The organism is Flavobacterium sp. NLM (genome assembly GCF_002210235.1).
In the GTDB taxonomy this organism is placed as follows: Bacteria; Bacteroidota; Bacteroidia; order Flavobacteriales; family Flavobacteriaceae; genus Flavobacterium; species Flavobacterium panici.
The window spans coordinates 288,357-328,878 of sequence record NZ_LIAC01000010.1 but is presented as its reverse complement, the minus strand read 5'-3'; the positions used below and the strand labels follow the sequence as shown (position 1 = coordinate 328,878).

Here is a 40,522-nt window from a genome sequence, read left to right as displayed (position 1 = left end):
TGCGGGCAATTGGCCAATAAAGAAGCGGATGCAGTATAGTCCCTACGGGACAAAAGCGATATCGCGTAAATGATGCCTACCGATATATAATCTCTCCAAGATATTCTAATAGAGCAGGTAAACATATACTCCGTTAGGAGTTAGAGATCGGTAGCTGCCGATATATCTATCCAAGATAAATATTCCGCTAGGAATATCTCATCGGTAGAAAAAAAATGACAATATAATTATGTTCCGGAGGAACATTTGATAGGTAATAAAAAAAGCATTAAAAACGAGGGTGAATCTTGCTTTTAATGCTTTTTTTGTGGGCAAAAAGGGATCTTATTTTTTCAAATCAATTTCTTCTGTAACGCCATCTTTGGTTACAGAAGCCAGAGTATCGCAATCTCCATTGCCATAATCAATAGTAGCCGAAGCTCCATTTTTAGTTATTTCAACAACTCCTTTTACTGCAAATGATTTTCTGCACGAAGCTTTAAATTCTAATGGAGTCGTAATTTCTGCAGTATAAGTATCTCCGTTTGGTAAAGTTGTGGTACCGCTTCCGGTCACGACAAAAACATTATCTTCCCAATTGAACCAAGTGTTATAACCCGCGGTCATTTCTTTTACTAAAGAACCTTTTCTAATATAAACCTTTCCGTCATCAAAAGTAATAGTCAAATCAATTGCTGCGGTTAAAACCGGATGTGCTTCTGCCAGTAAATCAGTTGATTTTACCGTTCTTATAATGCTTTTGCTTCCCTGAAGTTTTTTACCATTGTGATAAAATCCTTCAAACGTATAACTGATTGTTTGAGTAGAAGCCGAAAAATCATTAGAAAACGAAACCACCATTTTTCCTTTTACCGTATTTCCGTTATCAAGCGTACAGCCGTCAACGCCAAAATCTATTGTTTTTGTAAAAGTATTATTCGTTAAAACTGTTGTAATAACAGCACATTCAGGTAAAAAGTGTTTTATGTTTCCAGAAGGTTTGCTATTGATGTTTACCTGAGAAATAAACTGATCTTCAGCAATATTAGTAACATCTTCAATAGAGGCGTCTATTTTAGAATTTGCAATTATCTCGTCGTTAGTAATAGCCTTGCTAGTTCCGTCATTTGTGTTTTCATCAGAATTACAACTTGTAAATAATGATAAAGCGATACAGGTTCCAATTAATAAAAATTTTGTTTTCATAATAAATAGTTTTTTTGGTTTTACTTTTCAATGAATTCAAATTAGTTATTAGATTGAGGTGTTTTTGGATTGTTTTTTTTAAATTAGTGCATATTTATAGATATACTAACATAAAATAGACAACGTTTTTTTATTTAAAATAGTATATTTGAAATCGAAATGAATATTACTTCACAAATAAAACAGCCTATTATTACCGAGATGGAACTTTTTGAAAAAAAGTTTCACGAATCGATGACTTCAAAGGTTGCCTTACTAAACAGAATCACCTATTATATTGTAAACCGAAAAGGAAAACAAATGCGTCCGATGTTTGTTTTTCTGACTGCAAAAATGGTTTCCGGCGGAATCGTAAATGAAAGAACCTATCGAGGCGCTTCGGTTATTGAATTAATTCATACGGCAACTTTGGTTCATGATGATGTGGTGGACGACAGTAATCGCCGCCGCGGATTCTTTTCTATAAATGCCCTTTGGAAAAATAAAATAGCCGTTTTAGTTGGAGATTATTTACTTTCAAAAGGTTTACTGCTTTCTATCGATAACGGCGATTTTGATTTACTCCGAATCATTTCTGTAGCTGTTCGCGAAATGAGCGAAGGTGAATTACTTCAAATAGAAAAAGCCCGAAGACTCGATATTACCGAAGATGTTTATTACGAAATTATCCGAAAAAAGACTGCAACACTTATTGCGGCTTGCTGTGCACTTGGCGCAAAATCGGTAATTGAAGATGATATTCAGGTAGAGAATATGCGAAAGTTTGGCGAATTGATCGGAATGGCATTTCAAATTAAAGACGACTTATTCGATTACAGCGAAGAAGCCATCGGAAAACCAACCGGAATCGATATTAAAGAGCAAAAAATGACTTTGCCTTTAATCCACGTTTTAAATACTTGTACTCCACAAGAAAAAAAGTGGTTGATAAACTCCATCAAAAACCACAACAAAGACAAAAAACGCGTAAAAGAAGTTATTGCCTTTGTAAAAGATAATAATGGTTTGGCTTACGCCGAAAACAAAATGGTACAATTCCAGCAGGAAGCGCTTTTCCTTTTAGACAATTACCCGGATTCTGAATTCAAAGGGGCGCTTACTTTAATGGTAAATTACGTTATTGAAAGAAAGAAATAATTTTAGATTGAATCTACGATTAAAATATTCGTATTAATTTCTTCGATTTCTTTTTTCATTCTAATACAATTTACAAGAAACCAGTCAGCGCAAAGAATAGTATTGTAATCAGGATCTCTAGATCTGTAATTTTGGTTCATATCTGCTTCCTCTTTTTCTTTGAGAAAATTTTGCTTTAACCAGACAAATTCAGCTTCTATTCTTTGAAATAACAATTTGTTTTCTTGATTTAAATTTTCAATTTTGGATATTTCTTCGATTTCTTCTTTAGAAAATTCGTGTTTATATTCACTTTTATCTAAATCAGCGTCTAAAATTTTTTTCATTAAAAGGATCATGTAATCTAAAAAACGTATGAAATCTTTGGTTTTTACATTTTTACCATCATTAACTTCATCAATTTGATCTACATCAAAATAATCAGTAAAATTTCCATATTGAAACATAAAGCCATATGCGTTTCTACCATGTATTTCGTATAGTGATTCTATGCCATTATTGATGTATAATTCGTTGTATACTTTTTCGTAACCTTCTCCTTGCTGATGTCTTCTTTCATAATCAATTTCTCCAAGCCAAAAAGTTAGTTCCCATAATTCATTTGGGCGAATAGTATTGATATTAGAACTAACTTTTTGAATTACATTGTTAAATGTTACAACATAACGATCTCCAAATTCAGCTTTTCTTTCAAGAATAAAATCTTCAAAAGACTTTTTAAATTTAGTTTTTGAATGTAAATCTAAAATTAAATTGTTTTTGCTTTTTCAGCATCCAATTTAAAAAACTCTGTTGTTCTTCCCATTTCTATAAAACTATTGATCAAATATAATTTATATATTTTTATTTTCAGGCAAGACGCTTCTTAAACCAAGAATCTGTTATAGTTTTGGAATTTGGAATTTAAAAATTGAATTTTTTTTACCTCCCATGCAACCATTTCAAATCGACATGCGTCTATGCTAATAGAAGTCTGTTTCTAAAACCAAAAACCGAAAGCTTATTAATGAAAATTATTCATTTACATCAAGAAGAAACTAAAATCATAAAGCTTGCTGTCGAAAATAATCGACAAGCACAGCAGCAGATTTACAGTAAGTTTTCTTCGAAAATGTTAAGTGTCTGCCGACAATATATAAAAGATATTCAGCTGGCAGAAGATGTAATGATAACAGCTTTCATGAAAGTATTTACGAATCTAAAAAACTTTGAACATAAAGGAAGTTTTGAAGGTTGGATTCGCCGAATTATGGTTAACGAATGTATTTCTTATTTAAGAGTTCAGAAAAAAGTAAAATTTACCGAAGATGAATTTTTTGTCGAAGAAAGTTTCAACGAAATCGACAGTCAGTTTACAGTTGATCAAATTCAGTTTTTAATTGATGCACTGCCGGATGGTTATAAAATGATTTTCAATTTATATGCCATCGAAGGATATAAACATAATGAGATTGCTAAGATGTTAGGAATTAATGAAGGAACATCAAAATCGCAATTATCGCACGCTAGAAAAATGCTGCAAACACAAATTACTATTCTAAAAAAACAAGATAATGGAACCGAATAATTTTGAAAAGGATTTCCGTGAAAAACTAAATCAACGCAAAATTGAGCCAAGCGAAAAAGCCTGGGACCGATTAGATGCCATGTTGAGTGTTGCCGAAGAAACTAAAAAACCAAGAAAAAATAGAAAATGGCTATATATCGCTGCCAGTATCGTTGGATTTTTGCTGGTTGGAACTTTCTTTTTCAATCAAAAGAAAGATGCGATTGAAACACCTAAAACTGTTGTAATTGAAGAGAATATTAAAAAAAATTCTGTTGCTAAACCAGTTTTGAATAAAGTTGAATCCGTTCAAACTGAAACTGTAATTGCCGAAAAATCTCCAACAGAAACTCTAGCAAAAAAATCAAATAAAAAAGAAAATAACTTTAATCAAACACCAAATAAAACCATCAAAAATGAATCAAATCAAATAGCGGAGTCTTCAGTCATCATCAAAAATAATCAAGAAAAACAATCAAATACAAATCCAGTCGTAGTTACTGAAAATCCTAAAAAAGAAAATACCGATCAGTTACTAGAAGCGGCAGAAAAAACCGTTTTGGCTCAAAACTCGGTAAAAAAATCAAAAGTAAAAATCAATGCTGCGGATTTACTAAACCAAGTCGATGGCGAATTAGAGCTTTCGTTTAGAGAAAAAGTAATTACCAAAGTCAATAAAAATTACCAAACGGTAAAAGTGGCTTTAGCAAATAGAAACCAGCAGGAGAAAGAATAAAGAGTATAGAATAAAGAGCATAGAATAAAGAATATAGAATAAAGAAGCAAAGAATAAAGATTTTCAGTTCCGGAGGAACGATTCATATTGTAGCGTCGGGTTTCAACCCGATGGAGATGCAATAAGAAGTAAGAAACAAGAGTACAGATTTTCAGTTCCGGAGGAACGATTCATATTGTAGCGTCGGGTTTCAACCCGATGGAGATGCAATAAGAAGCAAGAAACAAGAGTACAGATTTTCAGTTCCGAAGGAACGATCCATATTGTAGCGTCGGGTTTTAACCCGATGGAGAATAAAAATCAAATCATTAATCATTAACAATCAACAATTAATAATCATCATCAATCAATCATGAAAAATTTTACCATTTACCTCGTAATCCTGGTTTTCTTATTCGTAAGTAAAGTATTGGGGCAGGAAACCTTTGAATCCAGAGCAAAGCAAATTGCTAATAAAATCGAAAAGATTACCAAAGAAGAAAAAGAAACCTTGAAACAAGAAATTGAAGCAGTAAATGTGCAATTATCAGAAGGGAAAATTACGCAAGAGCAAGCTGATAAGCGCAAAAGAGAATTAGCAGAAGCCCGTGCTGTAATTATCGAAGAAAAAGTGACTTTGGCACAAAACGAACTTAACGATTTGGTTCAGCAAAAAGTCGACGGAAAAATCAAAGAAGATTCTTCTAAAGTCTACATGATTCGATGGAAATCTAACAGACATGACAAAGATTCAATTCATGGCGAAAAAAGAACAACATCACAGTTTGTATTTGCAATGGGATTAAACAACACCATGATCGACGGAAAACTTCAGGATTCTAATTACCGTTTTATGGGTTCGCATTTTTACGAATGGGGTTTTACGTATAACTCAAGATTAATGAAAAATGATAATCTGCTTCATGCAAAATACGGACTTTCGTTAATGTATAATAATATTCGTCCAACAGATAACAGAAGTTTTGTGGTAGACGGTGATCAAACGAATTTGGTAGAAAATCCGGTTCATTTGACAGAATCCCGTTTCAGAAACGTGTATTTAGTGGCTCCCGTTCATTTAGAATTTGATTTTACAAAAGCGAGGGAAAACAACGGAAAAAAATATTTCAAAACCCACAAAAGTTTCCGTTTTGGAGTAGGAGGTTACGCCGGAATCAACGTAAAATCAAAACAAATTTTAAAATTTGAAGAAGATGATTTAAAATATAAAACCACAATTAAAGGCGATTATAATGTAAATAATTTTATTTACGGCTTGAGTTCTTACATTGGTTACAGAGAATTGAGTTTGTATTTTAAATATGATTTAAATCCCATATTTCAGGATAATTTAACCAAAGAAAACAATGTTTCTTTAGGATTGCGTCTTGATTTGAATTGAGAATAAAGTTTGAGTTTAGTTAGTAAAAAAGTGCTTCGAAAGAGGTACTTTTTTTATTTTAATAACAAAAATTCAAAATTGATTTATGTACTTTTACAAGCTATAATTTTTAAAAAATAAATTACGTTTTGATTTCACAAAGTACAATAGATTCTGTTTTTGAAACTGCTCGAGTTGAGGAGGTTATTGGTGATTTTGTCAATTTAAAACGAGCAGGAAGTAACTATAAAGGTTTGAGTCCGTTCTCTGATGAACGCTCGCCTTCGTTTATGGTTTCGCCTGCAAAAGGAATCTGGAAAGATTTTAGCTCCGGAAAAGGCGGAAATTCAGTTGCTTTTTTGATGGAACACTCGCATTTTACCTATCCCGAAGCCATTCGGTATTTAGCCAAAAAATACAATATTGAAATCGAAGAAACCGAACAAACAGATGCTGAAAAGGCAATGACGGATGTTCGTGAAAGTATGTATCTGGTTTCAGAATTTGCTGCAAAGTATTTTGAAGATGTTATGGTTAATTCCGAAGAAGGAAAAGCCATTGGTTTATCTTATTTTAAAGAAAGAGGATTTACTGCCGAAACAATCAAAAAATTTAATTTAGGATATTCACCAGAAACCTGGGATGCATTGACTAAAGAAGCACTAGGAAAAGGCTATAAATTAGAATTTCTTGAAAGTACAGGTTTAACAATTGCCAGAGAAGATCGTCCTTTTGACCGTTTTAAAGGTCGTGTAATGTTCCCAATTCACAGTATGTCGGGGCGTGTTTTAGGTTTTGGAGGACGTATTTTAACCAACGATAAAAAAGCCGCAAAATACCTCAATTCACCCGAAAGTGACATTTACCATAAAAGTAAAGTCCTTTACGGAATTTATCAGGCAAAGCAGTCAATTGCAAAACTAAATAATTGTTATTTGGTAGAAGGTTATACGGATGTTATTCAGTTTAATCAAGCCGGAATTGAAAATGTTGTAGCTTCTTCAGGAACAGCTTTAACGCCAGATCAAATTCGATTAGTGAATCGTTTGACGAAAAATATTACGGTACTTTTTGACGGTGACGCTGCCGGATTACGAGCTTCTATTCGAGGAATCGATTTGATTCTGGAAGAAGGTATGAATGTCAGGGTTTGTACTTTTCCTGATGGAGATGATCCTGATAGTTTTGCCCGCAAAAACTCCCACGACGCTTTAGTTGCTTATTTAGAAGAAAACAGTAAAGATTTTATACAGTTTAAAGCTTCCATCCTGATGAATGAAGCTAAAAACGACCCAATCAAAAAAGCAGACTTGATTCGTGATATGGTAACGAGTATTTCAAAAATACCAGACCGTATTCAGCGTGAAGTATACATTCAGGAATGTGCCCGAATCATGGATATCTCGGAGCAGGTTTTAGTAAGTACGCTGGCGCAGTTAATTCAAAAAGATCTTGCAGATGCTAATAAAAAACAAAAGCAGGAACAAAAACCTTTTGATGTTGTTAGAAATCAGCCTTCAAAAAATGCCAATTATTCCGGAGGCGATCCCGAAGATCCAAGAAACGGACCGCCGGATGATTATCCAGGCGATTTTGGCTATCCGGCAGAACAGGAGAAAGTAGACATTTTATACGGTTTCGAAAGAAAAATTATTGAAATATTATTGCTTTACGGAAGTGTAGAAGAAGATTTTGAAGATGTTTTCCTGAAAGCAGATGAAGAAGGAAATATTAAAGAAATTACTGAAAAACGAAGATACAGAGTTTACGAAAAAGTTTATTTGAGTCTTCAGGAAGATGAGGTAGAACTGTCAAACTCATTATTTCAAAATATTTACAATAATATTATTGAATTCTATAATCAAAACGAGGCTTTTAGTCTTGATAAATATTTGATGCACTTACAACCTGATTTTGCGCAGGAAGTGACCAATATTTTAATGGAAGATGAAAAAGTCAACATTCACAATTGGGAAGGACAGAATATTTTTCCGAAACATAAAAACGAAACCATCGAACAAAACGTTTCAGAAACTATATTTTCTATGAGATGGTTTTTGGTTTCAAAACTTATTCATGAATTAAAAAATTCACTTATTTCTGATCCGCAGGAAGATAATTCAGAATTGTTGATGATGGTAGTAGATTATTCTAAATTATTGAATAATTTTTCTAAAAAGCTAGGAAGGGTAGTAGTTCCTTACCACGGCGGATAAAAAATCAAAAAGCTCTATAGTGATAAACAATATAGAGCTTTTTTTATGGTCGATGATTCTGGCCTAAGCGAATCAGGATACCATCAAATTAAATAATTTCTAAAGTCTTAGCCTTATTTACTAAGTCTACTAAATTAGTAACGTTTAATTTAGTTAATAATCTTAGTTTGTAAGTACTGATCGTTTTCTCGTTCAGATTTAAGATTTTAGAAATCTCATTGTTTTTCTTACCATCACTTAAATAACGTAAAACCTCGATTTCACGGTTAGAAAGTTTTCTGTACAAACGTTCGCTCTTGCTTTGTTTAGCAATAAGGGCCATGTTTTTGCGAACTGTTTCGTTGATGATAATTTTTCCTTCATGTACTTTAATAATAGAAAGACCTAAAGTTTCAAGTTTTTCTGTTTTGTGTACATACCCGGATACTCCTGCTTTAATAGCATTTGGAGCATACATTTGCTCAGCTAGGTCACTGAAAATTACAATTTTTGTCTTCGGGAAATTTTTCAAGATTGATTTAACTTCGAAGATACTTGAAAGTCCTTCTAATTCTAGATCTAAGATTAGGATGTCGATTTCCTTCGTTTGAAGAATATCTCTAACCATTGAAAAATTGCCTACGTTGGCAACAATTGAAATTTGATCGTGGTCTTTGAAATAAGACTTAACGCCAAAGTGAGTCACAGGATGATTGTCTGCAAGACATACTTTAATCATAATTTTACCTTTTTAGAATTGTTATCATGTTTTTGGAATTGTAAAATTAATAAATAAATTCTGTAATTAATTGTTGACAAATGTTAAAAATTTTATTTTAACGTTTTTGGGATCAAACAAACTGGTATTGCATCCATTTTATGCTTGTTGCTGGTGTTTAATCTTTTATAAATTTCAAAGACAGATTTTTCTCTCCCATTGAAGTCATCTGCCGATTTTCCTGACTCCGCGGCGATCATCGCCCATTCCAGTTCATCATAACTTGCTCCTAATTGATCTTCATCTGTTCTGTTATCTCCAAAAAGTCCATCTGTTGGAGCAGCTGTTAAAATTGAATTTGGAATAGTTAAAAATTCGCCTAAAGCATAAACATCAGACTTCATTAAGTCAGCAATTGGGCTCAGGTCAACACCGCCATCACCATACTTTGTGTAGAAACCAACGCCGAAATCTTCCACTTTATTGCCTGTTCCGGCCACTAAAAGCCCGTGAATACCAGCTAGATAGTATAAAGAAGTCATTCTTAAACGCGCTCTTGTGTTAGCTAATGATAAATTAACTTTTGTTGAATCTTTTGAAGTTGGCACAGATGACTTAAACGCCTCAAAAGTGTCAGTTAAATCTGTTTTTACACTCGAAACGTTTGGAAAACGTTTTTTTAACTGATCAATATGTTCTCTTCCTCTTGATACCTGACTTTCAGCCTGATGAATCGGCATTTCTACGCATAAAACCTGCAAACCGGTCTGTGCACATAGCGTAGAGGTCACTGCAGAGTCAACTCCGCCTGAGATTCCGATTACAAATCCGTTGACTTTTGCATTAGCAGCATAATTTTTTAACCATTCAACAATATGTGTATTTACTTTTTCTGTTTGAATTGTGCTTTTTTTAGCCATAATAGTTCAAGTTTTAAGATGGAGGGATGTATATTTGCAGAATTATTTTTTTAACTACATATACTAAATATATATGTAATATGTATTTAAAAATCCAGCAACACAAATCTAAATAAAATAAAATGAAAATTTATCGCTTTGTAGTGGTTCTGTGCTTGTTTTTTTTGTCTTGTGACCAAAAAACAAAGGTTGAAAAAGAGGTCGAAGAAATTCCGGTAGATATAAAAGTAGAACGTTTTGATAAAGCGTTTTTTGAAACTAAACCAGAGGATCTTGCCAAACTAAAAAAACAATATCCATACTTTTTTCCCGGGAACGATGATAACGTCTGGCTTCAAAAAATGAAAGAGCCAATTTGGAGAGAAGTTTACGAAGAGGTACAAAAAAAATACAGCAATTTTGAACCTGTCCGCGAAGAATTCAATGAGCTTTTTAAACATGTAAAATATTATTTTCCTAAAACCAAAACGCCAAAAGTTGTTACTGTAATAGGTGAAATGGATTATAATGCAAAAGCAATTTATGCAGACAGCTTAGTTGTGGTTGCTTTAGAACTGTATTTAGGAAAAGATCATAAATTTTATGAGTTTCCGGCCTATTTAAAATACAATTTTGAAGAAAAGCAAATTATGCCCGATGTAGTTTCGAGTTTTACCTACCGAAACATTCCGGCTTATCCGGATAAAAATTTAGTTTCTCAAATGATTTTTGAAGGGAAACAATTATATGCAAAAGATTTGCTTCTGCCGAATTATACAGATGCAGAAAAAATGGGTTACACACCCGAACAAATAAAATGGTGTGAAGAAAATGAAAGCTATATGTGGCGTTATTTTCTTGAAAGCGAAATGTTGTACAGTTTAGATCCTAAATTAACAACACGATTTATAGCACCGGCTCCATTTTCTAAATTCTATTTAGAAATTGACAATGATTCTCCGGGAAGAGTCGGAGCATGGATAGGCTGGCAGATTGTTCGTTCGTATATGAAAAACAACAATGTGCCGCTGTCAGAATTATTAAAAGTGAATGCAAAAGAAATTTTCGAAAAGTCAAAATATAAACCTAAGAAATAATGTCAAATACAATACAATCAGAAATTAAATTCAACGTCGAGTTAGACGAAAACCGTGTTCCGGAAAAATTAACCTGGAGCGCACAAGATGGAGGTGTTCAAGCCGAAGAAGCAAAAGCAATAATGTTGTCAATTTGGGACAGTAAAGCGAAAGAAACAATGCGTATTGACCTATGGACAAAAGATATGCCGGTAGACGAAATGAAAATTTTCTTTCACCAGACTTTAGTAGCAATGGCTGATACTTTTAAACGTGCCACAGACGACGAAAAAATGTCAGATACAATGAAAGATTTCTGTGATTACTTTGCAGAGAAACTGGAATTGACAAAATAGTTTTAAATTCCAATAAAAAAATCCCAAATTCCAATTTTACAGGTTGGAGTTTGGGATTTTTTATATTTTAAAATTTAATCTTTTTATTGGATTTGGAATTTAAAAAATTGGAATTTAATTTTTTAAATCGAATCTAAAAAACCACTATTACTTTTAAAGACCTCCTGATTTACTTCATCTATATAAGTCAAAAGTTCTTCTTTTCCAATAGATTCTGTAGATGAGGTTACAAAATAATGCGGCATTTCGGCCCAATTGTTAGCATACATTTGTTTTTTGTAAGCCGCAATATGTGAATCAATTTTTACTTTACTGATTTTATCGGCTTTGGTGAAAATAATGCAAAACGGAATTTCGCTTTCTCCCATGTAAGACATAAATTCAATGTCAATTTTTTGAGCTTCATGACGAATATCAATCAAAACAAATGCACAGACTAACTGCTCTCTGTTTTCAAAATAATCCGTAATAAACTGCTGGAAAATTGATTTTGTTTTTTTTGAAACTTTAGCATACCCATAACCCGGTAAATCGACTAAAAACCAATTGTTATTGATTTTAAAGTGATTTATCAGTTGCGTTTTTCCTGGTCTTCCAGATGTTTTTGCTAAATTTTTATGATTGGTAATCATGTTAATCAAAGATGATTTACCAACGTTTGATCTGCCTATAAATGCATATTCCGGCAGAAAATCTTTCGGGCATTTTGATGCATCAGAATTACTGATGATAAATTCGGCGGTATTAATTTTCATATTCTTGTTTTTTAAAACCTCCTTAAAATCGAAAGTTAGAGGCTATAATTTCTGCTCAGTAAGCCATTTTTCAAGAATTTCATTAAATTCCTGAGGATGTTCCATCATAGCTGCGTGTCCACATTTGTCAATCCAATATAAAGTTGAATTTGGCAATAATTTATCAAATTCTTCGGCAACATTTGGCGGCGTTACAGAGTCATTTTTACCCCAAATAATACAGGTTTCAACTGTCATTTTTGGTAAATCTTTAGCCATATTATGACGAATAGCGCTCTTTGCAATCGTTAAAGTTTTAATCAGTTTGATACGATCGTTAGCTGTTGCATATACTTCATCAATAAGTTCAGGAGTAGCAATTTTTGGGTCATAAAATACATCTTCAGCTTTCTTCTTGATGTATTCATAATCACCTCTTCTAGGATAACTGTCTCCCATTGCACTTTCGTAAAGTCCAGAACTTCCGGTAATTACAAGTCCGGCTACTTTTTCAGGATATAATTTTGTGTGGTAGAGTGCAATATGACCTCCCAATGAATTTCCTAATAAAATAACCTTGTCAAAACCTTTAAAAGTGATGAAATCCTTAACGTATTTAGCAAAGCTTTTTACATTCGTTTTTAAAATGCTTTGTGTGTATATTGGCAAATCAGGGATAACAACTTTGTATCCTTTTGTTGGGAAATATTCTGCTACACCATCAAAGTTACTAAGGCCTCCCATTAACCCGTGTAAAATTACAATAGGGGTTCCTTCGCCAGCTTCAAAATAGCTGTATTTGCCTTCTTTTTTGTAGTTTTTGTCCATCTAGTTTAATGCCAATTTCAATTTCGACAAATATAGGGTTTAATAAATAAAAATGAATTTTTGCTGCCATTTTTTAACTACATAATTTTAGTCGAATATATAAGTGTTTAAAAATCAGCTTTTAGAGTGTGTTTTGTGATATTACGGAATTGTTAAAATCATTGCATTATAATTACTTTTTTAAGAGAAAGACTATTTATTTTTTTTAATTGTTAAAAGATTCAATTCTTAAACTGATTAATATCTAAAGTGTTGATTTGATAATAATTAAGTGAAGTGGTAGAAATGTGGTTAAACTTATTAACAAAGTGGTATTTAGTGGTAATATGTGGTAATTTTTTTTATATTTTTGCTGTATAACATGTTAAGTGGATTTTCTTGAACACAATTGTAGGAACATATGAGTGTAAAGTCGATGCTAAAGGGAGGTTAATGATACCTGCGCCTTTAAAAAAGCAATTGGCTTCTTCTCTTCAGGACGGTTTTGTCTTGAAGCGCTCTGTTTTTCAGCAATGTTTGGAGTTGTATCCAATGGATGAGTGGAATTTGATGATGGCGAAAATTAACAAGTTGAATCGTTTCGTGAAAAAGAACAATGATTTCATTCGCAGATTTACTGCCGGTGTAAAAGTGGTAGAGATTGATGCATTAGGAAGATTGTTAGTCCCAAAAGATTTGGTGACTTTTTCAGGTATTGCTAAAGATGTTGTTTTTTCATCTGCGGTTAATATTGTAGAGATTTGGGATAAAGATTTATACGAAAAATCAATAAGCGGCGAAGATATGGATTTTGCAGATTTAGCCGAAGAAGTAATGGGAAATATTAATGACGACGACAATGGAATATCATAATCCGGTTTTACTTCATCCAACAGTTGATGGTTTAAATATTAAGCTAGACGGCATTTACGTAGATGTAACGTTTGGCGGCGGCGGTCACTCAAAAGAAATTTTGAGACGTTTAGGACCAAACGGAAAGTTATTCGCCTTTGATCAGGATGAAGATGCTTTAGCAAATGCACTGCCGGACGAAAGATTTACTTTAATTAATGAGAATTTCAGATTTATAAAAAGATTTCTTCGTTTTCATGGTGTTAAATCGGTTGACGGGATTTTGGCAGATTTAGGAGTTTCATCACATCAGTTTGATGTTCCGGAAAGAGGTTTTTCAACCCGATTTGATGCCGAGCTGGATATGCGGATGAGTCAGAAAAATGATTTAAATGCTTATCGTGTGGTTAACGAATATGAAGAACAGGATTTACGTCGTGTTTTTTTTGATTATGGGGAGTTGAAAAACGCGCCGGTTTTAGCAAGAACAATAGTAGAAGCGAGAAGAGATTACCCAATCAAAACGACAGATGAATTAAAAGATGTTTTGAAGAAATTTTTACCAGAGAAAGTTCGAAACAAAATATTAGCTCAGATTTATCAGGCTATTCGAATTGAAGTGAATCAGGAAATGGACGTTCTAAAAGAATTTATTGAGCAATCGTTAGAGATTCTTAATCCGGGCGGAAGACTTTCAGTAATCTCATACCATTCTTTAGAAGACAGACTGGTAAAAAGATTTATAAAAAACGGAATGTTTGAAGGAGAGCCGGAAAGAGATTTTTTCGGAAATTTTTCAGTACCGTTCAAAACAATAGGAAAACTGATTGTTCCGGATGATGAGGAAATCAAAATCAACAACAGAGCAAGAAGTGCAAAATTGAGAATTGCCGAAAAGATATAATATATATAGGTAGAAAAAATGAAAGGTGGAGTATTCAGCATATTAAAAGCAAGGTTTCTAATAAACGATGACGCGGTAAAAAACTGGCGATTCATAGTTTTTATAATTCTGCTGGCCATTTTGATGATTGCAAATACACAGCGATACGAACAAAAGGTTTTTGAAATCGCAAAACTAAATAATGAAGTAAAAGAATTGAGATCTGAATTTGTAGATCGACGTTCAGAACTGATGAAGTTAAAAATGGAATCGACGATATCAGATAAAATGCTCGAAAAGCAAATTTATCCATCAACAGTTCCTCCAACAAAAATAGAAGTTAAAAAAGAAGAAGAAAAAAGTTTCTTTAAAAGAATATGGCAGTAGACGATAAACATATATCCTACAGAATTTACCTCGTAGCAGTTTTCATCTTTTTGATGGCAATTGCTATTGTTGTTAAATTAACCAATATTCAATGGGTTGAAGGAGATTATTACAGAAAACTGGCAAAACAGCGTACCGTTAGAAATTTTGTAATTCCGGCAAACAAAGGAAATATTTATTCTGCTGACGGAAGTTTACTGGCAACATCAATTCCGAATTATGAAATTCGTTTTGATGCAAAAGCGCCAAAAAAAGAAACTTTTGAAAAGTATGTAAAACCATTATCTGATTCTTTAGAAACGATTTTAGACAGACCATCAGGTTATTATGAAAAAGAATTAAGAAAAGCGCGAGAAAACAAAAATCGTTATTATTTGATTGCGCGCAATTTAAGTTATACCGAATATGTGAAAATTAAAGGTTTTCCATTATTCAATTTAGGCGCTTTTAAAGGCGGAATTATTGTAGAGCAGGAAACGGTTAGAAAACATCCGATTGGAAAAATTGCCGAAAGAACAATTGGTTACGACCGTATTGATCCCGCAACCGGAGTTGAAGTTGGAAAAGGAATCGAATGGGCTTTTAAAAGTTATTTGAACGGAAAAGACGGGAAAATTCTAAAACAAAAAATTGCAAAAGGGCAGTGGAAACCAATTCGAGATTTAAACGAAGTGGACCCAATTGACGGTTACGATGTGATTTCGACAATAGATGTTTTCATTCAGGATATTGCGCATCACGCATTACTAAAACAACTGGAAGATTACGAAGCAGATCATGGTTGTGTGGTAGTTATGGAAACAGAAACCGGACATGTAAAAGCAATTTCAAATTTAGGAAGAGCAGAAGACGGATCGTATTACGAAACAACAAATTACGCAATTGCAGAATCTCATGAACCGGGATCGACTTTTAAACTAGTTGATTTAATGGCGATTTTAGAAGACAAAGTAGCTGATACAAGTACAGTTTTCGATAGTCACGGAGGTCAGGTTAAATATTACGGGCGAGCTGTTAATGATTCGCACAAAGGTGGTTATGGGAAAGTTTCATTAGCTCGTGGATTTGAACTTTCGTCAAATACAGTTATGGTTCAGGCGGTTTATGAAAATTACAAAAGTAATCCGTCTAAGTTTGTGAATCATATCAATAGTTACGGATTAAATAAGACATTAGGATTGCATTTTAAAGGAGAAGGAAGACCATATATTCCACAGCCAGGTGACAAACATTGGTCAGGGACTACGCTTCCGTGGATGGCTTTTGGATATAATGTTTCGGTTACGCCAATGCAGACTTTGGCATATTATAATTCAGTTGCCAATAATGGTGTAATGGTAAAACCGCAATTTGTTTCTGAAATTAAAGAATGGAACAAAACCATCAAAAAGTTTGATGTTGAAGTAATAAATCCAAGAGTTTGTTCGCCGGAGACTATTAAAAAACTGAAAGCAGTATTGCTGAATGTGGTTAAAAAAGGAACAGGTTCTAAGTTGTATTCGAAAGATTTTTCGATGGCAGGAAAAACCGGAACGGCTCAGATGAATTATGGAGGAAAAGAAGGAAAATCAGCATTATATTATGCCTCTTCTTTCGTTGGATATTTTCCGGCAGATCATCCTAAATATTCTTGTATTGTAGTAGTTCATAAACCAAATACATCAAAAAATAATTATTACGGAGCAGATGTTGCGGGGCCGGTTTTTAAAAGAATTGCCCAAAAAATATTTACAGACGCGCCGTCAACAAATAAAATAAAACAACTGGATTCTAAAATTGCAAAACAAGAAAGCAGTTACGAGAAGTACGATGTAGAATCAAGAAAAAAATCAAATGCAATTCCTAATTTAAAAGGAATGCCGGGAATGGATGCCGTTGCTTTGCTTGAAAATCTTAATGTGAAAATTAAGGTAAAAGTAATAGGAGTAGGAAAGGTGAAAAAGCAGTCTATTCAGGCAGGAGAAACTATAAATAAAAACACAACTATAGTATTAGAATTATCGTGAAAATACTAAAAGACATATTATACAAAGTAGCTATCGAATCTGTAACAGGTTCTACAGAAATTGGCATCCAGAAAATTGAATTTGATTCCCGAAAAGTAGAGTCAAATGATATTTTTGTGGCCATTCGCGGTTCATTATCTGACGGACATGATTATATCGAAAAAGCAATTCAGTTAGGAGCAAAAGCTATTATTTGTGACACACTTCCTCAAAATATTGAGAAAGAAGTAACCTATATTCAGGTAAAAGACACTAATGCAGCATTGGCTTTTATTGCGGCTAATTATTTTGAAGATCCATCTTCAAAACTAAAATTAGTCGGCGTAACCGGGACAAACGGAAAAACAACAATTGCATCGTTATTATTTCAATTGTTTCAAAAAGCAGGATTTAAAGTTGGTTTATTATCAACCGTAAAAATCATGGTTGATGATACAGAATATCCGGCAACGCATACAACGCCAGATTCAATTACTATCAATCATTATTTAAATGAAATGATTGAAGCTGGAGTTACGCATTGTTTTATGGAAGTAAGTTCACACGGAATCCACCAAAAACGTACAGAAGCTTTGCATTTTGTGGGTGGGATTTTTACGAACCTTTCGCACGATCATTTAGATTATCACGCAACATTTGCTGAATACAGAGATGTAAAAAAATCATTTTTTGATTCACTGCCAAAAACAGCTTTCGCATTATCAAACATCGATGATAAAAACGGAACTGTAATGCTGCAAAATACGGTTGCAAGAAAGTTTACATACGCCCTAAAATCATATGCTGATTTTAAAGCAACAATTTTAGAAAGCCAATTATCTGGTTTATTATTAAAAGTAAACGACAATGAAGTTTGGGTAAAACTAATCGGGACTTTTAATGCCTACAATGTTTTGGCGATTTACGGAACTGCAGTTGAATTAGGAATGGATAGTTTGGAAGCATTGCGCTTACTGTCTGATTTAGAAAGTGTTTCAGGTCGTTTTCAATACATTGTTACCGATTCAAAAATAACAGCAATTATAGATTATGCACACACGCCGGATGCTTTAGAAAATGTTCTAAAAACGGTTGATGACATCCGTACAAAAAACGAACAATTGATTACAGTTGTAGGCTGCGGCGGAAACAGAGATAAAACAAAAAGACCAATTATGGCAAAAATTGCTACAGATCTTAGCGATAAAGCAATTTTAACATCAGACAATCCAAGAAACGAAGATCCTGAAGTGATTCTCGATGAAATGGAACAAGGTGTAGAAGCTCATAATTATAAAAAGATATTGAGAATTACGGATAGAAAACAAGCTATTAAAACCGCTTGTCAATTGGCACAGCCAAATGATATTATTCTGATTGCCGGAAAAGGGCATGAAACCTATCAGGAAATAAATGGTGTTCGCCATCATTTTGACGATATGGAGACTGTAAAAGAAATTTTAGACCAACTAGGAAAATAACAAAATGAAAATTCCAAATTCCAAAATCCAATATAACGTTGGAATTTGGGATTTAAAAATTGGAATTTCATTCAAAATTGGAATTTAAAAAATAGAAAATATGCTGTACTATTTATTTGAATATTTTGACAAAACATTAGATTTACCAGGAACAGGAGTATTCCAGTACATCACTTTTAGATCGGCTTTAGCATTTATGCTTTCATTGCTTTTGTCAACTATTTATGGTAAAAGGGTGATTAACTTTTTGCGCCGCCAGCAAGTTGGAGAAACAGTTCGTGAACTTGGTTTAGCAGGTCAAAACGAGAAAGCGGGTACACCAACAATGGGTGGATTGATTATTATTTTTGCTACATTAATTCCGGTTTTTCTATTTGCAAGACTTCATAATATCTATATCGTATTGCTTATTGTAACTACTTTATGGATGGGAACTATTGGTTTTGTTGACGATTATATCAAAATATTCAAAAAAGACAAACAAGGACTAAAAGGAATTTTCAAAGTAATTGGTCAGGTTGGTCTTGGGATAATAGTTGGAGCAGTTTTATATTTTAATCCAGCTGTGACAGTAAGAACAGATACAGGCCGTACAGATGTTTTTAAATCAAATGTTAGCACAACGGTAGTTTTGCCTGCACCGGTTGAAGAAAAATCGACAGCAACCACTATTCCTTTCGTAAAAAATAATGAATTTGATTATGCTGAAGTTTTATCATTTATGGGAGAAGGATATGAAAAATGGGCTTGGCTGATATTTATTCCAGTTGTAATTTTTATTATCACAGCAGTTTCAAACGGAGCAAATTTAACAGATGGAATCGATGGTCTCGCAGCCGGAACTTCCGCAGTCTCGGTACTCGCACTAGGAATATTTACGTTTGTTTCAGGAAATATCATTTTCTCCAACTATCTAAATATAATGTACATACCCAATTCGGGAGAAATGACCGTCTTTATATCTGCTTTTGTTGGAGCTTTAATTGGATTTCTTTGGTACAATTCATTTCCGGCATCCGTATTTATGGGAGATACAGGAAGTTTGACCATTGGAGGAATCATTGCCGTTTTAGCTATTGCAGTTCGTAAAGAAATATTGATTGTTTTATTCTGCGGAATTTTCCTTGCCGAAAGTGCTTCAGTAATTATTCAGGTAACTTATTTTAAATATACGAAGAAACGCTTTGGCGAAGGCCGAAGAATTTTCCTGATGTCGCCATTGCACCATCATTATCAGAAAAAAGGATATCACGAAAGTAAAATTGTGACCCGTTTCTGGATTGTTGCTGTAATGTTAGCCATATTATCAATCGTTACTTTAAAATTAAGATAAATGAGATTAGTGGTATTAGGAGGAGGAGAAAGTGGGGTTGGAACCGCCATTCTCGGAAAGAAACAAGGTTACGATGTTTTTGTATCTGATTTTGGAAAGATAAAAGAAAGCTATAAAGAGGTTCTTATCATTAATAAAATTGCCTGGGAAGAAGAACAGCATACTGAGGATTTGATTCTAAATGCTGATGTGGTGATGAAAAGCCCCGGAATTCCAGATAAATCTCCGATAGTTAAAAAGTTGATTGAAAAAGGAATAAAAGTAATTTCGGAAATCGAATTTGCCGTCCCTTATACAGAAGCAATGACAATTGGAATTACTGGAAGTAATGGTAAAACAACAACAACAATGCTCACGTATCATTTGCTTAAATCGGCCGGACTCAATGTAGGTTTGGGAGGAAATATAGGGAAGAGTTTTGCCTGGCAGGTAGCCGAAAATAAATTCGACGCATACGTTCTTGAATTAAGCAGTTTTCAGTTAGACGGAATAATAGAATATAGGCCGGATATAGCAATAATAACGAACATAAGCCCGGATCATTTAGATCGATACGAATATAAATATCAAAATTATATCAATTCGAAGTTCCGAATAACGATGAACCAAACCGAAAGCGATTATCTCATTTATGATGCAGACGACGAGGCAAGCGCAGAATGGTTAAAAAACAATAAAACAAAAGCAAAATTAATTCCTTTTTCTCTGACAAAAAGTTTTGACGAAGGAGCTTCTATAAATAACAACAAAATGGAAATAAAGATCAACCAAGAAGAGTTTACAATGGAAACAGAATACATTGCGTTAGAAGGAAAACATAATATGAAAAACGCAATGGCAGCAAGCTCTGTAGCAAAATTGATGCAAATTAGAAATGCAACAATTCGTGAAAGTTTATCTAATTTTCAAGGTGTTGAACACCGTTTAGAGAAAGTATTAAAAATCCAGAATGTACAATACATCAACGATTCTAAAGCGACAAACGTAAACGCTACTTTCTTTGCTTTAGACAGTATGAATGTTCCAACCGTTTGGATCGTGGGTGGAGTTGATAAAGGAAACGATTACAACGAATTAATGCCATTGGTTCGTGAAAAAGTAAAAGCCATTATTTGTCTTGGAGTTGATAACCATAAAATTATTAGCGCTTTTGGAGATGTTGTTGATATTATGGTTGAAGTGAATAATATGAACGACGCTGTAAAAACAGCTCAAAAATTAACTGAAAAAGGCGACGCTGTTTTATTGTCTCCAGCCTGCGCAAGTTTCGATTTATTCGAAAACTACGAAGACAGAGGGAAGCAATTCAAGCAAGCGGTTCATAACTTGTAGAAAATAGTTTAAAGTTTCATGTTTCAGGTTTCAAGTTCGATGCCTAAAATTTGAAACCTGAAACAAAAGAAACCTGAAACAAAACAACAATGAAGGAGCTAGTTAACAAACTAAAAGGAGATAGGGTAATATGGTCATTCGTGGCCCTATTGGCGTTGTTTTCGTTTATGCCTGTTTTTAGTGCGAGTAGTAATCTGGCGTATATCGGTCATGGAACCGGAAATACATTGGGTTATCTGGTAAAACATTTGGCACACGTTTGCATCGGTTTCCTAATTATTTACTGGGTTCACAAAGTACCGTATCATTATTTTAGAGCCATTTCAAAAATTGCACTTCCGGTAGTTTGGTTATTGTTATTATATACCTTATTAAAAGGAACTGTAATTGCAGGAGCAAATGCAAGTCGTTGGATTCAGGTACCGTTCATTGGAATTACGTTTCAAACATCAACATTAGCGGCAAGCGTATTGTTTATTTATGTAGCCCGTTATTTGTCAAAAACCAAAGAAGAAAATGAGCCGTTTCAAACCTCATTTGTTCAGCTTTGGGTTCCGGTGTTTATTACTTTGGCATTAATATTACCAGCCAACTTTTCAACCACAGCGTTGATTTTTGCAATGGTAATGATGCTGACATTTATTGGTAAATATCCATTAAAATATATTGCTTTTATCATTGGGTCAGGAGTTGCGATGTTAGCCTTTTTCCTTTTGGTAGCAAAGGCATTTCCAGAATCAAGATTCTTCAGCAGGGTATCAACATGGGAAAGTCGTATTATGAACTTTACCACAGATAAGCCAGACGAAGATGATTATCAAATTGAAAAAGCAAAAATTGCAATTGCATCTGGAAGATTAGGCGGATTAGGTCCTGGAAAAAGTGTTCAAAAGAACTTTTTACCACAATCATCTTCGGATTTTATTTACGCGATTGTAGTAGAAGAATATGGTTTAGTAGGCGGCGTTTCAATCTTAGTGCTGTATTTATTGTTATTGTTCCGATTTGTGATTGCGTCGCATAAAGCCAATACATTATTCGGAAAACTAGTCGTCGTCGGACTCGGATTTCCAATGATATTTCAGGCCATGATTAATATGGCGGTTGCAGTAGAATTGCTGCCGGTAACAGGACAGACGCTTCCGCTGATAAGTTCTGGAGGAAGTTCCATCTGGATGACTTGTTTTTCACTTGGAATCATCATTAGTGTAACCAAGAAAGACGAAGAAATCGCCGAAGAACAAGAAGAAAAAGAAAGAAGAAAAGAAGCACTTCAAAGATTAATAGATAAAGAATTGGCAGAAGAAGATTTGCCGGTTGATGAAAGAGAAGAAATTTACGAAGAAGAAGCGATGTATTCAATTCAGGATAATTCAAGAAATCCGATGAATGCAGTTTTAAACAAATAATAAAGGATAAATAGTTTAACGATAACTATTACGAGATATGACAAAGTATAAATTCATACTAAGCGGAGGCGGAACAGGTGGACATATCTATCCTGCAATTGCTATTGCAAATGAATTAAAATTACAATTTCCTGATGCTGAATTTCTTTTTGTAGGTGCCAAAGATAAAATGGAAATGCAAAAAGTACCTCAGGCAGGTTACGAAATAAAAGGTCTTTGGATTGCTGGTTTACAAAGAAAATTAACCTTGCAAAATATGATGTTTCCTCTAAAATTAGCAACAAGTTTGTTAGAATCAAGAAGAATTATCAAACAATTTAAACCAAATGTTGTAATAGGAACGGGAGGTTTTGCCAGCGGACCATTATTACAGGCAGCAGGAGGAGCAGGGATTCCAACAGTAATTCAGGAACAGAACTCTTTTCCGGGAATCACAAACAAACTGCTAAGCAAAAAAGCAAATGCAATTTGTGTGGCCTATGAAAATTTAGAACGCTTTTTTCCAAAAGATAAAATCGTTTTAACAGGAAACCCGGTTCGTCAGGATTTAATTGATATTGATAATAAACGAGATGAAGCAATTGCTTTTTATGGTTTAGATCCAAATAAAAAAACATTGCTGGTGCTGGGCGGAAGTTTAGGCGCAAGAAGAATCAATCAGTTAATTGAAAAAGAATTGTCAAATTTTCTTTCGCAGGATGTTCAAATCATCTGGCAGTGCGGAAAATTATATTTTGAAGATTATAAAAAACACAATCAGCAAAACGTAAGAGTTGTTGATTTTATTGAAAGAATGGATTTTGTTTACGCTGCCGCAGATGTAATTATTTCAAGAGCAGGAGCATCATCAGTTTCAGAATTATGCATTGTAGGGAAACCGGTAATTTTTGTTCCGTCACCAAATGTAGCTGAAGATCATCAAACAAAAAATGCACAGGCCATTGTCGAGGCTAAAGGCGCGATTTTGTTGAAAGAAACTGAATTAGACAGCGAGTTTAGCATTGTTTTTGAAGCGCTGCTGAAAGATGATGGAAAACAAAAACAATTGAGCGCAAATATTAAAAAACTGGCAAAACCAGATGCGACAAAAGTAATTGTAGAAGAAATTAAAAAGTTGTTATAATATAACTTTTTATAAAAATTATGAAACATCCAAGGAATTGCACAATGTTATTTTAGGCAATTTGGTCAAATAAGAACAAGAAAAATACAAAGACTTAATTACTAGTTTTTTATAAAATTAAAAGCAGTAAATAAGTTTTGAAAAAAACAGAATTTAAAGAGTAAAGTTTTAAGGCTTAAAGCCTAAAGCCTAATGCTTAAAGCAAGAATCAAAATGAATTTAAATCAAATACAAAACGTTTATTTTATTGGCATCGGAGGAATCGGAATGAGTGCCTTGGCCCGCTATTTTAAATATATCGGGAAACAAGTTTCAGGTTACGATAAAACACCGTCAATGCTGACAAGTGAATTAATTGAAAGTGGTATTGATATTCATTTTGAAGACAATATTGGTTTAATTCCGTCTGATTATTATGTAGAAAATACGCTGGTGATTTTTACACCTGCAGTTCCAAAAACACATTCAGAATGGAATTATTTCATCGAAAGAAATTACGAAATTAAAAAGCGTGCCGAGGTTTTAGGGATTATCACCAAAGACACTTTTAGTTTCGCAGTTGCCGGAACACACGGTAAAACAACAACGTCAAGTATTTTAGGACATATTCTATACGAAAGCGGTGCAGATGTTACAGCATTTGTGGGTGGAATTGTAGAGAATTATAATTCTAATTTAATTGGAACCGGAAAAACGGTAACCGTTGTAGAAGCCGACGAATTTGACCGTTCGTTCCTGCATTTACATCCAAATATTGCCTGCGTAACCTCAATGGACGCTGACCATTTGGATATTTACGGAACAAGTGGTGCTATTGAAGCTTCGTTTGTGGAGTTTGCTTCGAAAGTTGAAGATAAAAGCAAATTATTTATAACTAAAGAATTGCCTCTTGACGGAGTTCAATGTGCTATAAATGAAGATGCTGTATACAAAGCATATAATGTTCGAATTGAAGATGGAAGTTATGTTTTTGACGTGCAGACGCCATCAGAAATTATAAAAGACCTTCATTTTGGGCTGCCAGGAAAACACAATCTTATGAATGGTTTAATGGCTATTGCGATGGCAAAAACTTATGGTACCCCAACCGATGCCATCGCAAAAGCTATTGCCTCGTTTAATGGAATCAGAAGACGTTTTTCGTATCAGATCAAATCTGAAAAATTAGTTTATATAGATGATTATGCGCATCATCCAACAGAAATAAATGCTGTTCATCAAGCAGTTAGGGAATTATATCCGGGACGTAAAGTTTTGGCGATTTTCCAGCCGCATTTGTTCAGCAGAACAAGAGATTTTGCCGACGGATTTGCCGAAAGCTTATCTCAGTTTGACGAAGTGTTTTTAATGGATATTTATCCGGCACGCGAATTACCGATGGAAGGGATTACATCGCAATGGCTGTTAGGAAAAATGACCAATTCGAACAAAAAAATTGTTGCAAAAGAAGATTTATTAGCGCAGATTAAAGCCAGTGATGCGCCAATAATTGTAACAATAGGAGCTGGTGATATTGGTGAAATGGTACCGTCAATTAAAAAAATGCTAAATGAAAATATTTAATTGGACAAATATTCGATTAGTACTCATTTTAGGGCTTGTTCTTTTTTTATATTCTTTCGCACAACATCGAAACGGAGATAGAAAATTGAAAAAATCCATGGTTGTTTTTGTAGGAGAAAATACGCTTTTTGTAAAACCGGAAATAGTTAATAAATTGTTGATAGAAAATAAAAGGGACGCTTCCAGTATTAGAAAAGATGAAGTAGATTTGAATAAGATAGAAAAAAACCTTGATACGCAAGACATGATTGAGAAGTCAGATGTTTTTGTAAGTATCGACGGTGTTCTAAAAGCGGTAGTAAAACAGAAGACACCAATAGCGCGAGTTTATGATGGTGATCGCTCTTTTTATATTGACTATGAGGGAAATAAAATGCCCTTGTCAGATAATTTTACGGCGCGAGTTCCTCTTGTTTCAGGGGCAATAAATGAAAAAAATAACGAAGATTTAGCTGCTTTATTTCGCACAATTTACGACGATGCGTTTTTGAAAAAAAACATCATTGCGATACAAATTATGCCTAATGGCAGCCTAAAAATGTTTAACCGAAACTATGATTACTTCATAGATTTTGGTCGTACAATGAATGTTGATAAAAAATTTAGAAACTATAAAGCGTTTTTTCAAAAAGCAGTTTTAGATAGTTCGTTATATAAATACAGCAAGATTGACCTTAGGTTTACGGAACAAGTAGTTTGCACAAAATAATAGAAAATGGAAAAAGATAACATTGCAGTAGGTCTAGATATTGGAACGACAAAAATAGTTGCCATGATAGGCAAGAAGAACGAATATGGCAAACTTGAAATTTTGGGTATTGGGAAATCCAAAAGTTTAGGTGTTGCGAGAGGTGTTGTAAACAACATTACGCAGACTATTCAATCGATTCAGCAAGCAATACTTGAAGCAGAAAACAATTCAGGTTACAAAATAAAAGATGTTGTAGTGGGTATCGCCGGACAGCACATCAGAAGTATTCAGCATACAGATTACATCAGCCGTAATAATCCGGAAGAAGTAATTGGCGAAAAAGATATTCAGCTTTTAATCGATCAGGTAAATAAACTGGCGATGTTACCGGGAGAAGAAATTATTCACGTTCTGCCGCAGGAATTTAAAATCGACGGACAGTCTGAAATAAAAGAACCAATCGGGATGTACGGCGGAAGATTAGAATCTAGTTTTCACGTTGTAGTTGGACAGGCTTCTTCAATCAGAAATGTTGGAAGATGTATTCAGAGTTCAGGGATCGAATTATCAGGACTGACATTAGAACCATTAGCTTCGGCAGATGCCGTTTTAAGTCAGGAAGAAAAAGAAGCTGGAGTTGCGCTTATCGATATTGGTGGCGGAACAACAGATTTAGCCATTTTTAAAGACGGAATTATTCGTCATACCGCTGTAATCCCTTTTGGAGGAAATGTAATTACAGATGATATTAAAGAAGGCTGTTCGATTATCGAAAAACAAGCAGAGCTTTTAAAAATAAAATTCGGATCAGCATGGCCGGGAGAAAATAAAGACAACGAAATTGTTTCTATTCCTGGTTTAAGAGGCAGAGAGCCAAAAGAGATTTCGCTTAAAAACTTATCTAAAATTATTCACGCCCGTGTAGTGGAAATTGTAGAGCAGGTTTTTGCAGAAATCAAAGCTTACGGACACGAAGATCCCCGCAAAAAATTAATTGCAGGAATCGTTCTTACAGGTGGTGGAGCTCAGCTAAAACATATTAAACAATTAGTGGAATATATTACTGGGATGGATACCAGAATAGGATATCCAAACGAGCATTTAGCAGGAAACTCAAGCGAAGAAATTTCAAGTCCGTTATTTGCAACCGCTGTTGGATTAGTAATGAACAGCATTGAGAACAGCACACAAAGCGCAATTAGAATGGAAGTAGTAAACGAACAGCCAAAAGTTGTTTATAGAAACGTTCCTCCGCCGGTGCAGCGATACGAAGTTGAAGAAAACTACGTTGAACAAGTAGAAACTTTTGAAGAGCCAAGAGAAGTGAAAACGACAAAGGTTGCAGCAGAATCTACAGAAACAAAAATAAGAAGATCATTTTTTGATAGATACGTCGATAAAATCAAAGATTTTTTAGACAACGCTGAGTAAATATAAGCCGAATAATAAGAGAAAAGGATTACTTTTTGCCCCAAGTCAAGAAGTAAAAAATGTACTAAATAAGAATTTCAAAAACCAAAAAGATGATGAGCAACTCAGAATTTGGAAGTATTTCATTTGATTTACCGAAAAATCAATCAAATGTAATCAAAGTAATAGGTGTAGGTGGAGGTGGTAGTAACGCGATTAACCACATGTTTAAGCAAGGCATTAAAGGTGTAGATTTTATCGTTTGTAATACCGATTCACAAGCATTGCAAAATAGTTCAGTACCTAACAAAATTCAGTTAGGTATGAATTTAACAGAAGGTTTAGGAGCAGGAGCAAATCCTGATGTAGGACAACAGTCTGCTATTGAAAGTATCGCCGACATTGAAAAAATGTTAGACCGTGGTACTAAAATGGTATTTATTACTGCAGGTATGGGTGGAGGAACCGGTACTGGTGCCGCTCCCGTAATCGCACAATTAGCAAAAGAAAGAGAGATCCTTACAGTAGGTATCGTGACAATTCCGTTTCAGTTTGAAGGGAAAGTACGTCAGGAGCAAGCCTTATTGGGAATCGAAAAATTACGTAAACAAGTTGACTCTTTAATCGTAATTAATAATAATAAATTAAGAGAAGTTTACGGAAATCTTGGCTTTAAAGCAGGATTCTCAAAAGCGGATGAAGTTTTAGCAACTGCCTCTAGAGGTATTGCTGAAGTAATTACGCACCACTATACTCAAAATATCGATTTACGCGATGCTAAAACAGTTTTGGCAAACAGCGGAACGGCTATTATGGGATCTGCTGTGGCAGAAGGAGAAAACAGAGCAAAAGATGCGATTGTATCTGCATTAGATTCTCCATTATTAAATGACAATAAAATTACAGGAGCCAAAAACGTATTGTTGCTTATCGTTTCTGGATCTAACGAAATAACGCTTGACGAAATCGGAGAAATCAATGATCACATTCAGGCAGAAGCAGGTTACAACGCAAATATTATCATGGGAGTTGGTGAAGACGAAACTCTTGGTGAAGCTATTGCTGTAACCATTATTGCTACTGGTTTTGATGTTGAACAACAAAACGAAATCGTTAATACGGAGCCTAAAAAAATCATTCACACGTTAGAAGATGAGCAAAGATCTGTTCATAATTTAACGAACAGACCACTTACTTCTTTTGATTTAAATGCAGAGACACCAATTGCAAAAACAGAAGACAAAGTAGTTTTTGATTTAATGGAAGATACGGTTGCTCCCGTAATTCAAACTCCAGTTGCACCGGTAACAACGCCAACAATTAATCAGGAAGAATTGGTAGTGATGTCTGAGTTTATTAAAAACCTTGACGTGACTTTTGAAATCGTTTCGCCAATTACAGATATTGATTTTAAAATTTCAACTCCGGCCGCAGTTGTTCAGGAAGTAAAACCTGTACAACAGCAAAGAACTTTTGAAAGAGAAGAACAAACGACTTTTTCATTTGATTTACCGCTTTTCAAATCTGAGCCAGAAGCGAGAAGAGAGCCAGCTGCAGAGCAGGAAAATAAAATCATGTTTGAATTAACAAACGAAACTCGTAATATTAAAGTAAACGATCCAGTTTCATTTGTTCCTGTAACAGAGCTTTCTGATAACGGAATTATCAAATATTCGTTAGAAGAATATATGGAAGTTGAAAACGAATTAACAGCTTCTAAACCAGTTGAAAAAGTGATCGAAGATACAGTTCCTGAGGAATTGAATATTACTTTAAAACCAAGAGTAGATTTTGCAAGTCAGCCTGATTTTACAACAACTTCAGAAGTTTCTCCAATGGAATTAACAATTGAGGAAACACTTCGTTTAAGAGCTGAAGAAAGAAGAAAGAAACTAAAAGAATTTAATTATAAATTCCACAATAACGTTTCAAGAATCGATGAGTTGGAAAAAGAGCCGGCTTATAAAAGATTAGGAATCGATTTATCGAATTCTCAATCAAACAATACAAATTCAAGAATTTCGGTTGGAACAGATAGTAACAACGATTTGCAATTGCGTTCAAACAATTCATTTTTGCACGACAACGTAGATTAATTTTACAATCATAATATTAGGATAGCCCGAAAATTGGATTTAATTTTCGGGTTATTTTTTTTATCTTCGCACAGAATTTAGAAATTTGACTTTTAAATTAGTATTTTAAAGACAATATTGTCACCCTGAGCGAAGTCGAAGGGCTTTTTGTCGGAAAGGGCTTCGACAAAGTTTATCCTGAGCGGAGTCGAATGGACTCAGCCTGACAACTAGAATATTATTTAAAATAAAAAAATACCTGGTTAATAATCAATTTATAAGCACTAGCTTATTCAAATAAAAAAATAAAAGATGAGTTTACAAACACAAATCATGGAAGAGATTAAAACTGCCATGAAAGCAAAAGATACAGTAGCATTAGAATCTTTAAGAGCAATTAAATCTGAATTATTATTAGCTTCAACTGCTTCTGGATCTAAAGAAGAATTATCAGAAGACGAAGAAATTAAATTACTTCAAAGATTAGTTAAAACTCGTAAAGAAAGTGCAAGAATCTTTACAGAACAAAACCGTCCTGATTTAGCTGAACCAGAATTGGCTCAGGTTGCGGTAATCGAGAAGTTTTTACCAGCACAGTTAAGTGAAGAAGAGGTAGAAGCTGTAGTTGCAAAAATTATCGCTGAAACCGGAGCTTCTGGAATTGCTTCAATGGGTAAAGTTATGGGGTTAGCATCTGCTCAATTAGGCGGAACTGCTGAAGGAAAAACTATTTCTACAATTGTGAAAAAATTACTTTCTTAGTAAATTCCAATATTTAAATTCCAAATTCCAAGTTTAAGATTGGAATTTGGGATTTAAAAAAAATTGAATTTTAAATATTTGACCGCGTAGTTCAACTGGATAGAATATCAGATTTCGGCTCTGAGGGTTGGGGGTTCGAACCCCTCCGCGGTCACTAAAAAAGGAAAGCCTGCAAAATATTATTTTGCAGGCTTTCCTTTTTTATAGTTCGAAATCCATTATCGTCTTTAATTTTTAAACCTAAATTTATATTCTATTAGTAGAGTAAAACAATTACTTTGTTTCTATTTTTCGTTTGTATATTGATTTCTAAAATAATTAATTAAATTACAGTACTTTAATAGCACAAATCAAACTTAATTATGATTAAAATTAAAACCATTCTATTTTTATTATTTATTTCAAATTCAATATTGGCTCAAACTAATTTTTTTAAAATGCCTGATGGTACAATCTTGGATGAAAAAATTTTCAATAGGAAAAAAAATGATATGATTGAAACAGGAAATATAAATGTTGGAGTAGAAGCAGGCATTATAAGAAATGATTCAATCATAAAAGAGGTTAAATTAGATTATTTAAATCCATTTGCGAAACATAAAAAGAAAATTGGTACTGCATTTGAAATTCAAAAATTCAAAAATAAGGAAGGTAAAAATTATGATGAAAATTATCTAAAAGGTAAAGCATCATTAATTAATTTTTGGTCCATAAATTGTGAACCTTGTATTAAAGAATTCCCTGATTTGAACAGAATTAAGCAACAGTTTAATAATTCAGTGAATTTTGTGGCTATTACAGTTGATAGTTCTGTAGATGTCGAGAATTTTATCAAAAAGCATAAATTTGATTATGACCAGATTACAGATTCATTATTTCCACTTCTTAATGAATTAAAAATAAATGCTTTACCAATGACTATTATATTAGATAAAAATGGTATCATTTTAAATGTCTATGGAGGGTTAATTACAGACAACGAAAATGAAGTTATTGAAACATTGAAAAATTCATTATAATACAACTATTTTAATCATTAATAAAAACAATATTTATGATGACACTAATTGCAATATTTTTTCCGTCCCTTTCTTTTTTATTGAGAGGTAAAATTTTCACTGCCATTATCTGTTTAATTCTTCAGATAACTTTGATTGGCTGGATTCCTGCTGCAATTTGGGCTGTGATTTCTTTACAAAATTCAAGAGCAGACAAACGCAATGAGAAATTGATAAAAGCGACGAGAGCCAGGTAAACAAACTTTTACTTTTAAACGGAACGTGAAAATCTTAAAACTTAGTTATTTCTCAGATCGTTTTTTTCTAAAGCCTTTAATCAAAACAATAATTGAAAACACAAAAACAATACTATAAACAATAGCCAGTGCCGGTTTTTCAAATTTTAGTGTTTCAAAGTCAAATTGCTTATACAGCGCTGCGCCTAAAATGATAGCTACAATACTAAAAGTAAATACTGGTACATTGTTTTTGTTCTCCATGGTTTTGATATTTTGGTTTATAAAGGTTAATTATTTAATAGTTTTTCCGGCATTTCCTGTTTTCACTTCTCCGGCTCGTTTATAACTGGCTAAAATAACTCCGGTTGTAGTAACAGTACTTTCTGTTAAAGTAAATCCTGACGGATGCGCAGTATTGTCAAACAGCTTTTTTCCTTTGCCAAGCAGAAGCGGATGAATTTTTAATTTGAGTTCATCAACCAAATCATTCTTTAAAAGTAAATGAATAAGCTCACTGCTTCCCCAAACCTGAATGTCCAATCCTTCTGAAGCTTTGAGTTTCTTGATATCGGCCAGACTTTTGATGAAATTAGAATTTTTCCAATCTGATTTTTTTCTGGTTTTAGAAAAAACGTATTTATTACCTTCATTAATTCCCGGCCAAAATTCTGTGTTTTTAGGCCAGTACTCTTCCCAGATTTCAAAAGTCTTTCTGCCTAAAAGATAATCGGCAGGTTTTATTTCATTAGCCACAGCTTTACTATAAACTTCGTCACCAAATGGTGCTGTCCAGCCGCCAAATTTAAATCCATCAGATTTATCTTCTTTCGGTCCGCCCGGAGCCTGCATAACCCCATCTAGCGAAATCATTGACAAAACAATTATTTTTCTCATAATATATTGATTTTGTGGATATACAAATTTAATTAACTACACAGAAATATTGATAAACTAAGAAAATATAATCGTAAAAAAGCTTTTCGATTTTGTCTTTATTAAAATTAACAGAAGTAAATCATCTTAAGTTTGAATAATCTGTTTTTTGGCTAACTTCATTATAAAATTGAGCTTTTTGGTACGTGTTTTCAATAGGCTGATCTATGTTTTTAATTTTATCCCTGATTACAATTATCATATATAAAATTAAGATGAAAGTTATAAATAAGCCAAAAATATTTAAAAGCAGCATCCCAATGCCATGTTCATCAACTTTTTCTTTTGCGTAGTCATATTCTACTTCGGCATCAATTTGATTAACATCTGGATCTTCCGGCAAATAATGTACTGTCAAGTATTTAATTAGTCGGTTAGGATCTTTTGGAATAAATTCTTCGGTTGTGAATTCATTATTATAAACTTTGTCCTTTATTTTAAAGCTGTATTTAAAATCATATGAATATCTATAATAATTACCACTTGTAATTTGTGTTGTGACATAATTATCGTCAAGTTTTGCAAGTACAGTTTTTCCGTTTTTTAATAAATTTTCTATTTTGTTTTTATAATGCCTGTCTCCATAAATTCTGTCGTATGTATTATTACAACAAATTGCGAATAGTATCAGTAATACAAATAAGAATCCTAAATTTTTAAGTAAAAAAATAACTTTTATTAGAGGATCAGCTGAGGATTTTTTTTGGTTCATTTTATAGTTTATAGGTTATGTAAATTTGAGGTCTATTTAATGTTTATTCGTTTTAAAAATGGTATTTCTGGCAGGCCAATATAAGAAATGTTTGCCTAAATAATGACTCTGTTACATTAAGAAACAGAAACCAATATTCAATCCAGCTTCCTGAAGATTTTTCGTATTTTTAATGCCAGACAAAAACAGCTTTAACAATGGGATTTTACATAAACAAAGAACATTTGATTCATGATATTGAATATCCTGCGAGATATCAATCAAAAAATCTGCTTAAAAGCGTTACGATTGTTTTTGCTTTAATATTAATGTTTCTTTTACTATTCAGGCCTTTTGGAGTTTATGATCCGGAAATGAGAATGCATTATTTTTTTATTTGTTTTCTTCACGCCTTATCACCCGCATTAATCCTGTTTATATATTTTGAGGGACTTAATTATATCAGAAAAAGAAAAAACGAAACCGAAAATTGGACTTTACTCAAAGAATATTCTAATATTGGAATAATACTTGTTTTAGCAGGTTTGTCGAGTTTTTTCATGCGTGATTTGATTTACAACAATGCCGGCAATTGGTCATGGCGTTATTTATGGGAAGAAATCAGAAATTGTTTTGTTGCAGGTGTATTTTTCTATCTTTTTCTAAGATTATCCAGCTTTTATTTTGAATCAAAAAAAGGCTCTCCGTTTGTACTACAATTTACAAAGCTAAATATTGAATCAAAAACAACAGACCTTCAGTCAAAACTTTATGTCAATACTCAGGTTAAGCAAGATGATTTTAGTCTGGACATAGACGAATTATTGTTTGTAAAAGCCGATGGGAATTATATCGAATTAACAAAATCAAACGGGTCTGAGATTACTACAGAATTAAAACGAATTTCTCTAACCCAATTTGAAACCCAAATAACCGCTTATCCTCATTTTTTTAGATGCCATAGAACCTATTTAGTCAATATGTTTAAGATCGAAAAAATAGCAGGAAATTCTCAAGGATACTTATTATCGTTTAATGAAACAAATGTAAAAGTTCCCGTTTCCAGAAAACAAATCGATAGTTTTAACAGCTGTTACGATCAACTTCGAAGCAAGTATACTGCCTAAGCTTGTTGTTCGTCACAAAAGCTAGTTACTGATAACATGTACGCTTACAACCTTTTTTTCTTGTTGTAGGTTTGCCCTCAGTAACACTAAATCTATTTATTATGTCATCTGCATCAATCGCTTTGAATCAGGATTCTGGTTCGTCAAACAAATTAGTATACATAGATAATATTAAAATTTTATTGACAATATTAGTTGTGCTTCATCACACAGTTATTGCCTATAGTTCATCAGAAGGCTGGTATTATACAGAACAAACAGCCCTTATGGGAGCCCGTATTCCTATGACAATGTTTGTAAGCCTCAATCAGTCTTTTTTTATGGGATTTTTTTTCCTGCTGGCAGCGTACTTTACAAGTTCTTCTTATGCTAGAAAAGGAGCATCAAAATTTATTAAAGACCGTCTTTTACGATTAGGAATTCCCATAGTATTCTACTCCTTTATACTTTCCCCATTCATCAGCTATCTGGTATATTATTTTGCAAAAGGACATCACATTACTTATTTTAAATATTTAAGCGGATTTGACAGCTGGATCGATTTAGGGGTTACATGGTTTGTAGCTGCATTATTGCTTTTTACATTGATTTATGCAGGAGCAAAAAAAATATTTAAAGTTAGTTTCAAAAAACCTGTAGAAGTACCAAAAACCTGTACCATATTATGGTTTGCAGTACTACTGGGAATCATCAGTTTTTTAGTTAGAATTATTTTTCCTGTGGGATGGGTTCTGGAACCAGTCGGGTTTCAATTAGGACATTTTCCGCAGTATATCGCCTTATTTATTGTTGGATTACTGGCCGCCAAAAACAATTGGTTTGATAAACTCTCTGATAAAACGTACAGAGGTTTAAAAAGAGCAACACGGATATGTTTACTGCTTTTTCCAATATTTTTTATCATCAAATTTAATCTCAATACACCTTCTTCCTGGTTTTCCGGAGGTTTTCATTGGGAGGCATTATTATATGCCGTTTGGGAACAATGTATAGGCATTTCTATACTAACAACATTATTAATTAAAGGAAAAAAAAGATGGAATGAATCTTCTGTATTGTTAACTAAATTATCACGCAGCAGTTTTGCCGTCTATATTTTTCACCCATTAGTAATTGTTGGTTGTACGCTCGCAGTAAGAAACTGGGCAATTGAACCTGCAATAAAACTTTTGGTTACAGCACCATTAATAGTTATAGGCAGTTTTATATTCGGGTCACTTGTTTTATTAATTCCCGGAGTTAAGAAAATTATTTAATATAGTTATTCGTGTTTTTTAGAAAATAAAAAAACACGAATTCCAATAAATTTCAATTTCTTCCCCTGATTCCCGAGCATTTTTTTGAAACTTCGGAAATCTTTAAAAAAGAATTTCCGAAGTTATATTAACATGTAAAAGCTATGATTAACTTTAAGAAGAAGCTTAAATATCTTCTTAATTTTTAGAAGCTAATCCAGCCATCCACTGTATCTTTTGTGGTCTCGTAAAAAAACGAGACCACAAAAGGATGCCGTTTCTGTCTGGGCTAGGACACCTGTTTTCAAAAGAAATTTCCGGAAATCTATTTCGTGTTCTGTAAAAAATTATCGATGTAATTTACTACCAGTGGAATATTTTGATGCTGAGGAGCATGCCCTGTTTGCGGCAGAACAATTAACTGTGATGTTGGAAGCTGTTTGGTCAGCGGATACCAATTTTCTACAGCAAAACTCGTGTCGTGATCTCCGGAAATTATTAAAATAGGTGTTTTTGTCGTTTTTAATTTATCTCTAAAATTGTCTTTGTCTTCGGCAGCGCCTTCGCCTCCTGCAAAATACAATTGAAAAGTTTCCATAGTCGAAGGAATTTTAGAAACATCAATTCTTTGAGCAATTCGGTCGTGAGAAGCTTTTGCAGCCTTTCTGCTTTCTTCAGATTCTGGTTCGAAGAAAAGTATCACTTCATCTTCAAAATCATTTATTGGTTTTAAAGCATGATCCAGAAAAGATTGTTCCAGCGGAACAACTCTTTTTCCTATTGGGCCAGTTCCTAACAATATCGTATGTGTAGCCAATTCGGGATATTGGTGTGTTGCGGCTTGTGTAACTAATCCGCCATACGACCAGCCCATTAAAATGGCGCTTTTGATTTTTAAGAAGTCGGCAAGATCTTTTACATCTTTAGCAACTTCTTTAATATCTGTAGGAAGTGTTCCAGTTGAATAGCCAATTCCCGAATAATCAAAAGTAATAACCTGATGTTTTTCTGCAAGAAGATCCAAAAATAACGGATCCCAGGTATCTAGAGTTCCTCTAAAGCGGTTAATTAAAATAATTGGATTTCCCTCGCCAATTGATCTGTAAGCGATTGTTCGGCCGGAAAGTTCGGCAAACTGAGTTTCTGAATTTGCAGCGTTTATTTTTGTGCTCATTGCTTTAAGTTTTTGGTTAATAATGAATTACTAAACAATTTTAATGCCTTTGAAGATTTTATTTACAAATCAAACCTTTACAGGATTTAAGCCGTTATTTTGCTGTTTTTATTTCGCTAAAAAATAATGTTTTTACGAAATATAGAAAATATTATATCTCAATTGTGTCGCCAATTTTAGGTAAATAAAGATGGAGATTTGCGTTTTTAAAATCACTTAAAGCTTTTTCATGATCCATTTTAATGAAACCAAAAGTATCATAATGAACGCCTAAAATTTTATCAACTTCAACCAGTTTTGAAGCCTCAATTGCTTCTTCAACTCCCATTGTTAATCCGTCGCCAATTGGGAAAACGGCGAAATCAAGTTTAGTAAACTTCGGAATCAGTTTCATGTCTAAAGTCAACGCCGTATCGCCGCTGTAGTAGAAATTTCCATCAACGGTTGTGAGTACAAAACCAGTTGCAATTCCGCCATAAGTTCCATCCATAAAACTGCTCGGATGCTGTGCAATCACACATTTTACGGTTCCAAAATCAAAACTGAATTTTCCGCCCGGATTAATTGGATGTGCATTTTCGATTCCGTTTTTTAAGAGCCAGTTGTAGATTTCAAAATTCCCCAAAACCTTTGCTCCGGTGTTTTTTGCAATTCTTTCCACATCCAGAATATGATCGTAATGTGCATGCGAAATAAAAATATAATCGGCCTTTATTTCGTCGACGTTAATGTGTTTTGCCAATTCATTTGGCGTAATAAAAGGGTCGAAGAGAAGATGTTTTCCATTTGCAAAAACAGAAAAACAAGAATGTCCGTAATAAGTAAGTTTCATGATATATAGATTTTAGAATTGATAACAGTTAAGTTGATTAATATCCAAAAAATATACCAGCAGAATTTACCTTAAATATGCCATTATTCTTCGAATACTTTTTCGGTATCAACAGGATTGTTTTCCTGATATAATTTTTGACCAATTTTACCCTTATCACCTAATGCACGCCCTTTTATAAGCCATGCAGTTCCAAATGCAAAAAGAGCCAGCGCTTCAAGGGCCAGAGTAGAATAAGTAAAAAGTTTTAAACTCTCTGAAACAGGAACCAAAACAATAGAAATCAAAATAATATAACCACAGGTTCTGTAAATATTATTTTCGTTTAAAATGCTTTTAGGTGTTTCGATATATTTTTCCTGAGTAATTGTAAAAACATTAATCGCAAGCAAAGCCAATATCAAAAACAGCACCGCAGCAAAACCATAATGGAGCCAGCCGAGCCATTTCTCTGTTAATGGAATAATGGTATAGATTTTTTGTGAAATGCTTTCGGGATTTGTGGGAACCAGCGCCACACCAATTGCCATAATTCCCGCAATATTGGTCAGTAAATTATCATTTTTGAAAATTGATTTATTTCCGTGTCCTTTATACCGAATCAAAAATAAACCTACAGCACACAAAGTTCCGGTAAAAATTTCCCTTAAATTGGTATAGTAATAATCGCTGACAGAAGGCTGGATTTTGGTTTGAAAAAAAGGAATTAAAGAAAAACCAACCAAAAATACAGGCAGCAAAAATCCCAAATAACCAATTGCCCGTCTGATTCTTCGGTACGTGAAAATATCATAATTTTCAATCTTTATTTCTTTGGTATCTATTATCATAATTTGTAAACAAAAATCAATCAACTATTATTTTCAGCTCTGGTTTCATCAAATCCTGCCGGCCCACTCCATATCTGTTTTTAAATTCTAAAGGAGTTTCCGGCTGTCCCATATTTCCGTAAAATTTATTTACTTCCTGCTCTTTTATCAGCCTTTCCCATGTTTCATCGTCTATTGGTTTTTTTTGAAAAGAAGCTAGTTTTTCTGATTCCGGATAATGTTTTCTTTCAATATTTCTGTTAATTCTGATTTTTTGTTCAGATGTCAGCCTGGCTGCAATTTGTTTCCATATTTCACCAATAGGGTTTTTAATTGCTAGTTCAGTCAGATTTTGAATTTCTTCTTCACTTAAATTTTTAGGAAAATCATCCGGATTAAAATCTTTCATATAACAAAATTGAATTGTTTAGATCTTTACAATTGGAAATAAAAATAAATTACTTTCTCGAAAATAAATTCTCTACAACCCAGGCCGGACCAATTAATAAAAACTGAAGATCTTTTAAAAATGAAGGTTTTTTGCCTTCAATATTATGTCCGTAGAACTGCCCAATCCAGGCAATTACAAAAACACCAATAGAGAATGCCCATAACGGAAAAACCTGCCCGATATAATAATTAACAACTAAACAGATTCCTGAAAAAATGGCAATTTTTACGGCCATTGCAATCGAAAGTCTAATGTAGAAAATAAGGACAAATAGCAAAACCACAAAAGCCCAATTTTCAATAATTGGGGCATTTAGTTTTAAAGTATTCGCAATAATACCACTGGGAATACTCATCAATAATCCAACAATAGAAAAGTAAATTGCCGGAACGCAAATATAATGTATGGCTTTGTTTTTTGGGTTTTGGTGACTTACGGCATATTCTGCAAACCATTGATCAAGAGTTCTCATTTTTGTGGTTTTAAGGTTAGTTAACGTAAATCTAGTAAAATTTCTTTTAGGTTTTACCGTGCTGTATTTTCATAATTTCATCTACAATAAAAACGGCTTTTTGAAATGTTATTCCCTTTTTCTGATCAATTGTCAAAGGATGGTTTTCTTCGATCATTTTTATTTCCGGAATCAATCCTAATTCTTGCTCAATAGCAATAGTTTTTAATGAAATTGTTTTACCATAAGTTGGCACATCAGTCTGCATCCATCCAAAATATGGTTCCTGATTAACTCTATTTGAATCTTCCCATAAATCCATTCGCAGGCAAAAATTATCTTCGCTTATGGTTGTCCAAACATTAAAAACTAAATTTTCATGATAATCAATTATCGGAATGGTTAATCTGCCGCGATGAAAAAAATGTTCTTCATCGACATAACACCAACTGCCGCCATACTCAATTCGCTGTTCTCTTTCTTCGGGCGGAATTGCAAAATAGTAAGCCGGAAATTCATTCCCAAAACATAAAGGAATTTCGTCAAAAACTTCTCCGCAGCAAGAACATTTGTAGTGGTACATTTTCGTTTTTTATTAGATAAAAATAATGTAAAGTTTATTTCTGATTGTAATCAAAAACGTTATCCCATAATTCATCAATTGTAATAAGCGCCTTATTTAGCGGAATAACTTCCCATTTTCCGTTGGTTTCTATTCCTAAACCAATGCTTTTTAGTTTTAATAAAGCATCGTTTACATCAAAATCTAATTCGGTATTTAACTGAGAAGCAAACCACGATTCAATTTGAGAATCCAGTTCTTGCGCAGTCAGTGGATTTGGGCTTTTATTTAAAAAAGTATAAGCCAAAATAGTTTCTTTTAAGGCTTCTTCTTCAGATGAGTTTAAAAGAGAATAAAAAGCACCGCTGTTGTTCCCGACATTTTTAAAATACAAACTGTCTGAAAGCATTTTAGAATATCTGATTTTCTTGTTTATGAAATTATTGTATTGTCGAAAGCAGTAAGCAGATAAAATTCCTAAAGCAATTAAACCTTGATTTAAAGAAGTTTTGCTGTTTAGTAAATCGATAGTTTCTCCGGTTTCATAAGCATTGTACATATTTATTAAGGCCGGAATTACTTTGGCACTTAATAATGAAATACCTCCAAAAACTCCCGGAACCCAAAGTAACAGTTTGTCTTTTAAAGACATTTTTGGAATTGCATTTGGAAAAATCGTTTCAAGATCATTTTTAGGAACGCGTTTAAAAATCTTTAAAGCAATAGATCCCGGATCAATTGGCATTTTTCCCAACTTGACTTTCTTTTGGGTCAAATAATCGGCATCGCTGTAATTGAGGTAGATAAGAACACGGTCATAATATTCGATTTCAACTTCTTTTTTCCAGAAATAATATTTCTTAACCGTTTCTTTTGCTTTATGATGACCGCGAACATATAATTCGTAATCCTTAAAAGCATGAAAATCAATGGCAAGGTTTAAGCCTATTAAATCAGATTCTGTAAAAGCTTCTTTTAAAGTTTC

Annotated in this window: 41 protein-coding genes and 1 tRNA gene (1 of these 42 running past the window's edge); 26 read left to right on the top strand and 16 right to left on the bottom strand. The window is 33.5% G+C overall.

Annotated features, from left to right (window positions below):
* Nucleotides 1-324 precede the first annotated feature (324 nt).
* Entirely contained in the window at nucleotides 325-1,185 is an 861-nt protein-coding gene (locus APR43_RS14680; protein ID WP_053472077.1) for a hypothetical protein, read from the bottom strand.
* Between the two features lie 159 nt (nucleotides 1,186-1,344).
* Here APR43_RS14680 and APR43_RS14675 point away from each other — a divergent pair, with 159 nt between their 5' ends.
* Nucleotides 1,345-2,322, top strand: coding sequence for a polyprenyl synthetase family protein (locus APR43_RS14675; protein WP_053472078.1), 978 nt, complete (start codon nucleotides 1,345-1,347; stop codon nucleotides 2,320-2,322).
* Between the two features lie 2 nt (nucleotides 2,323-2,324).
* Here APR43_RS14675 and APR43_RS14670 read toward each other — a convergent pair whose 3' ends face one another.
* On the bottom strand, nucleotides 2,325-2,768 hold the full coding sequence (locus APR43_RS14670) for a hypothetical protein (RefSeq protein WP_053472079.1): 444 nt from the start codon (nucleotides 2,766-2,768) through the stop codon (nucleotides 2,325-2,327).
* Nucleotides 2,769-3,328: 560 nt separating this feature from the next.
* On the opposite strand from APR43_RS14670, the gene APR43_RS14665 reads away from it, so the two are divergent.
* The 4 genes from APR43_RS14665 (at nucleotide 3,329) to dnaG (ending at nucleotide 8,180) form a co-directional block, all read left to right on the top strand.
* Complete coding sequence (locus tag APR43_RS14665) at nucleotides 3,329-3,889, top strand: RNA polymerase sigma factor (RefSeq protein WP_053472080.1); 561 nt, start codon at nucleotides 3,329-3,331, stop codon at nucleotides 3,887-3,889.
* Complete coding sequence (locus APR43_RS14660; RefSeq protein ID WP_053472081.1) at nucleotides 3,876-4,604, top strand: hypothetical protein; 729 nt, start codon at nucleotides 3,876-3,878, stop codon at nucleotides 4,602-4,604. The genes APR43_RS14665 and APR43_RS14660 overlap by 14 nt, the downstream gene beginning before the upstream one ends.
* Nucleotides 4,605-4,956: 352 nt before the next feature.
* Nucleotides 4,957-5,985: a hypothetical protein gene (locus APR43_RS14655; protein ID WP_053472082.1), complete on the top strand. Its 1,029-nt coding sequence runs from the start codon at nucleotides 4,957-4,959 to the stop codon at nucleotides 5,983-5,985.
* Between the two features lie 128 nt (nucleotides 5,986-6,113).
* Nucleotides 6,114-8,180, top strand: a complete 2,067-nt coding sequence (gene dnaG, locus APR43_RS14650) for a DNA primase (RefSeq protein WP_053472083.1) — start codon at nucleotides 6,114-6,116, stop codon at nucleotides 8,178-8,180.
* Nucleotides 8,181-8,268: 88 nt separating this feature from the next.
* Here the strand turns inward: dnaG and APR43_RS14645 are convergent, their stop codons facing one another.
* Entirely contained in the window at nucleotides 8,269-8,898 is a 630-nt protein-coding gene (locus tag APR43_RS14645) for a response regulator transcription factor (RefSeq protein WP_026730588.1), read from the bottom strand.
* A 92-nt stretch (nucleotides 8,899-8,990) separates the two neighbouring features.
* Nucleotides 8,991-9,797, bottom strand: a complete 807-nt coding sequence (gene nadE, locus APR43_RS14640) for an NAD(+) synthase (RefSeq protein ID WP_053472084.1) — start codon at nucleotides 9,795-9,797, stop codon at nucleotides 8,991-8,993.
* 122 nt (nucleotides 9,798-9,919) lie between these two features.
* On the opposite strand from nadE, the gene gldB reads away from it, so the two are divergent.
* Nucleotides 9,920-10,873 (top strand): gliding motility lipoprotein GldB, encoded by a 954-nt coding sequence (gldB, locus tag APR43_RS14635; RefSeq protein ID WP_053472085.1) that lies wholly within the window; start codon nucleotides 9,920-9,922, stop codon nucleotides 10,871-10,873.
* The gene (gene gldC, locus APR43_RS14630) at nucleotides 10,873-11,208 is read left to right on the top strand and encodes a gliding motility protein GldC (protein ID WP_053472086.1); all 336 of its coding nucleotides are present in this window, start codon (nucleotides 10,873-10,875) and stop codon (nucleotides 11,206-11,208) included. Before gldB ends, gldC begins: the two co-directional genes overlap by 1 nt.
* A 122-nt stretch (nucleotides 11,209-11,330) precedes the next feature.
* On the opposite strand, the gene yihA is transcribed toward gldC, so the two are convergent.
* Together yihA and APR43_RS14620 are read right to left on the bottom strand one after the other, a co-directional pair.
* Nucleotides 11,331-11,963, bottom strand: a complete 633-nt coding sequence (gene yihA / locus APR43_RS14625) for a ribosome biogenesis GTP-binding protein YihA/YsxC (protein WP_053472087.1) — start codon at nucleotides 11,961-11,963, stop codon at nucleotides 11,331-11,333.
* Nucleotides 11,964-12,005: 42 nt separating this feature from the next.
* Nucleotides 12,006-12,770: an alpha/beta fold hydrolase gene (locus tag APR43_RS14620; RefSeq protein ID WP_053472088.1), complete on the bottom strand. Its 765-nt coding sequence runs from the start codon at nucleotides 12,768-12,770 to the stop codon at nucleotides 12,006-12,008.
* A gap of 378 nt (nucleotides 12,771-13,148) precedes the next feature.
* Here APR43_RS14620 and APR43_RS14615 point away from each other — a divergent pair, with 378 nt between their 5' ends.
* From APR43_RS14615 to APR43_RS14535, 17 genes are all read left to right on the top strand, one after another.
* Nucleotides 13,149-13,622 (top strand): division/cell wall cluster transcriptional repressor MraZ, encoded by a 474-nt coding sequence (locus APR43_RS14615; RefSeq protein ID WP_053472089.1) that lies wholly within the window; start codon nucleotides 13,149-13,151, stop codon nucleotides 13,620-13,622.
* On the top strand, nucleotides 13,597-14,505 hold the full coding sequence (gene rsmH / locus APR43_RS14610) for a 16S rRNA (cytosine(1402)-N(4))-methyltransferase RsmH (RefSeq protein ID WP_205720335.1): 909 nt from the start codon (nucleotides 13,597-13,599) through the stop codon (nucleotides 14,503-14,505). The genes APR43_RS14615 and rsmH overlap by 26 nt, the downstream gene beginning before the upstream one ends.
* Nucleotides 14,506-14,523: 18 nt before the next feature.
* Nucleotides 14,524-14,871 carry an FtsL-like putative cell division protein gene (locus APR43_RS14605; protein ID WP_053472090.1) on the top strand — a complete coding sequence of 116 codons (348 nt, stop codon included), beginning with the start codon at nucleotides 14,524-14,526 and terminating at the stop codon, nucleotides 14,869-14,871.
* A complete protein-coding gene (locus tag APR43_RS14600; RefSeq protein ID WP_053472091.1) occupies nucleotides 14,862-16,877 on the top strand; it encodes a penicillin-binding protein in 2,016 nt (671 codons plus the stop codon). The genes APR43_RS14605 and APR43_RS14600 overlap by 10 nt, the downstream gene beginning before the upstream one ends.
* Nucleotides 16,874-18,337, top strand: a complete 1,464-nt coding sequence (locus tag APR43_RS14595; RefSeq protein WP_053472092.1) for a UDP-N-acetylmuramoyl-L-alanyl-D-glutamate--2,6-diaminopimelate ligase — start codon at nucleotides 16,874-16,876, stop codon at nucleotides 18,335-18,337. The genes APR43_RS14600 and APR43_RS14595 overlap by 4 nt, the downstream gene beginning before the upstream one ends.
* Nucleotides 18,338-18,437: 100 nt before the next feature.
* Nucleotides 18,438-19,670, top strand: coding sequence for a phospho-N-acetylmuramoyl-pentapeptide-transferase (gene mraY, locus APR43_RS14590; RefSeq protein WP_053472093.1), 1,233 nt, complete (start codon nucleotides 18,438-18,440; stop codon nucleotides 19,668-19,670).
* A complete protein-coding gene (gene murD, locus APR43_RS14585; RefSeq protein WP_053472094.1) occupies nucleotides 19,671-21,002 on the top strand; it encodes a UDP-N-acetylmuramoyl-L-alanine--D-glutamate ligase in 1,332 nt (443 codons plus the stop codon).
* 89 nt (nucleotides 21,003-21,091) lie between these two features.
* On the top strand, nucleotides 21,092-22,411 hold the full coding sequence (locus tag APR43_RS14580) for an FtsW/RodA/SpoVE family cell cycle protein (RefSeq protein WP_053472095.1): 1,320 nt from the start codon (nucleotides 21,092-21,094) through the stop codon (nucleotides 22,409-22,411).
* 37 nt (nucleotides 22,412-22,448) lie between these two features.
* On the top strand, nucleotides 22,449-23,534 hold the full coding sequence (gene murG / locus APR43_RS14575; RefSeq protein ID WP_053472096.1) for an undecaprenyldiphospho-muramoylpentapeptide beta-N-acetylglucosaminyltransferase: 1,086 nt from the start codon (nucleotides 22,449-22,451) through the stop codon (nucleotides 23,532-23,534).
* Nucleotides 23,535-23,747: 213 nt separating this feature from the next.
* On the top strand, nucleotides 23,748-25,097 hold the full coding sequence (gene murC / locus APR43_RS14570) for a UDP-N-acetylmuramate--L-alanine ligase (RefSeq protein WP_053472129.1): 1,350 nt from the start codon (nucleotides 23,748-23,750) through the stop codon (nucleotides 25,095-25,097).
* Complete coding sequence (locus APR43_RS14565; RefSeq protein WP_053472097.1) at nucleotides 25,084-25,806, top strand: cell division protein FtsQ/DivIB; 723 nt, start codon at nucleotides 25,084-25,086, stop codon at nucleotides 25,804-25,806. Before murC ends, APR43_RS14565 begins: the two co-directional genes overlap by 14 nt.
* Nucleotides 25,807-25,812: 6 nt before the next feature.
* Complete coding sequence (ftsA, locus tag APR43_RS14560; RefSeq protein WP_053472098.1) at nucleotides 25,813-27,219, top strand: cell division protein FtsA; 1,407 nt, start codon at nucleotides 25,813-25,815, stop codon at nucleotides 27,217-27,219.
* 92 nt (nucleotides 27,220-27,311) lie between these two features.
* On the top strand, nucleotides 27,312-29,294 hold the full coding sequence (ftsZ, locus tag APR43_RS14555) for a cell division protein FtsZ (RefSeq protein WP_053472099.1): 1,983 nt from the start codon (nucleotides 27,312-27,314) through the stop codon (nucleotides 29,292-29,294).
* Nucleotides 29,295-29,585: 291 nt separating this feature from the next.
* On the top strand, nucleotides 29,586-30,035 hold the full coding sequence (locus APR43_RS14550) for a GatB/YqeY domain-containing protein (protein ID WP_053472100.1): 450 nt from the start codon (nucleotides 29,586-29,588) through the stop codon (nucleotides 30,033-30,035).
* Nucleotides 30,036-30,115: 80 nt separating this feature from the next.
* Nucleotides 30,116-30,189: transfer RNA gene (locus APR43_RS14545), tRNA-Arg, on the top strand.
* Nucleotides 30,190-30,397: 208 nt separating this feature from the next.
* Entirely contained in the window at nucleotides 30,398-31,054 is a 657-nt protein-coding gene (locus APR43_RS14540) for a TlpA family protein disulfide reductase (RefSeq protein ID WP_053472101.1), read from the top strand.
* Nucleotides 31,055-31,089: 35 nt separating this feature from the next.
* Nucleotides 31,090-31,290 carry a YqaE/Pmp3 family membrane protein gene (locus APR43_RS14535; RefSeq protein WP_205720334.1) on the top strand — a complete coding sequence of 67 codons (201 nt, stop codon included), beginning with the start codon at nucleotides 31,090-31,092 and terminating at the stop codon, nucleotides 31,288-31,290.
* Nucleotides 31,291-31,335: 45 nt separating this feature from the next.
* Here APR43_RS14535 and APR43_RS14530 read toward each other — a convergent pair whose 3' ends face one another.
* The 3 genes from APR43_RS14530 to APR43_RS14520 form a co-directional block, all read right to left on the bottom strand.
* Entirely contained in the window at nucleotides 31,336-31,533 is a 198-nt protein-coding gene (locus tag APR43_RS14530; RefSeq protein ID WP_053472103.1) for a hypothetical protein, read from the bottom strand.
* Nucleotides 31,534-31,563: 30 nt separating this feature from the next.
* Nucleotides 31,564-32,166 (bottom strand): dihydrofolate reductase family protein, encoded by a 603-nt coding sequence (locus tag APR43_RS14525; protein ID WP_053472104.1) that lies wholly within the window; start codon nucleotides 32,164-32,166, stop codon nucleotides 31,564-31,566.
* A gap of 121 nt (nucleotides 32,167-32,287) precedes the next feature.
* Nucleotides 32,288-32,917, bottom strand: coding sequence for a hypothetical protein (locus tag APR43_RS14520; RefSeq protein WP_053472105.1), 630 nt, complete (start codon nucleotides 32,915-32,917; stop codon nucleotides 32,288-32,290).
* Nucleotides 32,918-33,114: 197 nt separating this feature from the next.
* On the opposite strand from APR43_RS14520, the gene APR43_RS14515 reads away from it, so the two are divergent.
* Nucleotides 33,115-34,023 carry a LytR/AlgR family response regulator transcription factor gene (locus APR43_RS14515; RefSeq protein WP_053472106.1) on the top strand — a complete coding sequence of 303 codons (909 nt, stop codon included), beginning with the start codon at nucleotides 33,115-33,117 and terminating at the stop codon, nucleotides 34,021-34,023.
* Nucleotides 34,024-34,124: 101 nt separating this feature from the next.
* Nucleotides 34,125-35,279, top strand: coding sequence for an acyltransferase family protein (locus APR43_RS14510; RefSeq protein WP_053472107.1), 1,155 nt, complete (start codon nucleotides 34,125-34,127; stop codon nucleotides 35,277-35,279).
* A 304-nt stretch (nucleotides 35,280-35,583) separates the two neighbouring features.
* Here the strand turns inward: APR43_RS14510 and APR43_RS14505 are convergent, their stop codons facing one another.
* The 7 genes from APR43_RS14505 to APR43_RS14475 all read right to left on the bottom strand — a co-directional run.
* On the bottom strand, nucleotides 35,584-36,432 hold the full coding sequence (locus APR43_RS14505) for an alpha/beta fold hydrolase (protein ID WP_053472108.1): 849 nt from the start codon (nucleotides 36,430-36,432) through the stop codon (nucleotides 35,584-35,586).
* A 151-nt stretch (nucleotides 36,433-36,583) separates the two neighbouring features.
* Entirely contained in the window at nucleotides 36,584-37,264 is a 681-nt protein-coding gene (locus tag APR43_RS14500; RefSeq protein ID WP_053472109.1) for a metal-dependent hydrolase, read from the bottom strand.
* Between the two features lie 83 nt (nucleotides 37,265-37,347).
* On the bottom strand, nucleotides 37,348-38,094 hold the full coding sequence (locus APR43_RS14495; protein ID WP_123924583.1) for a DUF998 domain-containing protein: 747 nt from the start codon (nucleotides 38,092-38,094) through the stop codon (nucleotides 37,348-37,350).
* Between the two features lie 16 nt (nucleotides 38,095-38,110).
* Nucleotides 38,111-38,482, bottom strand: a complete 372-nt coding sequence (locus APR43_RS14490) for a hypothetical protein (RefSeq protein WP_053472111.1) — start codon at nucleotides 38,480-38,482, stop codon at nucleotides 38,111-38,113.
* Between the two features lie 49 nt (nucleotides 38,483-38,531).
* Nucleotides 38,532-38,996: a DUF962 domain-containing protein gene (locus APR43_RS14485; protein ID WP_053472112.1), complete on the bottom strand. Its 465-nt coding sequence runs from the start codon at nucleotides 38,994-38,996 to the stop codon at nucleotides 38,532-38,534.
* A gap of 46 nt (nucleotides 38,997-39,042) precedes the next feature.
* On the bottom strand, nucleotides 39,043-39,558 hold the full coding sequence (locus APR43_RS14480; RefSeq protein WP_053472113.1) for a DUF2199 domain-containing protein: 516 nt from the start codon (nucleotides 39,556-39,558) through the stop codon (nucleotides 39,043-39,045).
* A 34-nt stretch (nucleotides 39,559-39,592) separates the two neighbouring features.
* On the bottom strand, nucleotides 39,593-40,522 hold the 3' portion of the coding sequence (locus APR43_RS14475) for a DUF3754 domain-containing protein (protein WP_053472114.1). Its footprint extends 300 nt past the window's final position; 930 of the gene's 1,230 nt are visible here — the last part of the coding sequence; its start codon lies beyond the right edge, outside the window — the gene reads right to left on this strand; its stop codon occupies nucleotides 39,593-39,595.

Excerpts from the sequence above, each read along its gene's own strand:
- murG (WP_053472096.1), top strand. The coding sequence starts at position 22,449 with ATGACAAAGTATAAATTCATACTAAGCGGAGGCGGAACAGGTGGACAT.
- APR43_RS14670 (WP_053472079.1), bottom strand. The coding sequence starts at position 2,768 with ATGTTTCAATATGGAAATTTTACTGATTATTTTGATGTAGATCAAATT.
- murD (WP_053472094.1), top strand. The coding sequence starts at position 19,671 with ATGAGATTAGTGGTATTAGGAGGAGGAGAAAGTGGGGTTGGAACCGCC.
- APR43_RS14480 (WP_053472113.1), bottom strand. The coding sequence starts at position 39,558 with ATGTACCACTACAAATGTTCTTGCTGCGGAGAAGTTTTTGACGAAATT.
- APR43_RS14655 (WP_053472082.1), top strand. The coding sequence starts at position 4,957 with ATGAAAAATTTTACCATTTACCTCGTAATCCTGGTTTTCTTATTCGTA.
- APR43_RS14580 (WP_053472095.1), top strand. The coding sequence starts at position 21,092 with ATGAAGGAGCTAGTTAACAAACTAAAAGGAGATAGGGTAATATGGTCA.
- APR43_RS14600 (WP_053472091.1), top strand. The coding sequence starts at position 14,862 with ATGGCAGTAGACGATAAACATATATCCTACAGAATTTACCTCGTAGCA.
- yihA (WP_053472087.1), bottom strand. The coding sequence starts at position 11,963 with ATGAAAATTAATACCGCCGAATTTATCATCAGTAATTCTGATGCATCA.
- APR43_RS14485 (WP_053472112.1), bottom strand. The coding sequence starts at position 38,996 with ATGAGAACTCTTGATCAATGGTTTGCAGAATATGCCGTAAGTCACCAA.
- APR43_RS14605 (WP_053472090.1), top strand. The coding sequence starts at position 14,524 with ATGAAAGGTGGAGTATTCAGCATATTAAAAGCAAGGTTTCTAATAAAC.
- APR43_RS14505 (WP_053472108.1), bottom strand. The coding sequence starts at position 36,432 with ATGAGCACAAAAATAAACGCTGCAAATTCAGAAACTCAGTTTGCCGAA.
- APR43_RS14620 (WP_053472088.1), bottom strand. The coding sequence starts at position 12,770 with ATGGACAAAAACTACAAAAAAGAAGGCAAATACAGCTATTTTGAAGCT.
- ftsA (WP_053472098.1), top strand. The coding sequence starts at position 25,813 with ATGGAAAAAGATAACATTGCAGTAGGTCTAGATATTGGAACGACAAAA.
- murC (WP_053472129.1), top strand. The coding sequence starts at position 23,748 with ATGAATTTAAATCAAATACAAAACGTTTATTTTATTGGCATCGGAGGA.
- APR43_RS14530 (WP_053472103.1), bottom strand. The coding sequence starts at position 31,533 with ATGGAGAACAAAAACAATGTACCAGTATTTACTTTTAGTATTGTAGCT.
- APR43_RS14660 (WP_053472081.1), top strand. The coding sequence starts at position 3,876 with ATGGAACCGAATAATTTTGAAAAGGATTTCCGTGAAAAACTAAATCAA.
- APR43_RS14495 (WP_123924583.1), bottom strand. The coding sequence starts at position 38,094 with ATGATAATAGATACCAAAGAAATAAAGATTGAAAATTATGATATTTTC.
- gldC (WP_053472086.1), top strand. The coding sequence starts at position 10,873 with ATGTCAAATACAATACAATCAGAAATTAAATTCAACGTCGAGTTAGAC.
- ftsZ (WP_053472099.1), top strand. The coding sequence starts at position 27,312 with ATGATGAGCAACTCAGAATTTGGAAGTATTTCATTTGATTTACCGAAA.
- rsmH (WP_205720335.1), top strand. The coding sequence starts at position 13,597 with ATGACGACGACAATGGAATATCATAATCCGGTTTTACTTCATCCAACA.
- APR43_RS14520 (WP_053472105.1), bottom strand. The coding sequence starts at position 32,917 with ATGAACCAAAAAAAATCCTCAGCTGATCCTCTAATAAAAGTTATTTTT.
- mraY (WP_053472093.1), top strand. The coding sequence starts at position 18,438 with ATGCTGTACTATTTATTTGAATATTTTGACAAAACATTAGATTTACCA.
- APR43_RS14500 (WP_053472109.1), bottom strand. The coding sequence starts at position 37,264 with ATGAAACTTACTTATTACGGACATTCTTGTTTTTCTGTTTTTGCAAAT.
- gldB (WP_053472085.1), top strand. The coding sequence starts at position 9,920 with ATGAAAATTTATCGCTTTGTAGTGGTTCTGTGCTTGTTTTTTTTGTCT.
- APR43_RS14665 (WP_053472080.1), top strand. The coding sequence starts at position 3,329 with ATGAAAATTATTCATTTACATCAAGAAGAAACTAAAATCATAAAGCTT.
- APR43_RS14645 (WP_026730588.1), bottom strand. The coding sequence starts at position 8,898 with ATGATTAAAGTATGTCTTGCAGACAATCATCCTGTGACTCACTTTGGC.
- APR43_RS14675 (WP_053472078.1), top strand. The coding sequence starts at position 1,345 with ATGAATATTACTTCACAAATAAAACAGCCTATTATTACCGAGATGGAA.
- APR43_RS14550 (WP_053472100.1), top strand. The coding sequence starts at position 29,586 with ATGAGTTTACAAACACAAATCATGGAAGAGATTAAAACTGCCATGAAA.
- APR43_RS14540 (WP_053472101.1), top strand. The coding sequence starts at position 30,398 with ATGATTAAAATTAAAACCATTCTATTTTTATTATTTATTTCAAATTCA.
- APR43_RS14525 (WP_053472104.1), bottom strand. The coding sequence starts at position 32,166 with ATGAGAAAAATAATTGTTTTGTCAATGATTTCGCTAGATGGGGTTATG.
- APR43_RS14565 (WP_053472097.1), top strand. The coding sequence starts at position 25,084 with ATGAAAATATTTAATTGGACAAATATTCGATTAGTACTCATTTTAGGG.
- APR43_RS14680 (WP_053472077.1), bottom strand. The coding sequence starts at position 1,185 with ATGAAAACAAAATTTTTATTAATTGGAACCTGTATCGCTTTATCATTA.
- APR43_RS14490 (WP_053472111.1), bottom strand. The coding sequence starts at position 38,482 with ATGAAAGATTTTAATCCGGATGATTTTCCTAAAAATTTAAGTGAAGAA.
- nadE (WP_053472084.1), bottom strand. The coding sequence starts at position 9,797 with ATGGCTAAAAAAAGCACAATTCAAACAGAAAAAGTAAATACACATATT.
- APR43_RS14510 (WP_053472107.1), top strand. The coding sequence starts at position 34,125 with ATGTCATCTGCATCAATCGCTTTGAATCAGGATTCTGGTTCGTCAAAC.
- APR43_RS14515 (WP_053472106.1), top strand. The coding sequence starts at position 33,115 with ATGGGATTTTACATAAACAAAGAACATTTGATTCATGATATTGAATAT.
- APR43_RS14535 (WP_205720334.1), top strand. The coding sequence starts at position 31,090 with ATGATGACACTAATTGCAATATTTTTTCCGTCCCTTTCTTTTTTATTG.